Source organism: Streptomyces sp. NPDC051219 (genome assembly GCF_040682335.1).
Classification (GTDB): Bacteria; Actinomycetota; Actinomycetes; order Streptomycetales; family Streptomycetaceae; genus Streptomyces.
The window spans coordinates 1-55,816 of the sequence record NZ_JBFBAS010000007.1 but is presented as its reverse complement, the minus strand read 5'-3'; the positions used below and the strand labels follow the sequence as shown (position 1 = coordinate 55,816).

General features: G+C 70.1%; 55 protein-coding genes and 2 pseudogenes (1 of these 57 cut by a window edge). 30 read left to right on the top strand and 27 right to left on the bottom strand.

Annotation, left to right across the window (positions count from 1 at the left end; all coding sequences use genetic code 11):
- The 3 genes from AB0M62_RS11020 to AB0M62_RS11010 form a co-directional block, all read left to right on the top strand.
- Positions 1-405, top strand: partial view of a hypothetical protein gene (locus tag AB0M62_RS11020; RefSeq protein ID WP_366073841.1) — the 3' end only. Its footprint begins 951 nt before the window's first position; the window shows 405 of its 1,356 coding nt (coding positions 952-1,356); its start codon lies off the left edge, out of view; its stop codon occupies positions 403-405.
- A 191-nt stretch (positions 406-596) separates the two neighbouring features.
- Positions 597-1,166 (top strand): DUF4383 domain-containing protein, encoded by a 570-nt coding sequence (locus AB0M62_RS11015; protein ID WP_366073840.1) that lies wholly within the window; start codon positions 597-599, stop codon positions 1,164-1,166.
- 166 nt (positions 1,167-1,332) lie between these two features.
- Positions 1,333-1,557 (top strand): zinc ribbon domain-containing protein, encoded by a 225-nt coding sequence (locus AB0M62_RS11010; protein WP_366073839.1) that lies wholly within the window; start codon positions 1,333-1,335, stop codon positions 1,555-1,557.
- A gap of 65 nt (positions 1,558-1,622) precedes the next feature.
- On the opposite strand, the gene AB0M62_RS11005 is transcribed toward AB0M62_RS11010, so the two are convergent.
- From AB0M62_RS11005 to AB0M62_RS10990, 4 genes are read right to left on the bottom strand one after another with little or no spacing between them, the layout of a single operon-like run.
- On the bottom strand, positions 1,623-2,282 hold the full coding sequence (locus tag AB0M62_RS11005; protein WP_366073838.1) for a class I SAM-dependent methyltransferase: 660 nt from the start codon (positions 2,280-2,282) through the stop codon (positions 1,623-1,625).
- Between the two features lie 44 nt (positions 2,283-2,326).
- A complete protein-coding gene (locus tag AB0M62_RS11000) occupies positions 2,327-3,142 on the bottom strand; it encodes an HAD family hydrolase (RefSeq protein WP_366073837.1) in 816 nt (271 codons plus the stop codon).
- Positions 3,139-5,736, bottom strand: a complete 2,598-nt coding sequence (locus tag AB0M62_RS10995; protein ID WP_366073836.1) for a phosphoribosyltransferase — start codon at positions 5,734-5,736, stop codon at positions 3,139-3,141. The genes AB0M62_RS11000 and AB0M62_RS10995 overlap by 4 nt, the downstream gene beginning before the upstream one ends.
- Positions 5,737-6,900 (bottom strand): HpcH/HpaI aldolase/citrate lyase family protein, encoded by a 1,164-nt coding sequence (locus AB0M62_RS10990; RefSeq protein WP_366073835.1) that lies wholly within the window; start codon positions 6,898-6,900, stop codon positions 5,737-5,739. It lies immediately after the preceding gene.
- Between the two features lie 186 nt (positions 6,901-7,086).
- On the opposite strand from AB0M62_RS10990, the gene AB0M62_RS10985 reads away from it, so the two are divergent.
- Complete coding sequence (locus tag AB0M62_RS10985) at positions 7,087-7,908, top strand: TerD family protein (RefSeq protein ID WP_366074010.1); 822 nt, start codon at positions 7,087-7,089, stop codon at positions 7,906-7,908.
- A gap of 23 nt (positions 7,909-7,931) precedes the next feature.
- Here AB0M62_RS10985 and AB0M62_RS10980 read toward each other — a convergent pair whose 3' ends face one another.
- From AB0M62_RS10980 to AB0M62_RS10955, 6 genes are all read right to left on the bottom strand, one after another.
- Positions 7,932-8,669: a Tellurium resistance gene (locus tag AB0M62_RS10980; protein WP_366073834.1), complete on the bottom strand. Its 738-nt coding sequence runs from the start codon at positions 8,667-8,669 to the stop codon at positions 7,932-7,934.
- 99 nt (positions 8,670-8,768) lie between these two features.
- Positions 8,769-9,908, bottom strand: coding sequence for a DUF475 domain-containing protein (locus AB0M62_RS10975; protein WP_366073833.1), 1,140 nt, complete (start codon positions 9,906-9,908; stop codon positions 8,769-8,771).
- 49 nt (positions 9,909-9,957) lie between these two features.
- Positions 9,958-10,533, bottom strand: a complete 576-nt coding sequence (locus AB0M62_RS10970) for a TerD family protein (protein WP_254373980.1) — start codon at positions 10,531-10,533, stop codon at positions 9,958-9,960.
- Between the two features lie 88 nt (positions 10,534-10,621).
- Positions 10,622-11,197: a TerD family protein gene (locus AB0M62_RS10965; protein ID WP_366073832.1), complete on the bottom strand. Its 576-nt coding sequence runs from the start codon at positions 11,195-11,197 to the stop codon at positions 10,622-10,624.
- A gap of 109 nt (positions 11,198-11,306) precedes the next feature.
- Entirely contained in the window at positions 11,307-11,774 is a 468-nt protein-coding gene (locus AB0M62_RS10960) for a peroxiredoxin (protein ID WP_366073831.1), read from the bottom strand.
- Positions 11,775-11,882: 108 nt separating this feature from the next.
- On the bottom strand, positions 11,883-12,323 hold the full coding sequence (locus tag AB0M62_RS10955; RefSeq protein ID WP_366073830.1) for a DUF3052 domain-containing protein: 441 nt from the start codon (positions 12,321-12,323) through the stop codon (positions 11,883-11,885).
- A gap of 420 nt (positions 12,324-12,743) precedes the next feature.
- Here AB0M62_RS10955 and aceE point away from each other — a divergent pair, with 420 nt between their 5' ends.
- Together aceE and AB0M62_RS10945 are read left to right on the top strand one after the other, a co-directional pair.
- On the top strand, positions 12,744-15,476 hold the full coding sequence (gene aceE, locus AB0M62_RS10950; protein WP_366073829.1) for a pyruvate dehydrogenase (acetyl-transferring), homodimeric type: 2,733 nt from the start codon (positions 12,744-12,746) through the stop codon (positions 15,474-15,476).
- Between the two features lie 74 nt (positions 15,477-15,550).
- Positions 15,551-16,324 carry a potassium channel family protein gene (locus AB0M62_RS10945; protein WP_366073828.1) on the top strand — a complete coding sequence of 258 codons (774 nt, stop codon included), beginning with the start codon at positions 15,551-15,553 and terminating at the stop codon, positions 16,322-16,324.
- Between the two features lie 9 nt (positions 16,325-16,333).
- Here AB0M62_RS10945 and AB0M62_RS10940 read toward each other — a convergent pair whose 3' ends face one another.
- From AB0M62_RS10940 to AB0M62_RS10930, 3 genes and pseudogenes are all read right to left on the bottom strand, one after another.
- On the bottom strand, positions 16,334-16,648 hold the full coding sequence (locus AB0M62_RS10940) for a small hydrophobic protein (protein WP_366073827.1): 315 nt from the start codon (positions 16,646-16,648) through the stop codon (positions 16,334-16,336).
- A 49-nt stretch (positions 16,649-16,697) separates the two neighbouring features.
- Positions 16,698-17,132: a peptidase inhibitor family I36 protein gene (locus AB0M62_RS10935; protein WP_366073826.1), complete on the bottom strand. Its 435-nt coding sequence runs from the start codon at positions 17,130-17,132 to the stop codon at positions 16,698-16,700.
- A 151-nt stretch (positions 17,133-17,283) separates the two neighbouring features.
- Positions 17,284-18,425: pseudogene (locus tag AB0M62_RS10930) on the bottom strand (MFS transporter); the annotation flags it as partial.
- Positions 18,426-18,940: 515 nt separating this feature from the next.
- On the opposite strand from AB0M62_RS10930, the gene AB0M62_RS10925 reads away from it, so the two are divergent.
- The 4 genes from AB0M62_RS10925 (at position 18,941) to AB0M62_RS10910 (ending at position 23,469) form a co-directional block, all read left to right on the top strand.
- Positions 18,941-20,149 carry a right-handed parallel beta-helix repeat-containing protein gene (locus AB0M62_RS10925; protein ID WP_366073825.1) on the top strand — a complete coding sequence of 403 codons (1,209 nt, stop codon included), beginning with the start codon at positions 18,941-18,943 and terminating at the stop codon, positions 20,147-20,149.
- Between the two features lie 381 nt (positions 20,150-20,530).
- Positions 20,531-21,196: a TetR family transcriptional regulator gene (locus tag AB0M62_RS10920; RefSeq protein WP_366073824.1), complete on the top strand. Its 666-nt coding sequence runs from the start codon at positions 20,531-20,533 to the stop codon at positions 21,194-21,196.
- Positions 21,197-21,304: 108 nt separating this feature from the next.
- Complete coding sequence (locus AB0M62_RS10915) at positions 21,305-22,516, top strand: alpha/beta hydrolase (protein WP_366073823.1); 1,212 nt, start codon at positions 21,305-21,307, stop codon at positions 22,514-22,516.
- A gap of 77 nt (positions 22,517-22,593) precedes the next feature.
- On the top strand, positions 22,594-23,469 hold the full coding sequence (locus AB0M62_RS10910) for a DUF4429 domain-containing protein (protein WP_366074009.1): 876 nt from the start codon (positions 22,594-22,596) through the stop codon (positions 23,467-23,469).
- Between the two features lie 40 nt (positions 23,470-23,509).
- Here the strand turns inward: AB0M62_RS10910 and AB0M62_RS10905 are convergent, their stop codons facing one another.
- Both AB0M62_RS10905 and AB0M62_RS10900 read right to left on the bottom strand, forming a co-directional pair.
- On the bottom strand, positions 23,510-24,523 hold the full coding sequence (locus AB0M62_RS10905) for an aldo/keto reductase (protein ID WP_366073822.1): 1,014 nt from the start codon (positions 24,521-24,523) through the stop codon (positions 23,510-23,512).
- Between the two features lie 5 nt (positions 24,524-24,528).
- Positions 24,529-25,002 (bottom strand): MerR family transcriptional regulator, encoded by a 474-nt coding sequence (locus AB0M62_RS10900; protein WP_366073821.1) that lies wholly within the window; start codon positions 25,000-25,002, stop codon positions 24,529-24,531.
- Between the two features lie 87 nt (positions 25,003-25,089).
- On the opposite strand from AB0M62_RS10900, the gene AB0M62_RS10895 reads away from it, so the two are divergent.
- Complete coding sequence (locus AB0M62_RS10895) at positions 25,090-25,560, top strand: GNAT family N-acetyltransferase (protein WP_366073820.1); 471 nt, start codon at positions 25,090-25,092, stop codon at positions 25,558-25,560.
- A gap of 10 nt (positions 25,561-25,570) precedes the next feature.
- A complete protein-coding gene (locus AB0M62_RS10890; protein ID WP_366073819.1) occupies positions 25,571-26,389 on the top strand; it encodes a serine hydrolase domain-containing protein in 819 nt (272 codons plus the stop codon).
- Here the strand turns inward: AB0M62_RS10890 and AB0M62_RS10885 are convergent.
- The gene (locus AB0M62_RS10885; RefSeq protein ID WP_366074008.1) at positions 26,381-27,052 is read right to left on the bottom strand and encodes a pirin family protein; all 672 of its coding nucleotides are present in this window, start codon (positions 27,050-27,052) and stop codon (positions 26,381-26,383) included. The two genes, AB0M62_RS10890 and AB0M62_RS10885, sit on opposite strands and share 9 nt — an antisense overlap.
- A 119-nt stretch (positions 27,053-27,171) precedes the next feature.
- Between AB0M62_RS10885 and AB0M62_RS10880 the strand changes: the two genes are divergently transcribed.
- The 5 genes from AB0M62_RS10880 (at position 27,172) to fabF (ending at position 32,053) form a co-directional block, all read left to right on the top strand.
- Positions 27,172-28,371 carry a helix-turn-helix domain-containing protein gene (locus AB0M62_RS10880; RefSeq protein WP_366073818.1) on the top strand — a complete coding sequence of 400 codons (1,200 nt, stop codon included), beginning with the start codon at positions 27,172-27,174 and terminating at the stop codon, positions 28,369-28,371.
- A gap of 89 nt (positions 28,372-28,460) precedes the next feature.
- Entirely contained in the window at positions 28,461-29,378 is a 918-nt protein-coding gene (locus tag AB0M62_RS10875; RefSeq protein ID WP_366073817.1) for an ACP S-malonyltransferase, read from the top strand.
- A gap of 13 nt (positions 29,379-29,391) precedes the next feature.
- Entirely contained in the window at positions 29,392-30,393 is a 1,002-nt protein-coding gene (locus tag AB0M62_RS10870; RefSeq protein WP_366073816.1) for a ketoacyl-ACP synthase III, read from the top strand.
- A gap of 60 nt (positions 30,394-30,453) precedes the next feature.
- A complete protein-coding gene (locus tag AB0M62_RS10865; RefSeq protein WP_366073814.1) occupies positions 30,454-30,711 on the top strand; it encodes an acyl carrier protein in 258 nt (85 codons plus the stop codon).
- 79 nt (positions 30,712-30,790) lie between these two features.
- Positions 30,791-32,053 carry a beta-ketoacyl-ACP synthase II gene (fabF, locus tag AB0M62_RS10860; protein ID WP_366073813.1) on the top strand — a complete coding sequence of 421 codons (1,263 nt, stop codon included), beginning with the start codon at positions 30,791-30,793 and terminating at the stop codon, positions 32,051-32,053.
- Between the two features lie 97 nt (positions 32,054-32,150).
- Here fabF and AB0M62_RS10855 read toward each other — a convergent pair whose 3' ends face one another.
- Positions 32,151-33,023, bottom strand: a complete 873-nt coding sequence (locus AB0M62_RS10855) for an NAD(P)-dependent oxidoreductase (protein WP_366073812.1) — start codon at positions 33,021-33,023, stop codon at positions 32,151-32,153.
- A gap of 103 nt (positions 33,024-33,126) precedes the next feature.
- Positions 33,127-33,621 (bottom strand): DUF3145 domain-containing protein, encoded by a 495-nt coding sequence (locus AB0M62_RS10850; protein WP_366073811.1) that lies wholly within the window; start codon positions 33,619-33,621, stop codon positions 33,127-33,129.
- A 280-nt stretch (positions 33,622-33,901) separates the two neighbouring features.
- Between AB0M62_RS10850 and AB0M62_RS10845 the strand changes: the two genes are divergently transcribed.
- On the top strand, positions 33,902-34,822 hold the full coding sequence (locus AB0M62_RS10845) for an SGNH/GDSL hydrolase family protein (protein ID WP_366073809.1): 921 nt from the start codon (positions 33,902-33,904) through the stop codon (positions 34,820-34,822).
- A 114-nt stretch (positions 34,823-34,936) separates the two neighbouring features.
- Positions 34,937-36,199: a pyroglutamyl peptidase gene (locus tag AB0M62_RS10840; RefSeq protein ID WP_366073808.1), complete on the top strand. Its 1,263-nt coding sequence runs from the start codon at positions 34,937-34,939 to the stop codon at positions 36,197-36,199.
- Positions 36,200-36,231: 32 nt separating this feature from the next.
- Here AB0M62_RS10840 and AB0M62_RS10835 read toward each other — a convergent pair whose 3' ends face one another.
- On the bottom strand, positions 36,232-37,038 hold the full coding sequence (locus AB0M62_RS10835; RefSeq protein ID WP_366073807.1) for an EI24 domain-containing protein: 807 nt from the start codon (positions 37,036-37,038) through the stop codon (positions 36,232-36,234).
- A 144-nt stretch (positions 37,039-37,182) separates the two neighbouring features.
- Between AB0M62_RS10835 and AB0M62_RS10830 the strand changes: the two are divergent.
- Positions 37,183-39,182: pseudogene (locus tag AB0M62_RS10830) on the top strand (M14 family zinc carboxypeptidase).
- Between the two features lie 95 nt (positions 39,183-39,277).
- Here the strand turns inward: AB0M62_RS10830 and AB0M62_RS10825 are convergent.
- Both AB0M62_RS10825 and AB0M62_RS10820 read right to left on the bottom strand, forming a co-directional pair.
- Positions 39,278-39,709 carry an organic hydroperoxide resistance protein gene (locus tag AB0M62_RS10825; protein ID WP_366073806.1) on the bottom strand — a complete coding sequence of 144 codons (432 nt, stop codon included), beginning with the start codon at positions 39,707-39,709 and terminating at the stop codon, positions 39,278-39,280.
- 64 nt (positions 39,710-39,773) lie between these two features.
- Positions 39,774-40,793 (bottom strand): NADP-dependent oxidoreductase, encoded by a 1,020-nt coding sequence (locus AB0M62_RS10820; RefSeq protein WP_366073805.1) that lies wholly within the window; start codon positions 40,791-40,793, stop codon positions 39,774-39,776.
- Positions 40,794-40,899: 106 nt separating this feature from the next.
- Between AB0M62_RS10820 and AB0M62_RS10815 the strand changes: the two genes are divergently transcribed.
- The gene (locus AB0M62_RS10815) at positions 40,900-41,319 is read left to right on the top strand and encodes a MarR family transcriptional regulator (protein ID WP_366073804.1); all 420 of its coding nucleotides are present in this window, start codon (positions 40,900-40,902) and stop codon (positions 41,317-41,319) included.
- 98 nt (positions 41,320-41,417) lie between these two features.
- On the opposite strand, the gene AB0M62_RS10810 is transcribed toward AB0M62_RS10815, so the two are convergent.
- The gene (locus AB0M62_RS10810) at positions 41,418-41,873 is read right to left on the bottom strand and encodes a hypothetical protein (RefSeq protein ID WP_366073803.1); all 456 of its coding nucleotides are present in this window, start codon (positions 41,871-41,873) and stop codon (positions 41,418-41,420) included.
- 364 nt (positions 41,874-42,237) lie between these two features.
- Here AB0M62_RS10810 and AB0M62_RS10805 point away from each other — a divergent pair, with 364 nt between their 5' ends.
- Together AB0M62_RS10805 and AB0M62_RS10800 are read left to right on the top strand one after the other, a co-directional pair.
- Positions 42,238-42,840, top strand: a complete 603-nt coding sequence (locus AB0M62_RS10805; RefSeq protein ID WP_366073802.1) for a hypothetical protein — start codon at positions 42,238-42,240, stop codon at positions 42,838-42,840.
- A 288-nt stretch (positions 42,841-43,128) separates the two neighbouring features.
- On the top strand, positions 43,129-44,166 hold the full coding sequence (locus AB0M62_RS10800) for a rod shape-determining protein (RefSeq protein WP_366073801.1): 1,038 nt from the start codon (positions 43,129-43,131) through the stop codon (positions 44,164-44,166).
- Between the two features lie 141 nt (positions 44,167-44,307).
- On the opposite strand, the gene AB0M62_RS10795 is transcribed toward AB0M62_RS10800, so the two are convergent.
- Positions 44,308-44,736 (bottom strand): Lrp/AsnC family transcriptional regulator, encoded by a 429-nt coding sequence (locus AB0M62_RS10795; RefSeq protein ID WP_366073800.1) that lies wholly within the window; start codon positions 44,734-44,736, stop codon positions 44,308-44,310.
- Between the two features lie 70 nt (positions 44,737-44,806).
- Between AB0M62_RS10795 and AB0M62_RS10790 the strand changes: the two genes are divergently transcribed.
- The 5 genes from AB0M62_RS10790 (at position 44,807) to AB0M62_RS10770 (ending at position 49,942) form a co-directional block, all read left to right on the top strand.
- Complete coding sequence (locus AB0M62_RS10790) at positions 44,807-45,457, top strand: LysE family transporter (protein ID WP_366073799.1); 651 nt, start codon at positions 44,807-44,809, stop codon at positions 45,455-45,457.
- A 10-nt stretch (positions 45,458-45,467) separates the two neighbouring features.
- Positions 45,468-47,021, top strand: a complete 1,554-nt coding sequence (locus AB0M62_RS10785; protein ID WP_366073798.1) for an acyl-CoA synthetase — start codon at positions 45,468-45,470, stop codon at positions 47,019-47,021.
- Positions 47,014-48,540 (top strand): carboxyl transferase domain-containing protein, encoded by a 1,527-nt coding sequence (locus tag AB0M62_RS10780; RefSeq protein ID WP_366073796.1) that lies wholly within the window; start codon positions 47,014-47,016, stop codon positions 48,538-48,540. Before AB0M62_RS10785 ends, AB0M62_RS10780 begins: the two co-directional genes overlap by 8 nt.
- A 275-nt stretch (positions 48,541-48,815) precedes the next feature.
- Entirely contained in the window at positions 48,816-49,418 is a 603-nt protein-coding gene (locus tag AB0M62_RS10775) for a hypothetical protein (protein WP_366073795.1), read from the top strand.
- A gap of 167 nt (positions 49,419-49,585) precedes the next feature.
- On the top strand, positions 49,586-49,942 hold the full coding sequence (locus AB0M62_RS10770; RefSeq protein ID WP_366073794.1) for a cupin domain-containing protein: 357 nt from the start codon (positions 49,586-49,588) through the stop codon (positions 49,940-49,942).
- A 15-nt stretch (positions 49,943-49,957) separates the two neighbouring features.
- On the opposite strand, the gene AB0M62_RS10765 is transcribed toward AB0M62_RS10770, so the two are convergent.
- The 3 genes from AB0M62_RS10765 to AB0M62_RS10755 are packed head-to-tail and all read right to left on the bottom strand — an operon-like array spanning position 49,958 to position 53,422.
- Positions 49,958-51,247 carry an MFS transporter gene (locus AB0M62_RS10765; RefSeq protein WP_366073793.1) on the bottom strand — a complete coding sequence of 430 codons (1,290 nt, stop codon included), beginning with the start codon at positions 51,245-51,247 and terminating at the stop codon, positions 49,958-49,960.
- 37 nt (positions 51,248-51,284) lie between these two features.
- The gene (locus tag AB0M62_RS10760; protein WP_366073792.1) at positions 51,285-52,499 is read right to left on the bottom strand and encodes a histidinol-phosphate transaminase; all 1,215 of its coding nucleotides are present in this window, start codon (positions 52,497-52,499) and stop codon (positions 51,285-51,287) included.
- Between the two features lie 20 nt (positions 52,500-52,519).
- Complete coding sequence (locus tag AB0M62_RS10755) at positions 52,520-53,422, bottom strand: lytic polysaccharide monooxygenase (RefSeq protein ID WP_366073791.1); 903 nt, start codon at positions 53,420-53,422, stop codon at positions 52,520-52,522.
- Positions 53,423-53,600: 178 nt separating this feature from the next.
- Here AB0M62_RS10755 and AB0M62_RS10750 point away from each other — a divergent pair, with 178 nt between their 5' ends.
- Positions 53,601-53,753, top strand: coding sequence for a hypothetical protein (locus tag AB0M62_RS10750; protein WP_366073790.1), 153 nt, complete (start codon positions 53,601-53,603; stop codon positions 53,751-53,753).
- Positions 53,754-53,867: 114 nt separating this feature from the next.
- Here the strand turns inward: AB0M62_RS10750 and AB0M62_RS10745 are convergent, their stop codons facing one another.
- The gene (locus AB0M62_RS10745; RefSeq protein WP_366073789.1) at positions 53,868-54,212 is read right to left on the bottom strand and encodes a helix-turn-helix domain-containing protein; all 345 of its coding nucleotides are present in this window, start codon (positions 54,210-54,212) and stop codon (positions 53,868-53,870) included.
- Positions 54,213-55,217: 1,005 nt separating this feature from the next.
- Here AB0M62_RS10745 and AB0M62_RS10740 point away from each other — a divergent pair.
- Positions 55,218-55,421, top strand: a complete 204-nt coding sequence (locus AB0M62_RS10740; protein ID WP_034275260.1) for a cold-shock protein — start codon at positions 55,218-55,220, stop codon at positions 55,419-55,421.
- Positions 55,422-55,816 lie beyond the last annotated feature (395 nt).

Below are 55,816 nucleotides of genomic sequence, written 5' to 3'. Positions count from 1 at the left end.
CTGCGCGAGGCCGGTAAGGCGCGTGAGGAACAGCGCTGGGCGGATGCGACCTCACTCCTCAGTACGGTCAGGGCGCTGCTGAACTCCACCGACGAGGCGGTCTCCGCGGCCGGCGACCGGCTGCAGCGCCTCAACGCCGTGTCGAAGGATCCGCAGCAGGAGATCCAGCGCACGCGTTTCGCCATCCGGGACGCCCAGCGGCTGGCAATGGCCGGCCGCAACACCCCGGACCCGCGGCACGCCCGACCGCTTGACGACAGCGTGGCCCGGCTGGAGCGTGCGATCGCCGGCCTTGAGGGCCGGCACCCCGACTACTGGCACTTCCTGACCGAGACGGAAGCGGTGCGGCGGACCACGGCACGGGTGGTGGCGGAGATCCGCGACGAGCGAAGCTCGGGGAGCTGACGAGCCAAGCCCGGGGAGCTGCCCGTGGGCGGATGGGAGCCCCGGGCGCGGAGAGGGCTGAGGACGGTTTACGCCGTGGCGCGGCAAGCTGAGTCGCCGCCCGTGCGGGCTGAGTTGTCGCGCGCGGAGGCCGGGCGGATCCTGGAGTGACGTGGTTCGCATACGGCTGAACGCTGAGCAAGGAGGCCGAGATGGCCGGCCAGGTACTCCACTCACATCCCCGGCGCCGCATTCACCTCGACGAGCATCTGCCCGTCGATCACCGCCTCAGCAAGTTCTACCGGGTGGGCGCGGGCCTGATGGGCCTGGTACTGCTCGCCTTCGGCATCCTGGGCCTGACCGACCGGATCGGCTTCTTCGACACCGGCGGTGACACGGTCGCGGGCCTCAACACCAACGGCGCTCTGAGCGTGCTCTCCATCTGTGTGGGACTGCTGCTCTTCGTCGGAATGGTCATCGGCGGCAACTTCGCATCCAGCGTGAACATGATCCTCGGCATCGCCTTCATCCTGAGCGGCTTCGTGAACATGGCCCTCCTGGAGACGGACTTCAACTTCCTGGCCTTCAGGATCCAGAACGTGCTGTTCAGCTTCGTGGTCGGTGTGATGCTGATGTTTTTCGGGATGTACGGCCGCGTCGGCAGCGCACTGCCGCACGACAATCCGTACTGGCGGGCCCGCCACCCCGACCGGGCCGATCGCGAGCAGCGGGAACTGGCCGGCGGGTCCGAGGGCAGAAGGAAGTGGCTGACCTCGGAGTAAGTCTGCTTAGGCCTGCGTAGCTCCGGGTCCGCGCCCCCGTCCAGGTCCGCGTCCGCCTCAGGGACGTGCCCCAGGTTGCGGGGCCCTGCAGCCGAGTCACCGCCCCTCGCCGAGGCACCGCCCGTCGCCTGCCGGTCCCCCGGCCCACAGCAGATAGCCTTGGCACATGCCTCGCTACGAATACCGCTGCCGGACCTGCGACGACACCTTCGAGCTCAGCCGGCCGATGGCGGAGTCCTCCGCGCCCGCCGCCTGCCCAGGCGGGCACGACGACACGGTCAAGCTGCTGTCGGCCGTCGCCGTCGGCGGAAGCCGGTCGGCGGCGCCCGCGCCCGCCCAGGGCGGCGGAGGCGGCGGGGGCGGCTGCTGCGGAGGCGGCTGCTGCGGCTGAGTCCCGCCGGACAGCCGGACAGCGGACAGCGGACAGCGGACAACCCGCAGCCGTCGGAAGCTCCGCTACCGCTTGCGGGACAGGGTCAGGCCGTCCGCGACCGTCAGCATCACGCTGTCCATGCGCGTGTCCGCCACCACGTGCTCGTTGAACTCCTTGATCGCCTCCGCGGCCCCGGTGGCCGCCGGGTCGGTCACCGCGCCGTGGAAGAGCACGTTGTCCGTGACGATCAGGCCGCCCTGCCGCATCCGCGGCACTAGCTCCTCCCAGTACGCGATGTAGCTGCTCTTGTCCGCATCCAGGTACGCCATGTCGATGTGCGGCTCGGCGGGCATCGCTCGCAGCGTCTCCAGGGCGGGCGCGATCCGCAGGTCGATGCGGTCCGCGACACCCGCCTTCGCCCAGGCCTCGCGCCCGTACGCCGTCCACTCCTCCGAGATGTCGCAGGCGATCAGCGTGCCGCCGGCCGGCAGCGCCTGTGCCATGGACAGCGCGGAGAAGCCGGTGAAGGTGCCCACCTCCACGATGTGCCTCGCGCCCGTCAGGCGGACGAGGAACGCCAGCAGCGGACCCTCTTCCTCCGCCGACGTCATGCCGGCGTGCTCGGGCAGCTCGGCGTACGTGGTCTCGACGAGCTCGCGCTGGACGTCGCTCAGCGGAGGATTGCGGGCGAGCATGTACGCGTAAAGCTTGTCCGTGATCTTGGTGGTGTTTCCCTTGCTCATCGTGCGCGCTCCCTGTCAGGGCCGGAACTCCACAGATACCAAGGTCAGGACCGGCCCAGGGCCGCGGCGCGGCCGAACTCGCGCAAGATCTCCTCCCCCGCCGCCACGCCCTGCTGAGGCAGCACGGTCAGGTGAGGGGCGTTCCAGCCCGACTCCGCCAGCTCGCCGTGCCCGGGCCGCCAGCCGCGGTCGGCGGCCATCAGCAGGTCCGCGTCGAGGAGCGAGTCGCCCGCGGCGAGGGTGAGCGTGGCACCGGTACGGCGCGCGACTTCCCGTACGGCCGCGCTCTTGGTGAGCGGCTTCGGTACGGCGTAGATCTTGCGGCCCTGCAGCGACACGGTCCAGCCGCGGCCTTCGGCCCACGCGCCCAGCTCCTTGACCCAGTCCTCGGGGAGCAGCTCCCGCTCGACGACGAGGTAGGCGAAGAGGTCCTCGGCGACCCGTTCCTTGCGCAGCCAGGCCGGGTCGGCCGCGGTGGCCAGGTGGGCGCGGATCTCCTCCAGCGGGGCGCACTCGTCGGCCAGGGTGCCGGCCACCTGGGTTCGCCAGTCGTGGTCGGTGACGCCGTCGACGAGGAGGTGCCCGCCGTTCGCGCAGATGGCGTACTTCGGGGCGGTGCCGGGCAGCCGGATGCGCTGGTACTGCTTGCGGGTGCGGGTCGTCGTCGGTACGAACACGGTGTCGGCGGTGAGCTGCGTGAGCAGCCCCACCGCGCTCTCCGTCATGTACGACAGCGGCTTGCGCTCGTGCACCTCGACGCAGAGCAGGCGCGGGGCCTCCGCGTCGGGCATGGTCAGACCGAGCGCGGCGGCGGAATAGATCAGCGTACGGTCGAGGTCGCTGGCGATGAGGATGCTCACTGTGCAGCCACCGCCCTGCCGTCCGCGCCCGTCGCACCACGCGTGTACTGCGGGTGGATCAATCCGACGCAGGTGTACGGGAGTTCGTCGACCTCCTCGACCGGTACGCCGCGCTGCTCGGCGAGCAGCCGCACGTGGTCGAGGTCGGCACCGGCTCCGCGCTTGGCGAGGATCTTCCAGGGGACGCGGCGCAGCAGGACGCGGGTCGTCTCGCCGACTCCCGGCTTGACCAGGTTCACGTTGTGGATGCCGTACTCCTCGCTGATCCGCTCGACGGCTGCCCAGCCCTCCCAGGTGGGCTCACGGTTCGCCGCGAGGAGCTCCTTCACATCGGCGTCCACCGCATCCTCGACCTCGGCGAAGCGGGCCGCGACGGAGTCCAGGAAGTGTCCCGAGACATCGGCACCGGCCAGTTCCCGGTAGAACTTGGCGCCGTGGAAGTCGTCCGGTCCGACCAGGTCGGCGCGCAGGACGGTCCGGGATATCAGCCCGGACACGGTCGAGTTGAGGCATGCGGACGGGATGAGGAAGTCCTCGCGGGTCCCGTACGTCCGGACGCAGCCGCCCGGGTCGGCGAGGACGGCGATCTCCGGGTCGAAGCCCTGGAATTCCTCGAACTCCGCGAGTGCCTCGGCCAGCTCACGGGTGATCGCGCCCTTGCCGGTCCAGCCGTCGACGAAGACGACGTCGGCGGGGTCGTGGTGGGCGGCAAGCCACCGCATCGCGTTGGTGTCGATGCCCCGGCCGCGCACGATGGAGACCGCGTAGTGGGGCAGGTCCAGGCCGTGCCGGTGCTGTGCCCAGCGGCGCATCAGTACGCCGACGGGTGTGCCGGCGCGGGCGAGGGAGACCAGGACGGGGCGCGGCGAGCGCTCCGCGAGCACGGTCTCGGTGACTGCCCCCACGGCCCGTGCGATCCGGGCCGCGGAGGTCTCCAGGGCGGCCTGGAACAGCTCCTGGTATGCGGCGGTCGGCTGGTACTCGACGGGCAGCGACTCGGCGTAGTGAGCGCCGCCCGCCTGGATCGCCTCCTCGCGTTCTTCGGTGGGGGCTTCCAGCTCCACGTCGGAGAGGTCCTGGAGCAGCCAGCCGACCTCGTCCGGGGCGTAGGAGGAGAATGCGGGGCCGCGCAGCGGCTCGGGCATGGACGGCTCCTGCCGTTGAGGGGATGCGTGCTGCACTGCTGCGTGCTTTTCAGGCGCGTGCCGCTCTGATGCGTGCTTCTCAGGTGCGTGCTTCTCGGGTGCGTGCTCAGGTACGTACGAGGGGACGACGGCCAGCACCACACGCGGCGCGTGGGCGGCGAGCTGAGCCAGCAGTCCGTCCGGGGCGTGCAGCTCGGGGGTGTCGGCGGCGGAGTCGACGACGGCGACGATCGCGTCGAAGCCGGCGCCCGCGACGTTGTAGGCGTAGCGCTCGCCGGGGCCGTCGGCCGGGGCGTCGTGGGCGGGGAAGACGATCCGGCTGCGTATCGCGTACCCGGGGTCGTCGACGGCCAGGACGGGCGACCGAGTGGTGGTCGAGTACCGCACCTCGGGCGCGGCACCGGCGTCCTCCAGGGCTTGTGCCAGCCGGAGCGGGGCGTACATGAGCTCCTCGAAGCCGAGGACGAGCACGCGCTCCGGCTCTCCGGCCGGCTGCCCCTCGGCTCCCGCCGCGGGCGCGCGGAGCGCGTCGGATATCCGCGCCGCCATGCCCGGCAGTGCGGCCTCCAGCTCCGCGCGGTGCGCGGGCGTGAACCCGTGCCGCCCCCCGTCGGGAACTCCGCGCGGCCAGCCGAGCGCCACCCTGGCGCACGCTCCGGTGGGCGAGACCGGGGCGGACCGCCGCTGCCCGGTCGCGCCGGGCCCGTCGGCAGGGACGGCAGCCGCCGCCTCCTGTTCCGCGACCAGTTGCCGGCCCTTTTCCAGTACGCCGGCCGGGAGCCGGACCGTTCCCCGGGCCAGGGCTATCAGGTCGATCCGCGTGGCCAGCTCCCCGGCGAGCGCTTCCAGCCTGTCCAGGTCCGCGGGCGAGCGCATGTCCACCAGGGCGACCACGACGTACCGCTTCCGCGGGTACCGCTCGTGCAGGGCACGGATCGTGTTGAGCACCGTGTTGCCGGTGGAGAACTCGTCGTCCACCAGGACCAGCGTGCCGTCTCCGGCCAGCAGACGCGGGTCCTCCGGCAGCAGCAGGTGTGAGGTCGCGTGGGAGTGCGACTCCTCGAAACCGCCCGCCTGGGCGACCCCGTCGACCGGGCGGCGCGTCGAGTGCAGATACGGCGCGAGGCCCATGCCGTCCGCGACGGAGTGGCCAAGGCCGGTTGCCGTCTCTGCGTATCCGAGAACGACCGCGCGGGCCGCCTCGGCGTCGCCCAGCAGCGCCCGCACCCGCGCGCCGAGCGCGAAGCCCGTGTCGTACACGACCGACGGCGACTGCGGCACGTGCTTGCCCAGCACGTTCGACACCAGCAGATGCGCCCGCTTGGGGTTGCGGCGCAGGGCCAGCCCCAGCAGCTCGCTCAGCCGCTCGTCACCTTCGAGCCCGACGCCCAGCCGCTCGGCGACCCACGTTCCCGACCAGACCACGTTGACTTTCTCTTCCCTCGTCATTCAGCCGGAGAGCCCGGCCGTGAGCAGCTCCACGAAGCCGACCTCTTCCTTCGCCACGCCGAAGACCTCGGCCCGCAGCAGCGTGCGCTCGGCCCAGGCGCGGTGAGGCTTCACTTCATTCATTTTGTTCGTGTACGCCGAACGCAGCACCCCGCCGCCGCCCCGCTCGGGCCGCAGGATGTCCTGCGCGTCGCTGAACTCCTCGTGACTGACGACGGACAGCGCATGCACGGGCAGCACGTGCGACGGGTGGATGCAGGTCTTGCCCTGCAGGCCATTGGCCCGGTCCAGCTCGATCTCCCTCAGCAGCCCGTCCAGGTCGTGCTCGATGAGCGTGGCACGCAGCTCCTCCGCCCGTCCCTCCATGAAGGGGCTGCGGCGCAGCTGGGGTTTGAACATGCGCTCCTGGAGGCGGAAGTACTCCCACACCGGTCCGGTCACGGTGAAGCCCGTGCCGTCCGCCCGTCCCAGCATGTTCACCACGTCGGCGATCACCGCGGCGACGATCTGGACGTCGTACGCGGTCATGTCGGGGGATCTCCGCAGCCCGTACGCCGAGCAGAAGTCCGTGACGCCGAGCCTCAGTGCGAGGACCCGCTCGCGGTACTTGTCCACTGTGCGGGCGATACCGGTGAGCGTCTCGGTACGGGTCTCGAGATGGAGCAGCTCGGGCGACTCGAGGACGGGCATGGCGAAGAGCCGGTGCCCACTCGATGTTTCCGCCGTGGTGAGCGCCTCCAGGAAAGGAACGCCACGCTCTTCCGTGAATTTCGGTAGTACGAATCCGGACAGCCGTCGCACCGAGGGGCCGAGCCTGCGCACCAGGTCCGGAATCTGACCCGGCTCCCGGACTCGGATGAAGAGCAGCGGGCTCTCTTCACCGCCCGCGTCAAGGTCGGCGAGCTGCCGGACAAGGTTCTCCTCGCCCGCGGCGACCTCGGCGTCGTCAATGGAATCCTCCAGGCAGAGCACCATGGAGACGACTCCGCGGCCGACCTGCTTGCGTACGTCGTCGGCAAGCCTGGGGCGGGTGGCGGGACTGTAGAGCGTGGCGCCGAGGGCAGCGGCGAGCGTGCGGGCAGGGGAGGCGGCGGTGAAGTCGCACGGTTCCTGGTGGAAGAGATCCGCACGGACAGCAGGCGAAAGATGCCCGAAATGACGCATGTGTTTCCCCCGTACTGCCTTGGCGGCCCAATCGGACGTGGCCGGTAATAGTACGTACGAATGCATGTCAAGAGTTCCCCAAGCACATGAAATCCAGGTAACCCGCTTGCACCATGCCCATGTCGTGCGCGGAGAACAAGAGCCCCGCGTTGTCCCCACCCTCTCGGGGGAGGCAGGATGACCGGCATGACGCACGCGATGCTGAAGGGCTCGAACGTCCCCGTGGACGCCACGGCGGTCAGGGCCGTGTTGCGCTGGACCCCCGGCCCGGACGTTCCGGACGTGGACGCCTCGGCCCTGCTGGTGGGCACCGACGGCCGGGTGCGCTCCGACGAGGACTTCGTCTTCTACAACCAGCCACGCCATCCTTCGGGGCTGGTGTGGCGACTGGGCAAGAAGCGTCTGGCGGACGGCGTCACGGACGCGGTCCAGACGGACCTGGCCGGACTCGAGCCCGCGGTGGACCGGGTGCTCATCGTGGCGTCGGCCGAGGATGTCCCCTTCGAGCGGGTACGGGATTTGCGCATTCTCGTCTACGACGCCACGCCGCAGGGCAGCGGCGAGCCGCTCGCCTACTTCGACGTACGCCCCGAGACGGGTGCCGAGACGGCGCTGATCTGCGGCGAGCTGTACCGGCGTGGCGAAGGCTGGAAGTTCCGCGCGCTGGGCGAGGGGTACTCCAATGGCCTGGTGGGTCTGGCCACGAACCACGGCATCTCGGTGGACGAGGGTGAGGCGGCGGCACCGGACGGGGCTCCGGCCGGCCCGGCGGCCCCGCCCGAACCGCAGTCGCCGCCCGTGCAGCAGCCGCAGCCACCGGCCCAGCCCGCGTACGGGTACCCGCAGGTGCCTCCGCCGCCCACGACGCAGCCCGCGTACGGCTACCCCCAGCCGGCGTCCGCGCAGCCCGCGTACGGCTATCCGCAGCCGGCCGCGACGATCCCGGCGCCCACGGCCGACCCGGACTTCAGGCTGCCGCCGCAGGGCCCCCAGTTCCTGCCCCGCTGAGCGGTCGAGCGCGCCCCGCCCCGTCAGACCTTCGTCTTGTAGCCCCTGCCCCACTGCAGCCCCCACCCGTAGAGCCGGTCCAGCTCGGCCTGGAAGCCGTAGACGAACTTCACCTCGCGGCGGACGATCAGCTCGCCCTTGACCTTTTCGATGGAGAGCACCGCGCACGAGCGGGCCTGTGGAGCCCGCTCGTCCAGCTCGATCTCGATGCGCGGGCCGTTGCTCGGGTAGAGCGTCACCACGGCATGGGTCCGGTCGAAGGCGGGCGTCTGGTCGTAGATGTAGACGAACACCAGCAGCCGCTTGATCTGCTCGGCGTGGTCGAGATTGACGAATATCGTCTCGCCCGACGGGGCACCGAACCGGTCGTCACCGCTGAGCTTGACGTACGGCGGCGCGTTGAGGCTTCCGAAGAAGTTGCCCAGCGGCTGCACCACACCGCGGCTGCCGTCCGTCAGCTCGTACAGGCAGCCGATGTCGAGGTCGACGTTCACCATGCCCTGTGTGTGCGCCTGCACGACCTCGGGCTTGAACAGCTTGAACGGGTGGCGCAGCAACTGACCGCTCTGCCGGGACCTCCCGCCTATGTCGGAGGTCCTCATCCGCCAGGAGAGGTTGACCCGCAGATTGCCGCTGACCGCTCCCTGCTTGCTGAGCGAGACCGTCGTGTGCCGCTTGGTCAGCTCAATGGCGTTGGACGAGGCGCTGCCCGATTCGAACTGCGCGGTCCGCCTCGGAAACAGACCGTCCCAGAAGCCCATCCCACCCCCCAGGTGTCTTGTCACAAGGCCGCGGGGCGGCCTGCGGGCTGTGTGCCCGTATGGCCGCCCCGCGTAGAGCGTTCCGCAATCCAGTCCGGGTCACACCCCGGATGGAAGCTCTTCCTTGTCGCCTGAACCTCCTCCGCCCTCCGCCGCGAGCCGCTTGTTGCGACGGATCGAGGACCAGAAGGACGCGGCGATCAGGACGACACCGACGAGACCGGTGATGATCTCGCTGATCTGGTACTGGATGGTGATGAGCAGGATGATCGCGAGTGCGCCGATCGCGTAGTGCGCGCCGTGCTCGAGGTAGACGTAGTCGTCCAGGGTGCCCTGGCGGACCAGGTAGACCGTGAGCGACCGGACGTACATGGCGCCGATACCCAGGCCGAGCGCCATCAGCACGATGTCGTTGGTGATGGCGAAGGCGCCGATGACACCGTCGAAGGAGAAGGACGCGTCGAGGACCTCAAGGTAGAGGAACATGAAGAACGCGGCCTTGCCGGCGAGTACGACCGCCGAGACCGGCTTACCGGTCTTCTTGGCCGCTTCCTCGGCCTCGTGCTCGCGCTCCTCCTCCTCTTCGATCCTGTTCTCGAAGTATCCGGAGAGACCTCCGACGATCAGGTACGTGACCAGGCCCGCCACACCGGACAGCAGCACGGTCGCCGACTTGTCGGCATGCCCGGCGTGCTGGTGGGCGTGCATCGCGAAGGTCGTCGCGCTGACGAGCAGCACGATCAGGGCGATGCACACCGAGAGCATGTCGATCTTGCCGAGCTTGGCCAGGGGCCGCTCCAGCCACCCGAGCCACTTGATGTCGCGGTCCTCGAAGATGAAGTCGAGGAAGATCATCAGCAGGAACATGCCACCGAAGGCGGCGATCGCCGGGTGGGCGTCGGTGACCAGCTGCTCGTAGAGGTTCGGGTTGTTGAACGCGAGGTCGACGGCCTCGATGGGGCCGATCTTGGCGCTGATGGCGACGATCACGACGGGGAAGACAAGCCGCATGCCGAACACGGCGATGAGGATGCCGATCGTGAGGAAGATCTTCTGCCAGAAGGCGCTCATCTTCTTCAGGATTCCGGCGTTGACCACCGCGTTGTCGAAGGACAGCGAGATCTCGAGGACGGAGAGGATCGCCACGATCCCGAATCCGGTCCATCCTCCGTAGAACACCGCTGCGACCAGACCGAGCGCGGTGACCGCGAACGACCAGCCGAAGGTTTTCAGAACCACTGGCTACCCAATCATGTGTGTACGGGTCTCCCCCGCGCCGTGCGCGGCTTTACGAAACGTTGACCCCGAAGTCTAGAGCGATGCCCCTCAGCCCCGACGCGTACCCCTGCCCTACCGCCCTGAACTTCCACTCACCGCCGTAGCGGTAGACCTCGCCGAAGATCATCGCCGTCTCGCTGGACGCGTCCTCCGAGAGGTCGTAGCGGGCCAGCTCCTGGCCGTCCGCCTGGTTCACCACGCGAATGAACGCATTGGTGACCTGGCCGAACGTCTGGCCGCGATTGTCGGCTTCATGGATGGAGACCGGGAAGACGATCTTGTCGACGTTGGCCGGCACCTTGGAGAGGTCCAGCAGGATCGACTCGTCGTCGCCCTCGCCCTCGCCCGTGAGGTTGTCACCGGTGTGCTCGACCGAGCCGTCCGGGCTCTTGAGGTTGTTGTAGAAGACGAAGTACTCGTCGCCCAGTACGCGCCCGGCATTGCACAGCAGCGCGCTGGCGTCCAGGTCGAAGTCGGCCCCCGTGGTGGAGCGCGCGTCCCAGCCGAGCCCGATCATCACCTGGGTGAGGTTCGGTGCGGCCTTGGAGAGGGAGACATTGCCTCCCTTGGCGAGCGTGACGCCCATGATCTTTGTCCTCCCCAGCTGACGGTGTGGATGAACAGGCACGTCCGGCGCCGCACTCGGAGTGCGGCGCCGGACGAAGACGGCCTGCTCAGACGTTGACGCCGAAGTCCTGCGCGATGCCACGCAGGCCCGAGGCGTAGCCCTGGCCGATCGCGCGGAACTTCCACTCGGCGCCGTTGCGGTAAAGCTCGCCGAAGACCATCGCGGTCTCCGTCGAGGCGTCCTCGCTCAGGTCGTAACGGGCCAGCTCGTTGTTGTCCGCCGAGTTCACGACGCGGATGTACGCGTTGCGCACCTGGCCGAAGCTCTGCTGGCGGCTCTCGGCCTCGTAGATCGAGACCGGGAAGACGATCTTGGCAACGTCGGTCGGCACGCCCGCGAGGTTCACCTTGATGACCTCGTCGTCGCCCTCGCCCTCACCCGTGAGGTTGTCACCGGTGTGCTCGACCGAGCCGTCCGGGCTCTTCAGGTTGTTGAAGAAGACGAAGTTCGAGTCGTTGGCGACCTTGCCCTGGTCATTCGTCAGGATCGCGCTGGCGTCGAGGTCGAAGTCCCCGCCGGTGGTGGTACGAGCGTCCCAGCCCAGACCGACGATGACCGCCGTCAGGTTGGGGGCGGCCTTGGTCAGCGAGACGTTGCCGCCCTTGCTGAGGCTGACTCCCACGAGTCCTCCATTGGTTTGAGGGGCTGGGCCCCGTCTTGCGTTGGTATTCGGATCAACGTGACGATCCTAGTGACCGGTTCCCGGCCGAAACACCCTCTTAGCGCAACGTTCAGGAGGCCGAGAGGCCGTCGAGCGCCTTGACGTACTCGTTCAGGTCGCGGGCGTCGGGCAGCGCGTTGACGACGGTCCAGCGCACCACGCCGTCCTTGTCGATGACGAAGGTGCCGCGCACCGCGCAGCCCTTCTCCTCGTCGAAGACGCCGTAGGCGCGCGAGACCTCGCCGTGCGGCCAGAAGTCGGACAGCAGCGGGTAGTCCAGGCCCTCCTGCTCGGCGAAGACGCGCAGCGTGTGGATCGAGTCGTTGGAGACGGCGAGCAGCTGCACGTCGTCGTTGACGAAGTTCGGCAGCTCGTCCCGCAGGGCACGCAGCTCGCCGGTGCACACGCCGGTGAAGGCGAACGGGTAGAAGAGCAGCACCACGTTCTTCTCGCCCTTGAAGTCCGAGAGCCGAACGGTCGCGCCGTGGTTGTCCCTGAGCTCGAAGTCCGGGGCCTTGGTGCCAACCTCGATCGCCATGAGTCGCATATCCCTTCGGTGGGCCATTCGGGGAGCCCAGCCTACGCACAGGGCCCCCGCCGACGGGTGTCGACGGGGGCCCTGATCGCTTGCGGCGGAGCCTGCGGCTCAGCGCTTGCCGGACTTGGCTGCCTTGGGGGTCACCAGACGGCTGCCGGTCCAGTCCTTGCCGGCGTTGACGCTCTTGGTCTGGGACAGGCCCGCGGTCTGTGCGGCCTCGTTGATGTCGCTCGGTTCGACGTACCCGTCGCGGCCGGTCTTGGGGGTGAGCAGCCAGACCGGCCCACCCTCTTCGATCAGCTGGGTGGCATCGACCAGCGCGTCCGTCAGGTCACCGTCGTCCTCTCGGAACCACAGCACCACTGCATCGGCCACATCGTCGTACTCCTCGTCGACGAGCTCGCTGCCAATGAGTTCCTCGATGGCCTCGCGGAGCTCCTGATCGACGTCGTCGTCGTAGCCGATCTCCTGGACCACCTGCTCGGGCTGGAAACCCAGCCTCGCGGCAGGGTTGGTCCGCTCCTCCGCGTGGTCCGCGGTCGCGCTCACGGCTTGCCTCCTGATCATGTTTTTGGGATTGCCATCAGCCACGCGCGTACGCGCAGCATTGGGCGTAGTCCACACGGGCGCGGCGGATCGCGCAAGTACCCGGCCGCCGAGACCGTCGAAACGGTGACGTTTACGGCCGTGTCGCCGCAACTCCAGGCACCGCCAGGAAGCCTCCGAGTGATCCATGCCACGCCTTTCGGACGACTTTGTCACATCCTGAGGCATCGGTACGCCGTTCGGGGGCGAACGGCCTTACGAACCACTTGAACGCCTTGGGCGTAAGGTTGCGATTTGGCCGGGCCCGCCCGCTGGTTACCTATCGGTAGAGATGACGTTTCCGCCCCCCGCGGTACACGATGGGAGACGGCGCGACACCCGCACAGAAACCCCGTAGAGCAATACCGACAGCGAAGGAACAGCGTGGCTTCCGGATCCGATCGCAATCCGATCATCATTGGCGGCCTTCCGAGCCAGGTCCCGGACTTCGATCCAGAGGAGACGCAGGAGTGGCTCGACTCCCTCGACGCCGCCGTCGACGAGCGCGGTCGTGAGCGCGCCCGTTACCTGATGCTCCGCCTGATCGAACGCGCGCGCGAGAAGCGCGTTGCCGTGCCCGAGATGCGGAGCACGGACTACGTCAACACCATCGCCACCAAGGACGAGCCGTTCTTCCCCGGCAACGAGGAGATCGAGCGCAAGGTTCTCAACGCGACCCGCTGGAACGCGGCCGTGATGGTCTCCCGTGCCCAGCGTCCCGGTATCGGCGTCGGCGGCCACATCGCCACATTCGCCTCCTCGGCCTCCCTCTACGACGTGGGCTTCAACCACTTCTTCCGGGGCAAGGACGAGGGCGACGGCGGCGACCAGATCTTCTTCCAGGGCCACGCCTCCCCCGGTATCTATGCGCGCGCCTTCCTGCTGGACCGGCTCAGCGAGCAGCAGCTCGACGCGTTCCGCCAGGAGAAGTCGAAGGCCCCGTACGGCCTCTCCAGCTACCCGCACCCGCGGCTGATGCCCGACTTCTGGGAGTTTCCGACCGTCTCGATGGGCCTCGGCCCGCTGGGCGCGATCTACCAGGCGCGGATGAACCGCTACATGGAGGCGCGCGGCATCGCCGACACCTCCAAGTCCCACGTGTGGGCGTATCTCGGCGACGGTGAGATGGACGAGCCCGAGTCACTGGGCCAGCTCTCCATCGCGGCCCGTGAGGGCCTCGACAACCTGACCTTCGTCGTCAACTGCAACCTGCAGCGCCTCGACGGGCCGGTGCGGGGCAACGGCAAGATCATCCAGGAGCTGGAGTCGCAGTTCCGCGGCGCCGGCTGGAACGTCATCAAGCTGGTCTGGGACCGCTCCTGGGACCCGCTGCTCGCACAGGACCGCGACGGCATCCTGGTCAACAAGCTCAACATCACGCCGGACGGTCAGTTCCAGACGTACGCGACCGAGACAGGCGCGTACATCCGCGAGCACTTCTTCGGTGACGACCACCGGCTGCGCGCGATGGTCGAGAACATGACCGACGAGCGGATCCTGCACCTCGGCCGTGGTGGCCACGACCACAAGAAGGTCTACGCGGCCTACGCGGCGGCCAAGGCCCACAAGGGTCAGCCGACCGTCATCCTGGCGCAGACGGTCAAGGGCTGGACGCTCGGACCGAACTTCGAGGGCCGCAACGCCACCCACCAGATGAAGAAGCTGACGGTCGAGGACCTCAAGCGCTTCCGCGACCGGCTGCACATCCCGATCACGGACCAGCAGCTGGAGAGCGGCGCGCCGCCGTACTACCACCCGGGCCGGGACTCCGAAGAGATCCAGTACATGCATGACCGCCGCAAGAGCCTGGGCGGTTACGTCCCGACCCGCGTGGTGCGGGCGAAGCCGCTGGTGCTGCCGGAGGACAAGACCTACGCGGCCGCGAGGAAGGGCTCGGGCCAGCAGTCGATCGCCACGACCATGGCGTTCGTCCGCATCCTGAAGGACCTGATGCGGGACAAGGAGATCGGCAAGCGCTTCGTGCTGATCGCCCCGGACGAGTACCGCACGTTCGGCATGGACGCGTTCTTCCCGAGCGCCAAGATCTACAACCCGCTGGGCCAGCAGTACGAAGCGGTGGACCGCGACCTGCTGCTCGCGTACAAGGAGTCGCCGACCGGGCAGATGCTGCACGACGGCATCTCCGAGGCCGGCTGCACCGCCTCGCTGATCGCCGCCGGTTCGGCGTACGCGACGCACGGCGAGCCGCTGATCCCGGTCTACGTCTTCTACTCGATGTTCGGGTTCCAGCGCACCGGTGACCAGTTCTGGCAGATGGCCGACCAGCTCGCGCGCGGTTTTGTACTGGGTGCGACCGCCGGACGTACGACTCTGACCGGTGAGGGTCTGCAGCACGCGGACGGCCACTCGCAGCTGCTCGCTTCGACCAATCCGGGCTGTGTCGCGTACGACCCGGCCTTCGGCTACGAGATCGCGCACATCGTCAAGGACGGTCTGCGGAGGATGTACGGCGAGAACGCCGAGGACGTCTTCTACTACCTCACCGTCTACAACGAGCCGATTCAGCACCCGGCGGAGCCTGCCGATGTCGACGTGGACGGCATTCTCAAGGGCATCTACCGCTACCGGGCGGGCGAGTCCGGTGCCGTCCCCGCGCAGATCATGGCGTCCGGTGTCGCCGTGCCGTGGGCCGTCGAGGCCCAGCGGATCCTCGCCGAGGAGTGGGACGTCAGAGCGGACGTCTGGTCGGCGACCTCCTGGAACGAGCTGCGCCGCGATGCCGTCGAGGCGGAGGAGCACAACCTGCTCCACCCGGAGGAGGAGCAGCGCCTCCCGTACGTGACGCAGAAGCTCTCCGGCAGCCAGGGCCCGTTCGTGGCGGTCTCCGACTGGATGCGCTCGGTGCCGGACCAGATCTCGCGCTGGGTTCCCGGCTCGTACACCTCGCTGGGTGCGGACGGCTTCGGCTTCGCCGACACCCGTGGTGCGGCGCGCCGCTACTTCCACATCGACGCCCAGTCGATCGTCCTGGCGGTGCTCACCGAGCTCGCCAAGGAGGGCCGGATCGACCGCTCGGCGCTCAAGACCGCCGTCGACCGCTACCAGCTGCTGAACGTGGCCGCGGCGGACCCGGGTGCGGCGGGCGGCGACGCGTAGGCGTCCGCGGCTGTACGTCCGAGGGCGGCGGGACCCATGGGTCCCGCCGCCCCTCGGCGCTCTACGATGCCGGCATGAAGCAGCAACCAGCACAGATGCGGTGGGAACGGCGTACACAAACGCCCCTGCTGGCGCTCGCGATCGCGTTCGGCATCGCCTACGCCGTGCCGATCGTCGCCCCGGACGCCAACTCCGCGGTGCGCACCGCCTGTACGGTCACCGAATGGGCGGTGTGGGGTGCGTTCGCGGCCGACTATCTGGTGCGGCTGGTCCTCACCCCCGACCGGTGGTTCTTCGTTCGCAGCCACTGGCTGGACCTGCTCGCGGTGCTGCTGCCCCTGCTCCAGCCGCTACGGCTGCTGCGCGTCGTCTCCACGCTGTTGCTGGTCGGGCGGCGGGCCAGGATGGCCCCGCAGATACAGCTGACGACGTACGTGGGCGGCTCGGTGGTGGGTCTGCTGATGTTCGGCTCACTGGCCGTGCTGAGCGTCGAACGGGACGCGCCGGGCGGCAACATCAAGAACCTGGGCGACGCGGTGTGGTGGTCCTTCACGACGATGACGACGGTGGGCTACGGGGATCACGCGCCGACCACCGGGCTCGGCAGGGTGCTCGCCGTCGGGCTGATGCTCTCGGGCATCGCCCTGCTCGGTGTGGTCACCGCCAACATCGCCGCCTGGTTCATCGCCCGCTTCGAGCGGGACGACGTGGAGGAGCGCCGGCAGACCGCCGCGATCGCCGCGCTGACCGATGAGGTCAGGGCGCTGCGCGCGGAGGTCGGCCGGCTCTCCGGGGCCGCGCAACTGCCCGCTCAGGCAGCACCGGCCCCGGACGGGCCGCGGGTGTAGCCGGTACGGCTACTGGAGGAAGACCGTCGGGGCGGACGCCCCGGCCAGCCAGACGATCGCCAGTATCGTGTCGATCGCTCCGAGTACGACGGCGACGAGCGCCGGTACCGGATGTGCGCCGTTCCAGCGGCGGCCCATGCCGAGCCATCCGCAGACGATCGCCACCGGGCCGAGGATGATCCCCAGCACGAAGAACCCGGCGATCGCGCAGATCAGCCCGACGATGCCCAGCGTCGCGCGGTCCGGCCCGCTCCGCGACCACGTCCGGCCTCGCGAGCGGGGGTGCTTGCGCGTACGCGTGGTGTGTCCGAAGCCCGCCATCATCACTCCCAAGGGTTGTCGAACAGGGGGCTCGGACTTCGGGTACCCCGGTTCAGCTCTCCCAGACCTTGAACGCCCTTACCTGGTAGGGAGACTGGGGCAGCCAGGTGCCGCCGCCCGGGTACGTCTCGAACTCGCCCGTCTCCGCGCACTCGGCGGACTGGTAGGTGGTGACGGGTCGTCCGGTGCGGTTGGCGACTGCCTGGGCGGTGGTTCCCGCCGGAAGGGCCACACAGCTCTCGATGTCGATGCCGGTCAGCTCGTACGTCTGGCGGGCGCCCCTGAAGTCCGGTTTCGCCCAGAGGCAGAGCTGGCCCGCCGCGCACGCGCCCAACCGGGGCGGCGAGGCGGCGGCTTGTGTGGCGATGGCATGTGAAGCGGCTGCGTGTGAAGCGGCGGCATGTGAGGCGCCGTGGGCAGGGGCTTGCGGCAGCAGTGCGGCTGCGGCCAGGACAAGCGCGGCAGCAGCGGTGACGGTCTTGCGCATACGGATCAACCCCCGTGGTCGTGCGGATCAGTTGTCCGCACCCTGACCCGCCCGGCAGCTTCGGCGGAAGACCACCCGGCCGGGTCCACCCGGATAGGCGACAGCCCCGCCGGAACCGCCCGGCGGGGCTCTCGTACGTACGCGGTTGACGTCAGATGTGGGCCGCGCCCGCGCCCATGTCGGCGTTCGCACCACGCTTGGTGAACAGCGCGACGACGGCCGCGACCACCGCGACCACGCCGGCCACGGTGAAGGCCAGCCCCATGCCGGACATGAACGTGTCGTGGATGACCCCGCCGATCCGATCCGCCAGGTCCGGCGTCATCCCCGGAGCCTGAGTGAGCTCGGCCAGAACGATGCCGAACTCGGCCGCCTGCTCCAGCTTCGGGTCGGCCGGAACGGGGATGCCGGCCGACTGCCAGTTGGCGGCGAAGTCGGCACTGACCTTGGCGGACATGACGGCGCCCAGTACGGCCGTACCCAGCGCCGCCGCCGACCTGCATCGCGGCCTGCTGGAGACCACCCGCGACACCGGACAGCTCCAGCGGGGCGTTGCCGACGATGACCTCGGTGGCACCGACCATGACCGGCGCGAGGCCGAGACCGAGCAGGGCGAACCAGAGGGACATGGCCAGCGTGCCGGTGTTGGTGGTAAGGGTGATCATGCCGAGCATGGCGACTGCCGTGCAGACCATGCCGCCGACCAGCGGAATGCGCGGGCCGAACTTCGTGATCAGCGCGCCGGCCAGTGGCGAGGAGACGATCATCATGGCCGTCAGCGGCAGCAGGTGCAGGGCCGCTGTCGACCGGGCTGAGGCCCTTGACGCCCTGGAGGTAGAACGTCACGAAGAACAGGCCGCCCATGAAGGCGAAGGCCATCAGAACCATCAGCACGACACCGGCCGACAGCGGGACGGACCGGAACATGCCCAGCGGGATGAGCGGTTCCGCCACCTTGGTCTCCCAGAAGGCGAACAGGGCGAAGAGCAGAGCCGCGCCGCCGAGGAAGCCCCAGGTGTTGGCGCTGCCCCAGCCCCACGACTCACCGGCCTTGATGATCCCCCAGATGAGGGAGGCCATGGCGCCGGAGAGCAGAAGGATGCCCGGCAGGTCGAAGGACCTCGGCGCCTTCTCCGCCCGGTGGTCCCGGAGGATCACCAGGCCGGAGACCAGGGCGACGACATCGTCCGGCACGTTGATGAAGAACACCGACTGCCAGCTGACGTGCTCGACGAGGAGGCCGCCGACGGTCGGGCCGCCCGCGGTCGAGGCGCCGATGACCATGCCCCAGATATGCGTCTATGGCTGCTGCCAGGGGCCGATCGGCAGAGACGGCCGCCGCGCGGCTGTCGGGGGCCGCTTTCCTGGCGCGCGCGGGACGCTCGAGTCGGCCGCGATGATTCGCCTGCAGCTTCTTGACGGCCATCTCCACCTCGTACCGGGACTGCTGGGTGGCCGCCGCATGCTCGGTCACCGCGGCCTGGACGGCGGCCGAGACAGCGAGCCACGGCTTCCAGGCCTCGGCCGAGTAGTCGCGTCCCTTCAGCTTGGCGCGTTCGGCGCTGGTATTGCGCTGGAGTGCGACTAGTGGTGCATACGGAGTGCTACCGCTTGCACACCCAGTGTGACCCACCTAGCTTCGTGATCAGCGAGTACCTGCCCGCGCTTCGTTCGGTTTACGTAACTGATGGAGTCCGCGCAAATGCAAGCCAATTCCACCAGTCCGGCTGCCGGGATATGTGCCACCTAGCCGACTGTACTGCCGCACGACCGGATTGCGGTCTGCACCGAGAGCCAAGGAGAAAACCATGAAGAAGACGATTCTTGTCGCGGTGTGCGTGGCAGCGGCTACAGCATTCCCGGCAGTGCCCAGCCAGGCAGCTCAGACCGTACTCGTTGTGGATGACAACGGAGTGCAATGCCCGGGTGCACCTTTCACCACGATCCAGGCAGCGATTACTGCGGCCTCGCCAGGAGATGAGATCAGGGTCTGCGCCGGAACATACAACGAGGTTGTCACCGTGAACAAGGCGAATTTGCGGTTGGTCGGACCGGCCGCCGCCCCCACAGGGACAGCGTGCCACCAGGCGGGAGCTCCGGATCCGTCCAGACAGGCGATCATTCAGTCGGCGAACGGTTCAGGCAGTGTCCGCTTGGCGGAGAACGGCATCAGGTTCTCCCGCTTCACCATTCAAAACAATACCTCCAGTTATGGCATTGTCACGAGTGCGGCACACTCGGGCCACCAAGTACGGCAGAACGTGATCCAGGACAATGTATTCGGAGTCTATTTCAACTCCAGCGGCACAGACCTTTCCGAGGTTGAACAGAACTGTATCCGCCAGAACAATGAACCCGGTTCTGCAAGCGGCAACGGAGTCTACTCGGACGCGGGCCTGAAGAACGCGGACATCGAAACAAACACCTTTTCCGGTAACGAAAACTCTGGTGTCCTTCTGGACGCACTGACACCCGGAGGAGTCGACAATGTCAGAGTAAACAGAAACACCTCCTTGGAGGATAGAGCCTTTGCGTTCATCTTCAAGTCCAGCAACGTCTCCCTAGGGAGTAACATCATCCAGGACAACTTTGGCGCCCCCGGGATCTTCTTCGGCGACAGCAACACGAATTTGAGGATCACCTCCAACACCATTGAGAGAGGCTTCCTAGGCGTGCGGGCCAACGCCTTTGGCCTTACGCCTAACGCCAACGTCACCATCACCGGCAACATCATCAGAAATTCCGAATCAAGCATCGTCGGCCACGGCATCAGCGTGGCAGCGAACTCCCTCACGAACTCCGTCATTTCCCGGAACAGCGCCAGCGACAACGCGGGCGACGGCATCCGCATCGATGCCGGCGGCAACGGGGGAAACACCATCGACTCCAACGTCGCCCGCCGCAACGGCATGCTCGACTGCCGCGACAACACCAGCGGCACCGGCACCGACGGCACGGCCAACACCTGGATTCGCAACATTGGCCCGAACGCGGCCCCCCCTGGCATCTGCCTCTAGCCTCGATCTTTCGTGACGGTCCGCTGGTTGTCTTGAGTTCTGGCGGGCCGTTTCGGCTTGTTGGGCTGCGAATGGGGATGCCGCCGGCCCGGCTGTCGTGCCGGGTGGGCGCCTGGTTCCACGGCTCCGGTTGTGGGGTGCTGGTCGTAGGGGCGGTGATGTGGCTGGTCAGCCGGGGTTCGGCAGGAGCTGGAGTCGTTGGTTCGCGCTGGTGATGATGGCGGTCCAGGGTTAGTTAGTGTTCGGCGAATCGCAGGCTTGCCGGTAGTCAGATCGCACCCCCAGCACGGAAGACAGAGAAGGCCACGTGTCCGAGTCCGGCACCGGCGGTCGCCTCACGGAAGAGCATCGCGCTCGGTTGGAATTCGCCACCATGCGGTGATGACGGACCAGCCACCGGCCCCACCGGCGGGGCTGCGCGAGCTCAAGAAGCAGCGCACGCGTGTCGCGCTGCTGCGCGTGGCGCTCGAACTCTTTACGACCAAGGGGTACGAGCAGACGACCGTCGACGAGATCGCGGACGCGGTCGAGGTCTCGCAGCGCACGTTCTTCCGCTACTTCGCGAACAAGGAAGAGGCGGCGTTCGCCGTCCAGGACCTGGTGGAGTCGCACTTCTACGCCTCACTGTTCGAACGTCCGCACACCGAAAGCCCTTTCGAGGCGATGCGCAACGCCGTCCTGAGCTCGTGGGAGACCATCGGCGAGGCCATCGCCGAGGTGGTGCCGGTCGAACTGCACATGCGTACGTATCAGTTGATCGAGTCCACGCCCGCGCTGCTCGCCGTCCCCCTGCGCCGCTCCACCGAGCTGGAGGAGAAGATCGCCCGGCTGATCGCCGAGCGCGAGGGGCTGGACGTGGACACCGACCCACGCCCCCGCGTCGCGGTCGCGGCGTTCAGCGGGGTGATGCGGGTGACGGGGCGGCTCCGGGGGCAGGGCCAGGACGCCAGCATGGAGGCGATCCGCAGTCTGACGGAGAGTTACCTCGACCATCTGGGGCCATCGCTCGCGGCGAACTGGCGTACGCCCGATACGCACACAGAGTGACGTAAATCGCGGCGCGGTGCCCTGAATTGCCCCGATCCCCTTGCTGGAAACGTGACGTTGCTTACCCAGTGCACGGAGGTCGCGCTGCGTCTCCTAGGGTGTTCGGCAGTGACTTACTTCGGCTCCTCCCCCACCCTCACCGCCTGGCGTGCGCTGCTTGCCCTGGCCGTGGTCTTCGTGATGCTGGCGACGACCGGATGGACGGCCGTACGCCACCAGCGGATCGAGCCCGAGCCGCGCCTCGCCGCACTCGCGGAGTGGGAGCGCGGCTCGATCGACGGACACGACCTGCCGGATCCGCTGTCGACGCCTGAAGCGGTGGACCGCTTCTTCGACAGCCTCGGCGTACAGCAGCGGACCTGGCTCGCCGACCGCCATCCACTGGTCGTCGGCAACCTGGACGGTGCGCCCGTCACCCTGCGCTATCACGCGAACCGACGGGCGCTCGTCATGGCCCGCAAGACCGAGAAGCAGCGCACCCGCGACTCGCGGCTGTCGCCCGCCGGACGGCACGAGGCCGGGCGCCGCCAGCACCGCTTCGAATCGCTCCTGCGGCACGGCCGGCAGATCCTCTCCTTCGACCCCACAGGAGCGGGCCGGGCCGCCGAGGTCTTCGGCGACCTCGAGCGCGCGGAGCGCGTTTCCGTGGTGGTGCCCGGCGTGGACACCAACCTGCTGACCTTCGAGAAGACCAGGCGCCGCTACACCGCGCCGGTCGGCATGGCGCAGTCGCTGTACATCGCCGAGCGCACGTCGAGCCCCGGGACCCGGACCGCCGTCATCGCCTGGGCCGACTACACCGCACCCGTGGGCCTGGGCATGGACGCGGCCATCGGCAGACTCGCCAGGGACGGCGCGGAGCGGCTCGAAGCGACGGTCACCGCCCTGCCCGGGCAGCCGAACGTCGCCCTCTTCTGCCACAGCTACGGATCCGTGGTGTGCGGCGTCGCCGCCCGCCGGATGCCCGCCCGGGTCACCGACATCGCGGTCGCGGGCAGCCCCGGCATGCGGGTCGAGAACGCCGAGGAGCTGGGCACGCGGGCTCGTGTGTGGGCCATGCGCGACGCCGACGACTGGATCGCGGACGTGCCGTACCTGGCGGTCGGTGGGCTGGGCCACGGGGCCGACCCCGTCGCTCCCGGCTTCGGCGCCCGGATACTCTCCGCTGACGGCGCGGTGGGTCACGCCGGCTATTTCGAGCCGGGCACCAGGAGTCTCGACAACTTCGCCCGCATCGGCGTCGGTTCGTACCGCACCGTGAGCTGCGCGAGCGCCAACCCGGCCTGCGGCAGTGGAGTTTACGGCGCTGAAGGCATCTGACGCGCGTAGAAGACGTCCCCAGGTGCGGACATCGCGCCGCGCTGCGAGGGGGACGGCGGGGGCGCGTGCCGCTTACGATGAGCCGCATGGGTGATGTGCTGGCCGGAATTCATGCCGCCTGGGAGTTCGACACGGACTCCGTGCTCATCCGCTTCGAACGGGGCATCCGCACGCCGAAGCTGTTCCAGGCGCTCGGCGAACGCCGCATCCCCCACGAGGCGTTGGCGGCAGTGACCCTCGCCCCGGGAAAGCGGGGCACGGTCGTGCTGCACGCGGTGCCGAGACCGGGGGCCGATCCGCTGATGGAGGCCGCGGCCGGCCAGCTGAAGGAGAGCTTCGACCCGTACCGACTGGTGCTGCCCGCCGAGCGCGAGACGCTCGCCGAGTACTACGCGGACGAACTGCGCGCCGTACTGCCCTCCGAGGCCGGCTCTCCCGCCGACCGCTTCCTGGTTCCGGCGCCCAGCGCGCCGCAGCACTTCAAGGCGTACGACGGGAAGGCCTCCTTCGACGGGTCTCAGGTGTCCTTCCGGTGGTTCTGGACGGGCGCGTCCTCCGCCAAGTGGAAGGCCGGCGACCAGAGTTTTCCGGTGTCGGCGCTCAGCGGCGTCGAGTGGCGCTCCCCCGACGTGTTCGACGGCTACCTGCGGCTTGTCCGGCGTGACGGCAGCGGAGCCGGGACCGCGCCGCAGCCGGCGCAGGCGGACCAGGACCCGGCGGCCGTGGTCTTCGGGCTCGGCTACGGACCGGTCCACGAGTCCCTGCCGTTCGCGGCTGCCGTGCTGCGGGCGGTACGGGACCGGGGGCCCGCCCTCCCCGTCGCGTCGGCCACCCGCCGCGCCCCGGCGGACATCGCCGAGCGCATCCGGCACCTGGGCGAGCTGCACGGCGCCGGTCTGCTGACCGACGAGGAGTTCAGCGCGAAGAAGGCCGAGCTGCTGGCGGAGCTGTAGCCCCCGGGCGCGTGGCGCCCGGGGACCGCCTTCGGCCCGGCTATTCGCGTGCCGCCGCCGTGGACGACATGTCCGGGTAGCGGTCGCCCGCCACCTGACCGGCGATGGGCTCCAGAAGCGCCAGTTCCCCGGCGGTCAGGGTGATCCGGGTGGCGGCGGCGTTCTCCAGCAGCCGGCTGCGCCGGCGGGTGCCGGGGATCGGCACCACGGTGAGCCCGTGCACCGCGGCCCGCTGCTGTACCCACGCCAGCGCCACCTGCGCGGCCGTCGCGCCGTGGGCCGCGGCGATCTTGTGTACGGGCTCCAGCAGCGCCGCGTTCGTCTTCGCGTTGTCGCCGGTGAAGCGGGGCTGCGACTTCCGGAAGTCGCCGTCCGGGAGGTCCTTGCCGGCGTCCGCGAACGCCCCGGTCAGGAAGCCGCGCCCGAGCGGCGAGTACGGCACGAGGGTCACCCCCAGCTCGGCCGCCGCGTCCACCGCGCTTCGCTCGACGTCGCGGCTGAACAGCGACCACTCCGACTGCAGGGCCGCGATCGGGTGTACGGCGTGCGCCTCGCGCAGCTCCGCGCCGGTGACCTCGCTCAGCCCCAGCTGCCGCACCTTGCCCTGCTGTACGAGTTCGCCCATCGCTCCGACCGACTCGGCCAGCGGCACCGCCGGGTCCCGGCGGTGCATGTAGTAAAGGTCGATGACCTCGGTGTTCAACCGCCGCAGACTCGCCTCCACCGCCTGCCGGATGTACCCGGCGTCGTTACGTACGGCCCGGTACTCCGGGTCGTCGGTCCGCTCGATGGCGAACTTCGTGGCGAGCGTGATCTCGTCGCGGTGCGCGCCGACGAAGGGCGCGAGGAACTCCTCGTTGGCCCCGCGCCCGTACACGTCGGCCGTGTCGAAGAGCGTGACACCGACCTCCAGCGCCGCCTCCAAGGTGTCGCGCGCCGCGGCCTCGTCCGTGTCGCCGTAGAACTCGCTCATGCCCATGCAGCCGAGCCCCTGCACGCCGACCTGCGGGCCTTCCCTGCCGAGTTCCACTGTTGCGATCCTGTTGTCAGTCATGAGGCTCATGCCCTTTCCGACGCCCGCCGGGCGTCAGCATAGGAATCGATCTTGTGGTCCAGTACGGCGAGCGTGCCGTGCAACTCCGCGATCCGTGCCCGTACATCACGCCTCGTCCGCTCCAGCAGCTCCTGGCGCGCCTCGAATGTGTGCTCGCCCTCGCGTACGAGTTCGGCGTAGCGCACCATGTCCGCCACCGGCATCCCGGTCAGCCTCAGCTTGGTCACGAAGGCGAGCCAGTCCAGGTCGCGGTTGGTGAAGCGGCGCTGGCCGGTGTGCGACCGGTCCACGTGCGGCATCAGTCCGATCCGCTCGTACCAGCGCAGGGTGTGCGCCGTCAGTCCGGTCAGGGCGGCGACCTCGCTGATCGTGTAGCGGTCGCTGCCCTCGGAGCGGGGGTGTGCCTGGGGCGCCGCACAGACGTCCGCGCGGGAAGTGCGGGAAGGGGTGGTCGTGGGCGGGCTCTCCGTCACGGTCATGTCCCCCACGCTAGGACGTTCGAGTGCACTCGAAGCAAGCGAAAACATAAGGCGCTCCTGAGCGCGGCCGGTCTAGCCTTCTGGGTCATGAGCCATGCACGCCGCGCGACCGCGCGGGACGCCGTCGAAGTGGTCCGCCTGCGAAAGGTCATGCAGGACTCACTCGCGGGGCCCCACCCCGACGTCAGCTGGCAGCCGGCCTCTGTCGAGGCTCTGCGCACCAAGCTCGCCGACCCGGACGGTGATCTCACCGCGTTCGTGGTCGACCATCCCGAGCGGACGGGCGGGCTGGCGGCCTGTGCGGTCGGCACGATCGAGTACCGGCTCGGCGGGCCCGTCAATCCCGACGGGATGGTGGGCTATGTCTTCAGCGTCGCGACCGACGAGGACCAGCGGCGCCGCGGGTACTCCCGCGCCTGTATGGAGGGGCTGCTCGGCTGGTACCGCGAGCGCGGCGTCCGCAAGATCGACCTGCGCGCCTCGGCCCAGGGCGAGCTGCTGTACGCCTCGCTCGGCTTCGTGCGCACCCCCGATCCCGCGATGCGGCTCACCCTTTAGTCTCGTACGCATGGACAGCCTGCGGATGATCGAGAACTGGCCGGTGCCGACCGCGGCGGCCGCCGTCGTACGAGCGGACGGAACCGTCGCCGGCAGCCACGGCCCCACCTCGCACCGCTTCCCGCTGGCCTCGGTGACCAAGCCGCTCGCCGCCTACGCGGCGCTCGTCGCGTACGAGGAGGGGGCGATCGAGTTCGGCGAACCGGCCGGCCCCGAGGGCGCCACGGTCCGCCACCTCCTCGCCCACACGTCCGGCCTGGCCTTCGACGAGCACCGCGTCGTGGCACCCCCCGGTCAGCGGCGGCTGTACTCCAACGCGGGCTTCGAGGTGCTCGGCGACCACATCGCCAAGGCCACCGACATCGCCTTCGCGGACTACCTCCACCAGGCGGTCCTCGAGCCGCTCGGCATGACCGCCACCACTCTCGAGGGCTCCCCCGCCAAGGACGCCGTCTCCACCGTCGACGACCTGGTCCGCTTCGCCGCCGAACTCCAGGCACCCCGGCTGCTGGACCCCCGCACGGTCGCCGAGGCCACCTCGGTCGTCCACCCGGGCCTGAAGGGGGTACTGCCCGGCTACGGCCACCAGTCCCCGAACGACTGGGGCCTCGGCTTCGAGATCCGCGCGTCCAAGTCCCCGCACTGGACGGGCGCTTCGTCCTCCCCGCGGACCTTCGGGCACTTCGGGCAGTCCGGCACGTTCCTGTGGGTCGACCCGGAGGCCGGCGCGGCGTGCGTGGCGCTCACGGACCGGGCGTTCGGCCCCTGGGCGGTCGAGGCGTGGCCGCCCTTCACGGACGCGGTCCTCGCGGAGCTGCGCTCAGCCTGACAGCTCCCAGAGCAGCACCTCGGCCGGTGCGACTGCCAGGATCTCGAGGTGGTCGGGGTCGTCGGGGTCGTTGAGCGCCGTGATGCGTGCCGAGTCGCCGTCGTCCAGCAGCTCGCCGCCGAGCCGGACCGGTCCCCGCACCACATGCGCGTACACCCGTGGCGCCTCGGGCACCGCCGTCCGTTCGCCCGCCGACAACCGGCGGACGTGCAGCACGGCGTCCGCCGCCGGGACGGCGTACGGGGTGCTGTCCGCGATGCCGTGGACGATGTCGTACGCGGGGTCGCCGCCCGGCTCCAGCGGCGCTAGCCACATCTGCACGAAACGCACCGGAACCGGCCCGTCGTTGCGCTCCGCATGACGGACACCGGACGCCGAGCTGAGCCGTTGCACGTCTCCGGCGCGGACCACGGTGGCGTTCCCGGCCGAGTCGCGGTGAGTGAGCTCGCCCGCGGCGACCCAGGTGACGATCTCGGTGTGGCTGTGCGGATGCTCCTCGAAGCCGGCGCCCGGTTCGAGGAGCTCTTCGTTGCAGGCGAGTACGGCGCCGAAGCGGAGGTTGTCCGGATCGTAGAAGTGGCCGAAGGAGAAGGCGTGCCGGGAAGTGATCCCAGCCGCCTCGTCCCCGCCCGCGTACCGCTCACCACTGCGCCGCACGTCGATCACTGAAGGCCGCCTCGCATCCTCGCGCGCTCGGTTCCCGGACCCCGGGAGATGCACCATGGTGGCCACGGTAGACCCGGGACACCGCGCAGCCCTTCCGATAAGGCAGTCTTGTCCACGTGCCCCAACCCGATCCTGAGCATCCAGTAGCGCCCGTCGCCCATCCGCATACCGCGACCCTCCGCCGGCTCGAGAAGTCGTCCGGCCGGCTCGCCGCGAACGCGATCGCCCGCATGGACGAGACGCTGCCCTGGTACCGGGCGATGCCCCCGGAGAACCGGTCCTGGATCGGCCTGGTAGCCCAGGCCGGTATCGCCGCGTTCACCGAATGGTTCCGGCACCCCGAGACTCCGCAGGCGATCTCCACCGATGTCTTCGGTACGGCTCCGCGCGAACTCACCCGCGCGATCACCCTGCGCCAGACCGTCGAGATGGTGCGGACCACCATCGAGGTGATGGAGTCCGCGATCGAGGAGGTCGCGGCGCCCGGTGACGAGTCGATCCTGCGCGAGGCGCTGCTCGTGTACGCCCGGGAGATCGCCTTCGCGACGGCCCAGGTGTACGCGCAGGCGGCCGAGGCTCGCGGGGCCTGGGACGCCCGCCTGGAGTCCCTGGTCGTGAACGCGGTGCTGTCCGGCGAGGCCGACGAGGGGGCTCTGTCCCGGGCCGCGGCGCTCGGCTGGAACTCGCCCGAACATGTCTCGGTCGTCCTGGGCACCGCTCCCGACGGCGACAGCGAGCTGACCGTCGAGGCCATCCGGCGGGCTTCCCGGCACGCCAAACTCCAGGTTCTCACCGGGGTCCTGGGGGACCGCCTGGTCGTCATCGCGGGCGGCAGCGACAACCCGCTGCATGTCGCGAAGGCGCTGATCGGTCCGTTCGCCGCCGGCCCGGTGGTCGCGGGGCCCGTCGTACCCGACCTGCTGGCGGCCACCAGGTCGGCGCAGGCCGCGGCGGCCGGGCTCAAGGCGTGTTCCGCGTGGCAGGACGCTCCGCGCCCGGTCCTCGCGGACGATCTCCTGCCGGAGCGCGCGATCGCCTCGGACCCTGCTGCGCGCGAGCAGCTGGTGGAGGAGATCTACAGACCGCTCGAAGAGGCGGGCTCGGCGCTGCTGGAGACTCTCAGTGTCTATCTGGAGCAGGCGAGCAGCCTGGAAGGCGCCGCCCGGATGCTCTTCGTTCACCCCAACACCGTGCGCTACCGGCTCAGACGTGTGACGGACGTCACCGGTTGGTCGCCGTCCGATGTACGATCCGCGTTCACACTGCGGATCGCCCTGATCCTGGGGCGTCTGGCCGACGGAGATCCCCAGTCCTAGACTTTTGTCGGACACCAACAATTCCCCCGACGGTTCTTCGTCCCTGTCCCCACGGGCGCCGCGGACCGTCCACAAGAGAGAGTGTGAGGGTGCTCGTACTCGTCGCTCCCGGCCAAGGCGCCCAGACGCCCGGCTTCCTGACTCCCTGGCTCGATCTCCCCGGCGCTGCCGACCGCCTCGCAGGCTGGTCCGGCGCCATCGGACTCGACCTTGCCCACTACGGCACACAGGCCGACGCGGACGACATCCGCGACACCGCGGTGGCTCAGCCGCTGCTGGTCGCGGCCGGTCTGCTCTCGGCGTCCGCGCTGGACGCGCCGGCCTTCGGCGCGGTCGCCGGCCACAGTGTCGGTGAGATCACCGCCGCCGCGTTCGCCGGTGTCCTCACCGAAGAGGCCGCGCTGCAGTTCGTCCGTACGCGTGGACTCGGCATGGCCCAGGCGGCTGCGGTCACGCAGACCGGCATGTCCGCACTCCTCGGCGGTGAGCCGGAGGACGTCGTCCCGCACCTGCAGAAGCTCGGCCTGACCGCGGCCAACGTGAACGGCGCAGGCCAGATCGTGGCGGCCGGTACGGTGGAGCAGCTCGCACAGCTGGCCGAGGACAAGCCCGAGGGTGTGCGCCGCGTCGTGCCGCTGAAGGTGGCCGGTGCGTTCCACACCGCGCACATGGCCCCGGCGGTCGCGGAGCTCGGCAAGGCCGCCCAGTCGCTCGACGTGGCGGACCCGGCGTTCACGTACGTCTCGAACGCCGACGGAAAGATCGTGGACACGGGCGCCGAGGTCGTCGCCCGCCTGGTCAGCCAGGTCTCCAACCCGGTCCGCTGGGACCTGTGCATGGAGACGTTCAAGGAGCTCGGCGTCACCACGCTGATCGAGGTCTGCCCCGGCGGCACGCTGACGGGCCTCGCCAAGCGCGCCCTGCCCGGTGTACGGACCCTCGCGCTCAAGACCCCCGACGACCTCGACGCGGCTCGCGAGCTCATCGCCGAGTACTCCGCCGCCTAAGGAGCCCGAGAGCATGTCGAAGATCAAGCCCAGCAAGGGTGCCCCCTATGCGCGGATCATGGGTGTCGGTGGTTACCGGCCGACCCGCGTGGTGCCCAACGAGGTGATCCTCGAGACGATCGACTCGTCCGACGAGTGGATCCGCTCCCGCTCCGGCATCGCCACCCGGCACTGGGCCTCCCCCGAGGAGACCGTCGCCGCGATGTCCGTCGAGGCTTCCGGCAAGGCCATCGCCGACGCCGGGATCACGCCCGAGCAGGTCGGCGCCGTGATCGTCTCCACCGTCTCGCACTTCAAGCAGACCCCCGCCGTCGCGACCGAGATCGCGGACAAGATCGGTGCGGGCAAGCCCGCCGCGTTCGACATCTCCGCGGGCTGTGCCGGCTTCGGCTACGGCCTGACGCTCGCCAAGGGCATGGTGGTCGAGGGTTCCGCAGAGTACGTCCTGGTCATCGGCGTGGAGCGGCTCTCCGACCTGACCGACCTGGAGGACCGCGCGACGGCCTTCCTGTTCGGCGACGGCGCGGGCGCGGTCATCGTCGGCCCGGCGAAGGAGCCGGCCATCGGCCCCACCGTCTGGGGCTCCGAGGGCGACAAGTCCGAAACCATCAAGCAGACGGTGCCGTGGGACGACTACCGCAACGGCACGGTCGACAAGTTCCCGGCCATCACGCAGGAGGGCCAGGCGGTCTTCCGCTGGGCCGTGTTCGAGATGGCGAAGGTCGCCCAGCAGGCGTTGGACGCGGCCGGAATCACCTCGGACGACCTGGACGTCTTCATTCCGCACCAGGCAAACATGCGGATCATCGATTCGATGGTGAAGACTCTGAAGCTGCCGGAGCACGTCACGGTCGCCCGTGACGTGGAGACCACCGGCAACACCTCGGCCGCCTCGATTCCGCTCGCGATGGAGCGGCTTCTGGCGACCGGACAGGCGAAGAGCGGCGACACCGCGCTCGTCATCGGCTTCGGGGCGGGTCTCGTCTACGCCGCGACGGTCGTTACCCTCCCCTAGGCACACCGGATCTTCCGGACGTTGCACACCCTCTCTGATACATATCGAAGGAGCGCCCACATGGCCGCCACTCAGGAAGAGATCGTCGCCGGTCTCGCCGAGATCGTGAACGAGATCGCCGGTATCCCGGTCGAGGACGTCCAGCTGGACAAGTCCTTCACCGACGATCTGGACGTCGACTCGCTGTCCATGGTTGAGGTCGTCGTCGCCGCTGAAGAGCGCTTCGACGTCAAGATCCCGGACGAGGACGTCAAGAACCTGAAGACCGTCGGCGACGCCGCGGACTACATCGCCAAGCACCAGGTCTCCAAGGCCTGAGCCTGACGAGCGTTTGTCGCCACCCGGCGGTGGCGCCGTGACAAATTCAGCACCCTCTACACGTGGAGAAAGAATTCCTGTGAGCTCGACCAATCGCACCGTGGTCGTCACCGGTATCGGCGCAACCACACCACTGGGTGGCGACAGCGCATCGACCTGGGAAGGTCTGCTGGCCGGTCGCTCCGGCGTGAAGCCCCTCGAGGGCGAGCGCTTCGCCGACCTCCCGGTCCGGATCGCCGCACTGGCGGCCGTCGACCCGGGCGACGTCCTGCCCCGTCCGCTGGCCCGCCGGCTGGACCGCTCGGCACAGTTCGCGCTGATCGCGGCCCGCGAGGCATGGGCCGACGCCGGCTTCACCGCCCCGGCGGGTGAGGACGAGGCGGTCGCCCCCGAGCGTCTGGGCTCGGTCATCGCCTCCGGCATCGGCGGCGTGACGACTCTGCTCGACCAGTACGACGTGCTCAAGGAGAAGGGCGTCCGCCGCGTCTCCCCGCACACCGTGCCCATGCTCATGCCCAACGGCCCGTCCGCGAACGTCGGCCTCGAGGTCAACGCCCAGGCCGGCGTACACACCCCGGTCAGCGCCTGCGCGTCCGGCGCCGAGGCCATCGGCTACGCCGTCGAGATGATCCGCACCGGCCGGGCCGACGTCGTCGTCGCCGGCGGCACGGAGGCGGCCATTCACCCGCTGCCCATCGCCGCCTTCGCCAACATGATGGCGATGTCCAAGAACAACGACGAGCCCGAGAAGGCCTCGCGTCCGTACGACAAGGGCCGTGACGGCTTCGTCCTCGGCGAGGGCGCCGGTGTCGTGGTCCTGGAGTCCGCCGAGCACGCCGCCAAGCGCGGCGCGAAGGTGTACTGCGAGGTGCTGGGCCAGGGCCTGTCCGCGGACAGCCACCACATCGCGCAGCCCGAGCCGACCGGCCGCGGTGTCGCCGCGGCGATGCAGAACCTGCTGGACAACACCGGCCTGAAGCCGGCCGAGGTCGTGCACCTCAACGCGCACGCCACCTCGACCCCGCAGGGCGACATCGCCGAGATCAAGGCGCTGCGCAAGGTACTGGGCGACGACCTCGACCATGTGGCGATCTCCGCCACCAAGTCGATGACGGGCCACCTGCTGGGCGGTGCCGGCGGCATCGAGACCGTCGCCACGGTCCTCGCGCTGCACCACCGGACGGCTCCGCCGACCATCAACGTCGACGACCTCGACGAGGAGGTCGAGGCGGACGTCGTCCGTGACGAGCCGCGGGCGCTCCCCGAGGGCACGATCGCCGCTATCAACAACTCGTTCGGCTTCGGCGGCCACAACGTGGTTCTGGCGTTCCGTTCGGTCTGATCCGACTGCACATGTGTGAGGCCCGCCCGGTGTGACACCGGGCGGGCCTCACGCGTACGGTGCCCGCGTCACGCGTACCTGCCCGTGCCTGTGCCCGTCAGTCGAAGCTCGCGAAGTACGTCGCCGCCATGTCCTCGGCGCCGTGGCCCTGTTCCTCGGCACGCCGGAGACGTTCCGCGCCGGCCGCCGCGACGTCCAGCCGGACCCCCGCCGCGGTGCCGGCCTCGACGATGAGCCGCGCGTCCTTGGCCGCCGAGGAGACCGAGAAGCTCGGGGTGTAGTCGGCGTCCAGGATCGCGGCGGACTTGACCCGGAGGTAGCCGCAGTCCAGCGGGCCGCCGGAGACGGCATCCAGGAAGCCCCGCGGGTCCACCCCGAGCCCGGCGGCCAGGGCCAGCGCCTCGGCGGTGCCCTGGTTCAGCGTCAGAACCCAGCTGTTGCACACCAGTTTGAGCCGGGTGGCGGCCGCGGAGGAACCGTCGTCGGAGATCCAGACGGTGCGCTGCCCCACCGCGTCGAGGACGGGGCCGAGCGTGTCGCGCACCTCGGCCGGCCCCGCGGCCAGCACCGTGAGCCGGCCTTCCTCGGCCGGCCCCCGGGTGCCGAGGACGGGCGAGTCCACGAACAGCGACTCGTGCGTACGGGCCAGTTCGGCCAGCGCGGGGAGGGCCTCGACGCCGACGGTCGTCGACTGCAGCCACACCGCGCCGGGGCGCAGGGCGGGGGCGGCGGCCGTCATCGTCTCGAGGACCGCCGGGCCGTCGTGCAGCATGGTGAGCACGACATCGGCGCCGGTCACGGCTTCGGCGGGGGTGGCGGCGACACGCGCGCCGTCGGCTGCCAGCGGCTCGGCCCTGTCGTGCGTACGGTTCCAGACGCGGACATCGAGCCCGGCGCGGCACAGGTTGCGGGCCATCGCGGCGCCCATGATGCCGGTACCGAGCACTGCTACGGAGAGTTGGTCGGTCATTGCCCCACGGTAGAGGCTCGCGCGGGCTCGGGCCCGCGCTGACGGACGGAGTCCGTCCCGGCGTCGCGAAGTCTGCGAAGCAGTGCGAGCGGCGCGCGAAGTGTCAGACCACTTGGTGGAGCCACCGCACGGGGGCGCCTTCGCCCGCGTAGCGGAACGGTTCGAGTTCGTCGTCCCAGGGCTTGCCCAGGAGCTTGGCGATCTCTGCCTCTAGGTCGGTCTCGCCGCGGGCCGAGCGGGCCAGGGCCGCGCGCAGCCGGTCCTCGGGGATCAGGATGTCGCCGTGGATTCCGGTGACGGCGTGGTAGATGCCCAGTTCGGGCGTGGAGCTGTACCTTTCGCCCTCCGCGGTGGGGCACGGCTCGGCCGTTACCTCGAAGCGCAGCAGATGCCAGCCGCGGAGCGCGGAGGCCAGCTTGGAGGCAGTGCCGGCCTCGGCCTGCCAGGAGAATTCGGCTCGCCAGGTGCCGGGCGAGGCCGGCTGTCTGATCCAGTCGAGATTCACACGCACGCCGAGTACGCCTGCTACCGCCCATTCGACGTGCGGGCACAGCGCGCGCGGGGCGGAGTGTACGTACAGAACTCCACGTGTCGTCACGGGGACCTCCAGTATGGGACGAGGTTCGCCTTCCCCAGCGGCCTCGATCCCTTACCGCTCCCGAGGTCACCAATAGTAAACAGCATCCGGAGTGAATCTCCTGAAAACGGACAGTATGTGACGTGATGTAATTTACCGGAGCCGCGTGGCTTGACTGCCACGGGGAAAAGCTACCGTGCGCTGGGGGCGCAGGTGTGACGTACCGTCGGTCCAGGGTGTGGCAAGCACCAAGCTTTCACTCAGCAGGACGCCACCGAACCGGTACCGAGGGGGCCAGGGGATGCGGGAGACCGTGCGCAGCGGCCGCGGGCGCGCCGCCGCCGCAGGAGCGACGGCGGCGGTGCTTGTGCTGGTCGGGGCCGTAGCCGGGTGCGACGGGGAGGGTGGCCGGGGCAGCGGACGGCAGGGGTCCACCGCGGGCGGGCGGCCCTCTCCCAAGCCGACGCCGCGCTGGGACCCGAGTCCGGCCTCTATCGCCGCTGTGGGTGACTCCATCACCCGGGGATTCGATGCGTGTTCGGTGCTCTCCGACTGCCCCGAGGCTTCCTGGGCCACCGGTACGGACCCGCAGGTGCGCAGCCTCGCCTCGCGCCTGCTGGGGGACTCGGCGGCGGGCACCCGCAGTTGGAACTACGCGCGGACCGGCGCCCGGATGGCGGACCTCCCCGCCCAGGTGGAGAACGCGGTCGAGAACCGGCCGGAACTGATCACGGTGATGGTCGGTGCGAACGACGCCTGCCGCGACTCGGTCGCCGCGATGACGCCGGTGGCGGAATTCCGTGCCGGCTTCGAGGCGGCGATGAAGGCGCTGCGCAGCGAGCTCCCGAAGGCACAGGTGTACGTGACGAGCGTGCCCGACCTGAAGCGGCTCTGGTCCCAGGGGCGCGGCAATCCGCTGGGCAAGCAGATCTGGAAGCTGGGGATCTGCCGGTCGATGCTGGGCGACGCGGACGACACCGACGGCGTGGCGGACGCGCGGCGGAACACCGTGCAGCGGCAGGTCGTGGAATACAACCAGGCGCTCGGAGACGTCTGCCGGAAGGACCTGTACTGCCGGTACGACGGCGGGGCGGTCTTCGCCTACCGCTTCACGGGTGAGCAGTTGAGCCACTGGGACTGGTTCCACCCCAGCAAGAACGGCCAGAGCCGGCTGGCGGAGATCGCGTACCGCAACGTGACGGCCGGGAAGCCGCCGGCGTAACGGGGACCAGCGCCCCGACGGCTGGGGACCGGCGCGGACCGGACGGTCCAGCGGCCCCGTAGCGGCAGCCGCCGCGGGGCCGGGATACTGCCGCCACCCTACGGAAGGATTCCCGTGCTCCGGATACGCGCCCGGCTGGACGCAGTCGGCATCGTGCTCCTCACCTCCGCCGCCCTCGCCTTCGGGGCGCCGCCCGGAGCGGCAGCGGAACCGGTCGCCCCGCCCACGGTCGAGGAGCAGCGGCTGGCCGGGGCCGTGCCCCGGGAGATCCTGCGGCGGAGCGGATTCGACGCGGTGGCGCCGCACTTCGTGCGGGAGCTGAGCGGGGCGCGGTCGTACGAGGAGGCGGACCGGACCATCGCGCGGCACGGCTCGCGGCTGTGGCAGCGGGCGGTTGACCGGGTGCAGGGCCGGGGGCCGGCGTACGGCGATCTGAGCCGGGACGACGACCGGCCGCTCTACTGGGCCCGGCTGGGGCTGACCGGGGCGCTGCGGGAGTGGCAGCCGCGCTTCGAGGTGTCCGACGAGGCCCGCTCCCGGCTCCTCGACCGGCTGGAGCGGTCGTCACGCGGGCAGGACTCCATCCGCCACCCGCACGGCAAGGGAATCAAGCGGATCCTGGTCACCGGTTTCGATCCGTTCACCCTGGACCGGGACATCCGTATCAGCAACCCCTCCGGGGCCACCGCCCTGGCGCTGGACGGCACGGTCGTACGTACCGCCGACGGCCCCGCGAGTATCGAGACGGCGGTCTTCCCCGTCCGCTGGCAGGACTTCGCAGAAGGCACGGTCGAACGGACCCTGCGCCCCCACCTCTCGAAGGTGGACCTGTTCACGACGGTCAGCCAGGGCCGTGTCGGCCGGTTCGACATCGAGCGGTTCAACGGCGCCTGGCGCGGCGGATTCCCCGACAACCAGAACCTCTCCCGCACCGGGACGGTCCCCGTCGCCGACCCGGCGTCACAGCCGCAGTGGACGACGACCACCCTTCCCTACGAGTACATCGTCGCCGCGGACACCGGGCGCTTCCCGGTGTACGACAACACGTCGGTGACCGAGATCCCGGCGGGGGCGACCGCCCCCGTGGTCAGCCCCACCGGCCCTACGGCCGGTTCCGTGGCGCGGGCCGGCGGTGGCGGCGACTACCTCTCCAACGAGATCGCCTACCGGGCCACCCTGCTGCGCGACCGCCTCGGCCTGGACGGCCTGCCGGGTGGCCATGTGCACACGCCGGTCCTGCAGTTCGGCGCCGGAAACGGTACGGAGGTCACCGACTCCGAGTTCGTAAAAAACCGGCTGGACATCATCGCCCAGGTGCGGGCCGTGGTGACGGTGGCGGCCGGACGGACAGCGGACTCCGGGCCTGCTGCTCCCTGACCGGCTGTCCGGGAGCGACGCCTGAGTGAAGCTCAGCGTGCGGTCGGCGGGTGCGCGTCCTTGCCGAGGGAGAGGGGCGTACCGCCGGCCGGGGCGGCATCGGGGTCTTCCACCAGGTCGCGCGCCATGAGCGTCGCGCCCGCGACCGCGCCGGGCATGAGGAACACGGCCAGCAGCGGGACGAGGAAGGCGAGCACCAGGGGGACGCCGAAGCCGAGGGCCATCATGCGGCGTTCGCGCAGCATCGCGAGCCGGGCCTTCTGTTCCACTCGGCGGCGCTGGAGGGCGACCGCCGTCAGTTCGTGCGCGAGGAAGAAGCCGGAGACGCAGAAACCGATCACCGGAATCACGGTCTGGCCGATGAGCGGGATGAAGCCGAGGGCGAAGAGAACGATGCCGTAGCCGGCGACCCGTACCAGGATCCGCAGGCTGTCCCGTGCGGAGGTCCACAGCTCGCGCCACAGCGGAAGCCCGGACTCCGGCGCCGTGCCGCCCTCCGCGATGTCGACCTGTTCGGAGAGCGACTCGTAGAACGGCTGGCCGATCAGCAGGGTCACCGCGGTAAAGGTGATCACCACGAGGAACAGGCCGAGCGCGAAGACCAGGGCGGTCAGGAAGCCGCGGAGCAGGCCCGGCCAGGGTGAGGACCAGTCGTCGGCGAAGGGCGTGGCCCAGACGGTGAGGTCGTCGGCGCCGTAGCCGAGACCGACGAGGGCGCCGATGTACAGCACAAGGGTGACCAGCCCGGGAAGCAGGCCGAAGCCGAACCAGCGGCCGTGCCGCCCGACCCAGCGCTGGCCCTTCATCAGATAGCCGAAGCCTGTTCCGAGATCACCCATGTGTTCCAGCCTATCCGGAGGCCTCACGCCCGCTTCGGGCGCGTGCCCACCGTGGCCAGGGAGGCGTAAAGGCCCTCTTGTTGCAAGGTGATTGCAGCATGTAAGACCTCGCGTACGGATCATTCCCCTCTTCCGGAGGTACGTGTGGGCATCCCCAGACCCGTCCTGCTGGTCACGGCCGCCGCGGCGAGCGCACTGCTCATCGCACCCCTGCCCGCCATGGCCCGGCCCGGCCCCCGGCACGACGGGCCCGGGCCCGTACGGGAGGGGCAGGACCATCGCACCGAATCGGCCGCCAGAAGCCCGGCCGCCGCGGCGGCGCAGGCGCTCACGGGCACCGTCCCCGACCTCCGCACGGGAGGCGGCTACCCGCGCGAGCGCGTCCTCGGCCCGGTACCGGAGAACCCTGCCGACAAGTCGATCAGGCTGGGCCTGGCGCCGTACCACTCACTGGCTCCCCGGCTGAACGCGCTGCAGAGGCTGGGCGACCGGGTGAGTGTCGAGATCGCGGGCCGGTCGGCCGGTGGCCATGACCTGTACCTGGTGACCGTCACCTCGCCCGAGAGCGCACAGCAGGCTGGTGACCAGGAGCGAATGCGGGAGCGGATCGAGCACTCCCCCGGTTCCGCCGCGAAGGACGAGAAGCTCAGGGCGGCCTACAAGACGCCGGTGTTCATCAACAACAACATCCACGGCAACAAGTGGGAGGGCACGGACGCCGCCCTGAAACTCATCGAGGAGCTCGCGAAGGCCAAGGACAGCAGGACGGTCCGGCTGCTGGACTCCACCCGGCTGTACTTCAACGTCACGGCCAACCCGGACGGCCGCATCGCCGGAACACGCGCGAACGGCAACGGCTTCGACCTCAACCGGGACTTCATCACCGCCACCCAGCCCGAGGCACGCGCCATCCGGCAGATCGCCATCGACAAGCAGCCCGCGGTCATGCTGGATCTGCACGGATACGTCAACGGCACGCTGATCGAGCCGACGACACCGCCGCACGGCGAGAACTACGAGTACGACCTCTTCCTCAAGCACTCGTACGCCAACGCCCTGGGCATGGAGGCCGCGGTCAACGGCCTCGGCTACACGCCGCAGCAGGACGGGGTCGAGCGGGCCGTAATCCCGTTCCGCGACCAGCAGGAGGGCTGGGACGACTGGCCGCCGATCTTCACCCCGCAGTACATGCCGTTCCAGGGCGCGGTCGCGGCTCACACCATCGAGTTCCCGATGCAGGTCAACAACCGGGCGTACGACACCCTGCCGGTCGCGGAGCCGCGGCGCAGGGCCGCCGTCAACACGGACATCGCGGGTGCGGCGATGCGGGCGGCGATCGACTACACGTACGGCCACCGCGGCGCGGTGCTCGCCGACCAAATCGAGACGTTCCGGCGCGGTGCCGCCGGGGCGCGGCAGGTCGAGGTCTCGGAGCGGACCGTGCCGGGGGTGCCGGGGATCGGGCCCGAGGACGTCTACACGACCGAGTTCCCGCGGGCGTACGTCATGTGCGGATCGCCGCGGCCGTCTCGGCGGGTGAACTGTTCGCGCTCCGCGAGATGGGATTCGTGGTGCGGCCGGTGTCCACCGCCGTCCTCAACGCGGGCTTCGACTGGTCGGGTTCCGACGTCCTGTTCGTCACGGCGGGGCTGGACCACGCGGCGCTGAATCCCGCCGCACGGTCGGCACTGGACGCCTTTCTGGCGGGCGGCGGCGCGGTGGTAGGCGGCGGCGGGACGGGAGCGGCCTTCAACGCGGCGGCCGGGCTGCTCGCGGTGAAGCCGGTCGAGGGCAATGGCGACGCCAACGGCGTGGTGCGGGTGACCAACGCGGGCGGCCCGATCACCGGCGGCGCCCCGGCGCACACCTTCGTCTATTCCCCGCTGTGGTTCACCGATCTCGGTCCGGGAGTACTCGCGGACCAGTCGTACGGGCCGGGGAACCCGCTGGTGTCGGGCCACTGGCGGGCGCTGCAGAACGGTACGGGCGGTCCGGCGAACGCGGCCGGGAAGGCGGCGGTGGTCAGCGGCACGGCGGCGGGCGGCGCCCGGGTGGTGCTGTTCGGCACGGAGCCGCTCTTCCGGGCCCACCCGAAGGGGGTCTTCGCCCAGGTCGGACGGGCACTGCTGACCTCGGGCAGCTGACCCCGGGCGGCTGATGACGGAACGCGACGAGGGCCGCACCCCGTGACGGGATGCGGCCCTCCGACGTACTGGCCGTGCATGATCCGCGCTGTGCGTCAGGCGACGACGGAGAGCTCGACCTTGATGTTGCCGCGGGTGGCGTTGGAGTACGGGCACACCTGGTGGGCCTTCTCGACCAGCGCCTTCGCGGTGGCCTCGTCCACGTTCGGGATGGTCGCCGAGATCGCGACCTCGAGGCCGAAGCCGCCGGCCTCGGTCTTGCCGATGCCCACCTTCGCGGTCACGGTCGAGCCGGAGATGTCGGCCTTCTCTGCGCGGGCGACAACGCCGAGCGCGCCCTGGAAGCAGGCGCTGTAGCCGGCCGCGAAGAGCTGCTCCGGGTTGGTGCCGTTGCCACTGCCGCCAAGCTCCTTCGGCGGGTTGACGACGACGTCGAGCTTGCCGTCGTCGCTGGCGACGCGGCCGTCGCGGCCGTTCTCGGCGGTGGCGACGGCGGTGTAAGCGACGGCTATGTTCTCGATGGACATGTAGAGGCTTCCTCCTGTGGTTCGCCGCGACTCGCGCCCACGATCGCGACGGCTGGGGTTGAGACTATCGGGTGAAAGAAACGATCATCTTCCCGGTGTTCTCGCCGCGGAGCATGCCGAGGAAGGCGTCCACCGCATTCTCGACGCCCTCGACGACGGTCTCCGTGTGCTTGAGCTCGCCGGAGCGGAGCCAGCCCGAGACCTCTTGGACGAACTGCGGCTGGAGCGCGGCGTGGTCGCCCACCAGGATGCCCTGCAGTCTCAGTCGCTTTCCGATGGCCAGCGCGAGATTGCGCGGACCGGGGGCGGGCTCGGTGTCGTTGTACTGGGCGATGGCGCCGCAGAGCGTGGCGCGGCCGTGCACGTTGAGCGAGCCGATGGCCGCTTCGAGGTGGTCGCCGCCGACGTTGTCGAAGTAGACGTCGATGCCGTCGGGGGCGGCTGCGCGCAGCTGCTCCGCGACGGGGCCGTTCTTGTAGTTGAAGGCGGCGTCGAAGCCGTACTCCTCGACGAGAAGCTTGACCTTCTCGTCGGAGCCTGCCGAGCCGATGACACGCGAGGCGCCCTTGATCTTGGCCATCTGGCCGACCTGGCTGCCGACCGCACCCGCGGCGCCGGAGACGAACACGGCGTCGCCCTCCTTGAAGGAGGCGACCTCGAAGAGTCCGGCGTAGGCGGTCAGGCCCGGCATACCGAGCACGCCCAGGTAGGCGGAGAGCGGCGCGAGCGATGCGTCGGCCTTGGTCGCGTGCCTGGCATCCACATCGGCGTACTCGCGCCAGCCGAGGCCGTGCAGGACATGGTCGCCGGCCTCGAAGCCGGGCGCGTTCGAGGCGATGACCTCGCCGACCGCGCCACCGTCCATCGGGTGGTCGCGCTCGAAGGGCGGGATGTAGGACTTCACGTCGTTCATCCGGCCGCGCATGTACGGGTCCACCGACATGTGGAGGTTGCGGACCAGGATCCGGCCGGGGGCCGGCTCGGCGACAGGGGTCTCACGCAGCGCGAAGTCGTCGGGGGTCGGCCACCCCTGGGGGCGGGCGACGAGTTGCCATTCGCGACTGGTGGCGGGGAGTGCGGACATGGGGGCGGCCTCCTTGTATTACTTCACATGGCTAATCATTCGCTACGTGAAACAACCATGCTCTTGGATATTTCATGTTGTCAAGTAAGTGGGTAGGCTGGTCGGCATGGCCACCCATACAGACCCCCTGACCCTCGAGGTCGTCGAGCTCATCGGCACCGTCGTGGCCCGCTACCACGAGGAGTACGACCAGGCGGCGGGCAAGCACCAGCTCACCGGTGCCCAGGCCCGCGTGCTGGGACTGCTGTCCCTCGAGCCCCTGCCCATGCGCAGGGTCGCGGAGAAACTGAAGTGCGAGCCGTCGAACGTCACGGGCATCATCGACCGGCTCGAAACCCGCGGGCTCGTGGAGCGCCGCCCCGACCCGGCCGACCGCCGCGTCAAGCTCGCGGCTCCCACCGCCGAGGGCGTGCGGACGGCGGCCATGCTCGGGGACTCGCTGGAGTTCGCGCGTGCCCCACTGGCCGGGCTGTCGGTGGACGAGCGCACGGTACTGCGGGACCTGCTCAAGCGGATGCTGGGCTGAGCCGGGCGGGAACAGCCCGCTCAGCAGTGGGCCGACCGCCGACAGCCGTACGGCGGCTCGGGCCGGCCTCGGGGGCGGATCTCAGGCCGGACCCGAGATCAGGTGCACCACCAAAGGAACTTGACACAGGTCTCGGTCGGTTCCGGTTCGGGCGGCGGGGCCGGCCGGGACGTACTCGGCTGCGGGGACGGGTCGCCCGCGGACTCGCTCGCATCCGGGTCGGGATCGGGATCCGTGTCCGGGTCCGGGTCCGGATCCTGGGGCGGCGAGGAGGACGGGCTCTCGGTGACCTCGGCGGACTCCGACGGGCTCGGCTCCGCACCCGTGGACGCGCTCGGATCGGCACTGCCCGACGACCGGACCGACGGCTCGGCGGTGACCTCGCCGACCGGCTCGGGGGCCTGGATCCCGGAGGGCTCGACCACGGGCTGCTCCGGCGGCACGTCGTCCTCCTGCACGACGGTCGACGCCCGGTCCTCACCGGGCTGTTCTATCGCCAGCTCCGCCAGGCTCAGCGCCCCGGCGGCGAGGATCAGCCCCAGCGAGCCGAACATCACCTTGCGGTGGCGGCGCCGGTGCGCCCGCCGCGACCGGGAGGCGCGGGCGGCCGCGCGGCCCCGTGCCGCCGGCGGGCGAGGAGAGGCAGCACGGCGATGGCCCGCCGGCTCGACGACTCCCAGATCGAAGTCGTCCTGAACCGCGGGCTCTACGGCTTCCGTTCGCCGGAGCTCCTCAGCGGGGGTCCCGCACCCGGCGCAGGCGAGGGCGCCGTTCAGGTGCCGCCGACAGGCGTGGCAGTAATCCATGGCGCCCGCAGGCTATGCGCCTCAATGACACGAGCGGGAGCCGAGACTGTGAGGGTTTTGTGTGGAAGCGCTGATTCCCCGGCAGCTCCGCAAGCCGGGCAGGATGGACGCCATGACACGTTTCGGTCCACGCGAGTTCCAGCTCGTACTGCTCCGCAGGATGGCGGACCACCAGCCCGAACTGGTCGAAGAAGCCCTGCTGCGTGAACTGGGGGCCTCCCGCGCGGAGATGCGTGAGGCCAACCGCCGCTGGCAGGCCACGGTCCGTTCCCCCCGGGGACGTGGCACGGTGCAGCGCTATCGCTCGGTGCTGGGCGGACCCGAGTCCTCCGGACAGCGGAAGATCGGCGACTTGGAGTGCGAGGCGCTGCTGTGGCCGGTGCCGCTCTGGCCTGATCTGCGCTTCGAGGTACTGACCGCGCCGACCGGCGCGGTGTGGAACGAATGGCTGATCCGCGCACCGGGAGCCACCGGGCCGGCGCTCCACACGCTGGAGGACCTGCGCCCCTGGTCGTGCACGGTCGACGAAGTGGCGCGGGCCTTCGCCCCGGCGCGTCCGATGGAGGGCACCGCCCCCACCCGTTGGCGGCTCGCCTTCACCGCACCGGACATCGAGGGCCGGCGGCACGAAGTGGTCGCGGACTTCACCTGGGGCCTGCTCCAGCGCGTCTCCCGGAAGCAGGACCAGGACGTGTCCCGGAACGCGTTCCAGTAGGTGTGCCGCCCGGCCGTCCCGGTCCCTGTACATGCCCGGGCGAAAGCAGTGACGCGACCGGTACGAGCAGGCCGAACCGTCTCTGGCGAGCCGTCAGCGTCGTTTCCCCTCATCGTGTTACGCGCGAGTAGCGGGGGCATGCTGAGGCCTGGCCGTGAAGAAGACCACCCTTGTGCAGCACCCCCGACCGGCTCAGCCCAGCGCGCGCCTACCACGGAATGCCCCCCACGATGCGGTAACAGGGACGCCGTCCGGCCGTCCGCGTCAGCGCTCTCGGGAGGACCTGCCGTGACCGTCAGTCTTGAGCAGTTGCGCCGCTGCCACCTCGCCGTAGACATGGGGGCCGCCCGGACCCGGGTGTACGTGAAAGGCGCCGGCCTCGTCGTCGACGAGCCCAGCGTCGCCGCCGTGAACACCAGGTCCGGATCGCTTATCGCCGTCGGCGCCTTCGCCGAGCGGATGACGGGTCGTACTCCCGACTACATCCGGGTCGTACGCCCGGTCTCGGGCGGCACGGTCGTCGACATCGAGATGGCACAGCGCATGCTCCGCCACCTGCTCGGCGAGAAGCTCCGCCGCGCCCTGCGCCGCAAGCCGCGACTGCGTGCGGCGGCCTGCAACCCGCACGGCAGCGACCCGCTCGCCCAGCGCGCCGCGGTGGAGACCCTGGTGGGCCTCGGGGCGAGCCGGGTCGAGCTGGTGGACACGCTGATCGCGGCGGCCGTCGGGTGCGGGCTTCCCGTCGAGCAGCCGACCGCCTCGATGATCATGGTGTGCGGAGCCGCCAACACTCAGGTCGCGGTGCTGTCGCTGGGCTCGATCGTGACGGCCGAGCGCATGCCGGTCGGCGGCAACGCGATCGACCACGCGATCGTCCAGCACCTGCGCCACCAGCACGAGCTGATGCTGCCGAGCCAGGCGGTACGGCCGCTGCAGCTGGCCCTGAGCGGCAACGGCCTCACCCGGCAGGGTCCGGCTCGCACCGAGATCCACGGCCGGGACGTCGCCACCGGGCTCCCCCGCTCGGTGCATGTCGAGACGGCCGCCGTACGCGACGCGCTCCACACCCCGCTCACTGCCGTACTCGACGGCATCGGCAAGGTGCTCCGAGACTGCCCGCCCGACCTGGTCGCCGACCTCTCCGACCGGGGGATCATGATGGTCGGCGGCAGCGCGCTGCTGCCGGGTCTGGACGAGATGCTGAGGAACGCCACCGGCATGCCCGTGCACATCGCGGAACGTCCGGACGTGTGCGCCGTGCTCGGACTGGGCGCGATGATCGAAGGCAAGATCACACCGATGGTTCTCGAGTCGCTGGCCGAGTGACGGCAGGGCGCGCCCGGCATCGTCGATCCGGCGCGCGGCCGGACCGGTCCGGCGGCTCCACTCGGCTCCGGGCGGCACCGGCAGGCGTACCGGCCGGCGGAGCGCCCGGCCGGCACGACGGGCGGGGCGCGGCTTCGCGCCTCAGCCGCGGGCCGCCCGCAGCGCGATCCGCGTGTTCGACTGGGCGACGCCCGCGTCCCGCTTCAGCATCCGCAGCAGTGCGTCCAGCGCCGCGGGATCGGCGGCCCTCGCCCGTACGAGATAGTCGTGCTCACCGGTCACATGCACCACTTCGGTGATACCGGGAAGCTTCAGCACCGCCTTCTCGAAGTCCTCGCCCTTCGTGTCGAGCCTCAAGGTGACGTCGATGAAGACGACGAGTCCGGGGCGGCCGTCGGCGGCCGGATCGACGAGTGTGGTGAAGCCGCGGATGACCCCGTCCCGGAGCATCCGGCGCACCCGGTCGGCGGCGGCGTTCGCGCTCAGCCCCACACGTGCGCCGAGGTCGCGGTAAGAGATCCGCGCATCCCCCTGGAGGATGCCGAGGATGTCCCTGTCCAGCCTGTCCATACCGCGATTGTCTCAGTGCGGGCCGGAAACCGGCCGCGCGAGCCGCGGCCGGGCGCCGACAGTGTCCGGCATGAGTGACGTACTGACGACCGCCTTCGCGGGTGCCGCCGCCGGCCTGGGCGTGGCGATGCCGGTGGGGGCCATGGGCGTACTGCTGATCCAGGAGGGCCTACGGGGGCGGCGCGGAGCCGTCGCCGCCGCGGCGGCGGTCGCGCTCGTCGACATGGCGTACGCGGCGGTGGCGACCGCCCTCGGACCGCTGGTCGCCACCGCCCTCTCCGGGACGGAGGCATGGGTGCGGCTGGTGTCTGCGGTCGTACTGCTGGTCATCGGTGTACGCGGGCTGCTCGCGGCTGGAGACGGTGCCGACGCAGCCGAGCCCGGCCCGGCCGACCGGCCGCCCGCCGGAGAAAGCGCGGGTGCCCTCCGCACCTTCACCCGGTTCGCGGGGTTGACCCTGATCAACCCGACGACCGCCCTCTACTTCGCCGCGCTGACCACCGCCCAGGGCTCGTCGTTGAGCGGCGCCCGGGCGGGAGCGGTGTTCGTCGCCGGGGTCTTCGTGGCCTCGCTGGTGTGGCAGCAGCTCCTCGTCGCGGCCAGTTCCTTCGCGGGCTCGCGCATCTCGACGACGGCCCGCGCGTGGACATTCCGGATCGGGTACGGCCTGGTCGCCCTGTATGCGGTGAAGATCGCCGTGCCCCTGCCGTGGCCCACGTAGGGTACGAGATGTGGCTTCTCCTGCATTGCTCCCCGCACTGCACGCGGGTTCGGACCGTACGGCCGTGCGCTTCGGCGACCGGTCGCTGACCTACGCCGGGCTGGCCGCCGCGGCGGTCGCCCTGGCCACCCGGATCTCCGACGCTCCGGGCGGGCCGCCGGACACGGGCCCGGGCGAGGGGCCGGCCGCGAGCCGGGTCGCGGTCTGGGCCACGCCGACCCTGGAGACCGTGGTCGGCGTGGTGGCCGCGCTGCTGGCCGGCGTGCCCGCCGTGCCGCTGAACCCGAAGACCGGCGAGCGCGAACTGGCGCACATCCTCTCCGACAGCGCACCCTCGCTGCTACTGGCCGGGCCGGACACAGAACTGCCGCCGCTGCCCACACAGTTGGCCCGAATGGATGTCTCGGTCGATGCGTGGGTCGATGTGCCGGCCGATGCCTCGGCCGATGGCGGGGCGGCGCCGTCGGCCCCCGCCGGACCGCTCCCGCCGGAGCCCTCCGCCGACTCCCCCGCCCTGATCGTCTACACCTCCGGCACCACCGGACCGCCCAAGGGGGCCGTCCTGTCCCGCCGCGCGATCGCCTCCACCCTCGACGCGCTGGAGGACGCCTGGCAGTGGACCGCGGACGACGTCCTGGTCCACGCACTGCCGCTGTTCCACGTGCACGGGCTGATCCTGGGCATCCTCGGGCCGCTGCGACGCGGCGGATCGGTGCGGCATCTGGGCCGGTTCACCGCCGAGGGCGTGGCCCGCGAACTCGCGGGCGGCGGCACGATGCTGTTCGGCGTACCGACGATGTACCACCGGCTGGCCGAGCAGGCCGGTTCGGACCCGGAGCTGGCCAAGTCTCTGGCAGGAGCACGGCTGCTGGTCTCCGGATCGGCCGCGCTGCCGGTGCGGGACCACGAGCGGATCGCGGCGGCGACGGGCCGCCGGGTGATCGAGCGGTACGGCATGACCGAGACCCTCATGCTGTGCTCGGTCCGGGCGAGCGCCCCCGCCGACGGCGAAGCGCGGCCCGGCACGGTCGGGGTGCCGCTGCCGGGAGTGGATCTGCGGCTGGTGGACGAGACTGGGGCCGAGGTCACCACATACGACGGGGAGACGATCGGCGAGATCCAGGTACGTGGCCCGAACCTCTTCACGGAGTACCTCAACCGTCCGGACGCGACGGCGGCCGCCTTCGACCACGGCTGGTTCCGTACGGGTGACATGGCGACCCGTGATCCCGACGGCCATGTACGCATCGTCGGCCGCAAGGCGACGGATCTGATCAAGAGCGGTGGTTACAAGATCGGCGCCGGCGAGATCGAGAACACGCTGCTCGACCACCCGGGAGTCCGTGAGGCCGCCGTGACCGGCGAGCCGGACGACGACCTGGGCGAGCGGATCGTCGCCTGGATCGTGCCCGTGGATCCCGGACTCCCGCCATCGGCTGAGGAGTTGGGGACTCACGTGGCCGGTCAGCTCGCCCCTCACAAGCGCCCACGCACGGTTCGCTACCTCGACGAGCTGCCCCGGAACGACATGGGCAAGATCATGAAGCGGGCCCTCCATGACTGACGGCCCGGACGCGGGGCCGCACCGCTGGACGGCGCGTGAGGCCATAGCCGCCGTCGCCGACGGCTTCGTCGAACTCCCCGCCCCGGTCGGGCAGTCGCCGCCGGACGGGCCGCTGGCCTGGGAGGGTTACGACGCCTCACGGGCCCGCGCCTCGCAGCGGACCGGGGAGCGGGAGTCCGTCGTGTACGGCACTGCCGTACTCGGTGATCGCCGGGCCGTGGTGATCGCCTTCGAGTTCGGCTTCCTGGGCGGCTCTATGGGTGAACGGACCGGCGACCGGCTGGAAGCCGCGTACACCCATGCGCGCGAGCACCGGCTCCCGCTCGTCTCACTGGTCGCCACGGGTGGCAGCCGGATGCAGGAGGGCATGCTCGCGCTCGGCCAACTCCAGCGTGTGGCACGGCAGTCGGCGCTCCTGCGCGCGGCCGGACTCCCACAGCTGTCCGTGCTCCGGGACCCGACGACGGGCGGCGGCTGGGCCACGCTCGGCGCGGGCGCGGACGTGATCCTGGCCCTGTCCGGCGCGCAGGTCGGCTTTGCCGGCTCCCGCATACGTCCGCCGGACGCCGACCCGGCGGCGTACAGCGCGGAGGGCCAACTGGCTGCCGGCCATGTCGACGCGGTGGTGCGTCCGGAGGAACTGCGCGGCACGCTGGCGGATTGGCTCGTCCTGCTGACGGGCGGTTCCGCCGCGGGCGGCGGCCCGGGGCGTCCGGCGCCCGCCGGTCGGACGGAGCCCGGTGGTCCGCGCCCCGCGCCGGAGAGCGCCCCCGAAGCCGCCACGGACGCCACACCCGGGACCACGACAGCACCGGGGCCCGCACCCGGGCTCGCGGCCGCACCGGCACCCAGCCGCTCCCACCTCGCGGCCGCCGAGCCTCCGCCCGCCCTGGGGCGGGCTTCGCTGCCCCGTACCGGCTGGGATGCCGTACGGCAGGCCCGGGACGCGGGACGGCCGCGCGCGCAGGCGTACCTGGATGCGTACTTCGACCTCCGCCGGTCCGTCTCCGGGGACCGGTGCGGCGGCATCGACGCCGGGATGCTCTGCGGATTCGGCCTGCACGAGGGCCGCAGCATCGCGTACGCGGCCCAGTGCGGTACCGCCACCCTGCCGGCCGGCTATCGCACCGCCGCCCGCCTGATCCGACTCGCGGACCGGCTGGACATCGCCGTACTCACCCTGGTCGACACCCCGGGCGCCGCCAACGACGCCGAGGCGGAGCGCACCGGAGCGGGCGCCGCGATCGCCGACGTGTTCGCCGCCGTGGCCGCCGCCCGCGTTCCCGTGACGACTCTGCTGATCGGCGAGGGCGGATCGGGCGGTGCCCTGGCACTGGCGGCCCCCGGCAACACCTGGGCCACACCGGACAGTTACTTCTCCGTCATCGCCCCAGAGGCCGCAGCCGCGATCCTCAAGCGCTCGCCGGCCGATGCCCCGGCCACGGCGGACCAGCTCCGGCTGCGTCCGCAGGATCTGGTGGAACTAGGCCTCGTACGCGGAATCGTCGGCCCCATGTAGGGATCGATCACCATATTGGCTCATTACTGGCGCTGCGTCGTGCGGTGGATGATCCGCCTCCGCGTGCCGCGGCGCCTGCGTCCGCCCGGCAGCCCGCCGTCTGACCTGCGGGTGCGAACGACAATCGGGCCCCGGCGGCGCCCGCAAGCCCGGCGTTCGTGACGCATGTGGCGGTACGACCAGAAAGCCTCTGGAGCCTCGGCCGCCCCCTCACTAGCGTTTGCGTCACTCCGGACAACCTCGGAGTTTCGTGATCAGAAGGGAACACGGTTCCTATGCGCACGAGAACAAAATTCGCCGTTGCCGCCACTGCGGGAGCCATGGCAGTCCTGGGCGTCGCCGCCCCGACGTCTGCCTCGACGGCGCCGACCGCACTCGAATCCACCATCGCGTCCGAGGCGAAGCAAGCCGGCCTCAGCAAGAGCGAAGTCGCGAGTCTTCAAGAGCAGATCGACAGGCAGCTCGCCACCACCCTCGGCGGCCAGCAGATCGGCGTGAACCAGATCGCCTGGCGCGACGGCAAAGCCGTCATGACCTTCCCGTTACCCGGTGAGAAGAAGGCCCGTGCGGTCGGCGAGGCCGCCGCTCCGCTCGGCTCTCCCAACTGCCGCTATGCCTGGACCTGTCTGTACGAGCACTCCAACTGGGACGGACGCCGTCTGACCTGGTCCGACTGCAACTTCGAGAACCTCGCCAACTGGGGTTTCAACGACCAGACCACCTCCTGGCACAACAACCAGACGCGCGGCACCCGGACCACCGTCTACAACTGGACGGGCAGCTCATGGGCCCAGCTGTGGGTGTCCACCGCGCCGTCGGCCTCCTCCAACGTCGGCAGCGCCAACAACGACAAGGCGGACGGTCTCTGGGTCTGCTGAAGTCGGCCCCCTCCCCGCGCCGACCCCTCCTTCGCCCCCCAGGAGCGGCATGCGCGACACCGGCCCCCTCGGTCCGCCTCCCCGCGCGGCCGTGGGGGCCCCGGTGTCGCGCCAGGGCTGAGGAACGTACAGGACGGGAACGGAGCATGGGCGGCAGACTGGCAGCCATGACGGTCAACATCGAAGAGCAGCTGTCCCGCATCGACGACCACTGGAACCCGCGCATCGTCGCGAGGGTCAACGACTACGACGTCAAACTCGTCAAGGTACAGGGCGAGTTCGTCTGGCACACGCATGAGGACACCGACGAGTTCTTCCAGGTCGTCAGTGGCCGGCTGACCATCCGGCTCAGGGACCGGGATGTCGTCCTGGCTCCCGGCGAGCTGTTCGTCGTCCCGCGCGGTGTCGAGCACTGCCCGGTGGCCGACGAAGAGACCGTGATCATGCTGTTCGAACCCACGGGCGTGGTCAACACCGGTGACGCGGGCGGACCGTTGACCAGGCCGGTCGTCGCCGCGGACTGAGGCGCGATCGTACGCTCAGGGCTGGGGCGACCTCGCGTCGTACCGGGCGAAACCGCCCCGGCCCAGGGCGAGCAGCCCCACCGCGACCACGCAGGCGATTCCGCCGCCGGTCACGGCCACGGCCGGCGAGGTCAGATCGGCGGCCGCCCCCGCCAGGAAGTCACCGAGCCGGGGCCCGCCCGCCACCACCACGATGAAGACGCCCTGCAATCGGCCGCGCATCTCGTCCGGAGTCGCGGCCTGCAGCATGGTGGAGCGGAACACCATGCTGACCGTGTCCGCGCACCCGGCGACGGCGAGGAAGAACAGCCCGAGCCACAGACTGCGGGTCAGGCCGAACACGGCGATGGCCAGACCCCACGCGGCGACGGACAGCAGGATCGCCAGTCCGTGCCGGCGGATCCGGCCCTGCCAGCCGGAGAACACCCCGCCGAGCAGCGCCCCGACCGCCGGCGCGGCGACCAGCAACCCGACGGTCTTGGCGTCACCGCCGTACCAGAGCACGGCCACAGCAGGGAAGAGTGCGCGGGGGTGGGCGAGCACCATCGCGCACATGTCGCTGAAAAAGGTCATCCGCAGATTGGGCCTGGTGGCGAGGAATCGCAGTCCGTCGATGACGGATGCGCGGCGCTTCGGTCCCTCTCCGCGCTCCGGGCGCATCGAGGGCAGCCGCCACATCGCGTACAGCGCGGCGCTGAAGGCCACGGCGTCGACGAGGTACGCGGCCTGGTAACCCCACGCGCCGACGATGAGCCCGCCGAGCATGGGGCCGATCGTCATGCCCGCGGTGGTCGTCATGGAGCCGAGCGCATTGGCGGCGGGCAGCTGTTCGGGCGGCAGGAGCTTGGGGATCATCGCGGTCCGGGCCGGGGAGTTCAGCGCGCCGCAGACCGCCTGCAGCGCGACGACGCTGTAGAGGAACCACACCCGGTGGAAGTCGGCCAGCGCTGCCGCGGCAAGCCCCACCGAGAGCGCAGCCGCCCCGGAGGAACTCGCGAGCCCGAGCTTACGGCGGTCCACGGTGTCGGCGACGGCGCCGCCGTACAGCCCGAAGACGACGAGCGGGAGGAGTGAGCACAGGCCGACCAGGCCGACGGAGAAGCTGGACCGGGTGAGGTCGTAGACCTGCAGCGAGACGGCGAGGGCGGTCATCGCCTGGCCGACCCAGGAGATGGTGTTGCCGAGCCAGAGCCGCCGGTAGTGCGGGGAGCTACGCAGCGGTGTCAGGTCGGCGAATATCCGGCCCCGCCGCGGCGGGACCTCACCGCCGTTGCGTTCCTGCCGGCCGTGCGAGGTCTGTGTCACACAGGATGCTAACCGGTGCCCGTGGCGGGCGGGCCGCCTACTGGGCCGGGGCGAGCGCCTGCGGGAGAGCGGCGTGGGCGCCCCGGGAGGTCTGGCGCGATAGAGCCGTCGGTCCGGCCGGGAGGCAGGACTGGAGACCGTCGAGGAGTCGCTGGACGTCCTCGTGCGGCCGGACGACGAGCCGCAGGAACTGGCTGCTGCTCCCCAGCTTGTTGCCGCATTCGCGGACGAAGACGCCGTGCTCGGTGAGCAGTCTGTCGCGCAGCTCGGCGCCGTCCACTCCGTCGGGCAGTTTCACCAGGAGGAAGTTGCCCTGGGAGAGGAAGACCGTGAGGCCGGGTACAGCCGCGAGTGCGAGGGACATGTTGGCGCGGTCGCGGGCGAGCAGGGCCAGGCTCTGGCGGTACTCCAGCGCGTATTCCTTGAGCATGAACACCACGCTCTCCGCGAAGGAGTTGAGGTTCCACTTGGGCAGGGCCCGGCGGACGGTACCGGCGAGGGCGGGGTTGGCCACGAGGTAGCCGAATCTGATGCCGTGGAGTCCGAAGTTCTTGCCCAGACTCTTCAGGACGATGACGTTGGGGCGCAGGGCTGCCTCGTCGGCGACCGACGGGGCCCGCTCGCCGTCGACGAAGTCGATGAACGACTCGTCGACCACCACCAGGTCGAGATCGGCCAGCTCGTCGAGCAGCCACAGCATCTGGTGGCGGCGGAGGAATCCCCCGTCGGGATTGTTGGGGTTGCAGATGACGGCCACCCGGGAGCCGCGGCGGCGGATGAACCGGACGTACTCCTGCGGATCCAGGGCGAAGTCGTGCTCCTCGTGCAGCAGGAACATGTCCACGCGCTTGCCGGTCTCGAGCGGCTGGTCGGTCCAGCGGCCGAAGGTGGGGACGGGGATGGCCAGGCTCTCGCGGACCAGCAGGTGATCGATCCACGTGATCAGTTCGGTGGAGCCGTTCCCCATGGCGACCGTCTGCTGGTTCAGCCCGAGTACGGAACACAGTTCGGCTGTGACGGTGTCGGCGTCGCTCGGGTAGTACTTCAGGATCGACTCCAGCGACCCCTGCATCCGGGCGAACATCTCCGGGGTCGGGAAGTAGGGGTTGCAGGGGATGCAGAAGTCGATCCGGTCGACCTGCGGAACGGCCACCACCCGGTACGGGTCCTGCCGGTCGTCCTGGGCCCCCGGTACCAGGCGGTTGAGCATGGCCCAGGACGGACTGTGTGCGGTGCTGTGCAGCTGGGACACGGCGGGAGGTCTCCTTACGGTCAGTACTTCGGCGCTCGGCGCGGACGGCGCCGGAACAGCAGGACTGCGGCTACCGCGGCTCCGGCGAGAACCGCCGCACCGCCGGCCAGCACGGGGTCGAGGGCGCGTGGCGAGCCGACTGCGGCCGGCTCGGCGCGGGGCACGCTCGGCGGCGGCGTCGCCGGGCCACGGGCGGCGCTCTCGCCGGAACTCGCCCCTGGGCCGACGCTCGCCTCCGCGCTTCCGTCAGCGCTCGAATCAGCGCTCGCCTCGGCCCTCGCGTCACCGTCGGGGAAGACCACGTCGGAGCACGAGTAGTAGGTGTCCGGGGTGTCGGTGTTCCGCCATACCGTGTACAGCACATGGCGACCCGTCAGCCCCGTCGGGAGAATGCCGGTGATCCGGTACGCACCGTCCACCAGTTCCGGATCGGTGACCGTGGCGAACGGCTCAGGCGCCAGGTCGGCCCAACGCAGCGGCACGGCCGGATCGTGGCCCTCCTCGGTCAGGTAGAGGCTGAACGTCCCCCGGTGCGGGATGGTGGACCGGTACGTGAGCGTGAAGCGGGACCCGGCCGTCAGCTCGGTCGCGGGCCAGTCGGACCGCGGGGTGTCCAGCCCCCGGTACGCGCCGATGCCCGCACTGCACAGCTTCCCGTCGGGCACGACCTGACGGTCGCGGCCCGCGACACCGGCCAGCCGGAGGTTGTCCCACGCGTCGAACGGCCGCCCCCCGTTCGCGGCGACGGCCGCCCGGCAGGCCTCCGCGCTCCGGTGCTCCCCCTCGGGTGCGCAGGCGGCGACCCGGCTGACGGGATCGGTTGGCGCCCCGTGCGCGTACGCCGGCCCGGCGGCCAGGGCCGTGAGCAGAAGCGGTACGACACCGGCGAGCCCGGCGGTGGTGGCAGTGCGATGGGCGGTCATCCGTGGCAGACCTCCTTGGCGGGCCCGGCAGCATGCCGTGTATTACGGCCGCGTCACGCCGGCCGTTCAACGGGAGAGGGACGCCTCGCCGCGCGGTCACCCCGGTCACCCGGTCACCCGGTCACCCGGTCAACGCTTCCTGGCTGCGCTCCGGCTGTTCGCGCGGTCTCCTGGGGTCATGGCAGACCACCCGCTGATCCAGTTCACCAACGAACTGATGCGCCTCACCGACAACCTCGATGAGAGCACCGCCGCCGACTTCGTCCAGCGCGTGTACGACGCCGGGCGGGAGGCGGGCATGAAGGAGAAAGCCCGCGAAAGCCCTCCGTGATCCGGCAACGGTGACCGTCTCCGTCGAATGAGCCGGCCGGCCGCCAACCAGCTGCGTCGCGGCGCAGGCGGCCGGCTGCGCGCCGCGTACCCCTCGCCCGATCCTGCCGTCGGGTCAGGGACCGGTCGGCTGGTTGGCGCTGCCGTTGGACCGGCGGAGTTCCTCGTTGAGGCGCAGGGCCTCTTCGAGTTGGTCTTCGAGAATGACGATGCGACAGGCGGCCTCGATCGGGGTGCCCTGGTCGACGAGTTCGCGGGCGCGCGCGGCGATCCGCAACTGGTAGCGGGAGTAGCGGCGATGGCCGCCCTCGGACCGCAGAGGGACGATGAGCCGGGCTTCGCCGACGGCACGCAGGAAAGCCGGCGTGGTGCCGAGCATCTCGGCGGCGCGGCCCATGGTGTAGGCCGGGTAGTCGTCGTCGTCGAACTTGTCGGCGGCGTTGGATGGGGTCACTTGCACCTCTTGTCATGTGGACGCGTCGAGGGGCCCTGGTGCCATCCAGCACCAGGGCCCCGAGGGGTATCAACACCATCTGCCGGCTACTTCGGTGCCGGCTCTCTGTTTCCGCACGGGCGCCCAGGGAGCGGGCGGGAGTGCGGGGATCGCGAATGCGTGACCGGGGACCACCTTCCAATCCGGGGCCTGCGGTACCCGAGCGCTACGGATCTACGCCCGGGCGATCCTGATGGCGTCTGCTCCTCTCTCTTCCGGTTTTGCTGCATTGCTGTACTGCTGTCAGGCGATACATCTCGGCGGCCCTCAAGCCGCCCGACCCGGCAACCAGCTGTGGGACCCTGCTGCTGCTTGTGGCCCCACGGCTCCATCACCGTGCCGTTTGTGCTCGTGACAGTTCGTGTCTGCCACGCGACTTCGACTTCGTTGGCTACGGAAGAAACCCTAGCCACAGAGGGCTCGAATGTCTACTGCGGCCGACGCAGATTTTCTCCGCTTCGGCGACAGCCGAAGCGAGCACTCGCGGGGCCGGCGGGGAAGGCCGGCCCGACGTCAGCGCCACGGCAGGAGCGACTGGTCCCGTCCGGGCTCCGGCGGGTACGCGCCCTGCCGGTGAGGCCGGCAGGCCGCGCCGCTGACGGTTCTACCGCTCGCCGCCCCCCTGAGCCCGTGGCCGCCGGAACCGCGGCGCCCGCAGAAACCCCGCGCCGACCGAAAGACGCCGATGGTGAATATCTGCGGTCACAGGTGGAGAAATAGCAGCCACGGCGGCAAGAGCTTTTCGGGCTCAATTTCCGGATGTGAGGCAACCGACCTGCACGATCGCCACACCGTGCTACTCTGGATCTCAGTTGCAGTTGTGGTTCCCAAAACTTCAAGTGCCCTCATCGGTTCGAATTACCGGTGGGAGCGCTTTTGTATTTCCGGTTTCTTCCGGCGGGGCAATCATCACGGCGACTCGAGGACCCGCACAGTGCGGACCTCTGAGCACTGCCCCTGAAGGAGATATGAATGGCTACTGGCACCGTGAAGTGGTTCAACGCGGAAAAGGGTTTCGGCTTCATCGAGCAGGACGGTGGCGGCGCTGACGTGTTCGCCCACTACTCGAACATTGCCGCCCAGGGCTTCCGTGAGCTTCAGGAAGGCCAGAAGGTGAGCTTCGACGTCACGCAGGGCCAGAAGGGCCCGCAGGCCGAGAACATCGTTCCCGCCTGACGCTGACGCGCACGACGAGCTGGGGCCCGCACCTTGGGTGCGGGCCCCAGCTCGTCGTTTTTCCGTAGAGCTGTCGTGGCGCCGCCACGGGCTCCACGAGCGGCGAACGACATCACTCCCCGTGTCGGACCGCCGCAGGACGAGGCAGGCCACACCGCTCGCCCCGTCGGACAGATCCGGCATTCCCATCGCTTCCCCGAGCGATGCGCCGTTCCCGCAGACGCATCGGACGGGCTCGTTCCTCCCGGCGTCTCGTATTTTCTTCGGCTCGTTCTTGCGACTCCCCGAGCGGCTTGCCGCTGCCGGGAATTCCTCGATACGTGCCATATCGAGGAGGGTTCCGCATGAACCGCACCACTCGCACGAACGACCGCTACTCCGATTCCCGCAAGGGC

Coding starts and splice junctions, on each gene's coding strand:
- AB0M62_RS10980 (WP_366073834.1), bottom strand. CDS start 8,669: ATGGGCTTCTGGGACGGTCTGTTTCCGAGGCGGACCGCGCAGTTCGAA.
- AB0M62_RS10820 (WP_366073805.1), bottom strand. CDS start 40,793: ATGTCCGCACTCCCCGCCACCAGTCGCGAATGGCAACTCGTCGCCCGC.
- AB0M62_RS10825 (WP_366073806.1), bottom strand. CDS start 39,709: ATGTCCATCGAGAACATAGCCGTCGCTTACACCGCCGTCGCCACCGCC.
- AB0M62_RS10890 (WP_366073819.1), top strand. CDS start 25,571: ATGGACAGCCTGCGGATGATCGAGAACTGGCCGGTGCCGACCGCGGCG.
- AB0M62_RS10750 (WP_366073790.1), top strand. CDS start 53,601: ATGGCAGACCACCCGCTGATCCAGTTCACCAACGAACTGATGCGCCTC.
- AB0M62_RS10895 (WP_366073820.1), top strand. CDS start 25,090: ATGAGCCATGCACGCCGCGCGACCGCGCGGGACGCCGTCGAAGTGGTC.
- AB0M62_RS10815 (WP_366073804.1), top strand. CDS start 40,900: ATGGCCACCCATACAGACCCCCTGACCCTCGAGGTCGTCGAGCTCATC.
- AB0M62_RS10970 (WP_254373980.1), bottom strand. CDS start 10,533: ATGGGCGTCACGCTCGCCAAGGGAGGCAATGTCTCCCTCTCCAAGGCC.
- AB0M62_RS11005 (WP_366073838.1), bottom strand. CDS start 2,282: ATGAGCAAGGGAAACACCACCAAGATCACGGACAAGCTTTACGCGTAC.
- AB0M62_RS10740 (WP_034275260.1), top strand. CDS start 55,218: ATGGCTACTGGCACCGTGAAGTGGTTCAACGCGGAAAAGGGTTTCGGC.
- AB0M62_RS11010 (WP_366073839.1), top strand. CDS start 1,333: ATGCCTCGCTACGAATACCGCTGCCGGACCTGCGACGACACCTTCGAG.
- AB0M62_RS10790 (WP_366073799.1), top strand. CDS start 44,807: ATGAGTGACGTACTGACGACCGCCTTCGCGGGTGCCGCCGCCGGCCTG.
- AB0M62_RS10775 (WP_366073795.1), top strand. CDS start 48,816: ATGCGCACGAGAACAAAATTCGCCGTTGCCGCCACTGCGGGAGCCATG.
- AB0M62_RS10805 (WP_366073802.1), top strand. CDS start 42,238: ATGACACGTTTCGGTCCACGCGAGTTCCAGCTCGTACTGCTCCGCAGG.
- AB0M62_RS10910 (WP_366074009.1), top strand. CDS start 22,594: ATGAGCCGCATGGGTGATGTGCTGGCCGGAATTCATGCCGCCTGGGAG.
- AB0M62_RS10940 (WP_366073827.1), bottom strand. CDS start 16,648: ATGATGGCGGGCTTCGGACACACCACGCGTACGCGCAAGCACCCCCGC.
- AB0M62_RS10990 (WP_366073835.1), bottom strand. CDS start 6,900: ATGCGTCATTTCGGGCATCTTTCGCCTGCTGTCCGTGCGGATCTCTTC.
- AB0M62_RS10945 (WP_366073828.1), top strand. CDS start 15,551: ATGAAGCAGCAACCAGCACAGATGCGGTGGGAACGGCGTACACAAACG.
- AB0M62_RS10985 (WP_366074010.1), top strand. CDS start 7,087: ATGACGCACGCGATGCTGAAGGGCTCGAACGTCCCCGTGGACGCCACG.
- AB0M62_RS10770 (WP_366073794.1), top strand. CDS start 49,586: ATGACGGTCAACATCGAAGAGCAGCTGTCCCGCATCGACGACCACTGG.
- AB0M62_RS10960 (WP_366073831.1), bottom strand. CDS start 11,774: ATGGCGATCGAGGTTGGCACCAAGGCCCCGGACTTCGAGCTCAGGGAC.
- AB0M62_RS10755 (WP_366073791.1), bottom strand. CDS start 53,422: ATGACCGCCCATCGCACTGCCACCACCGCCGGGCTCGCCGGTGTCGTA.
- AB0M62_RS10835 (WP_366073807.1), bottom strand. CDS start 37,038: ATGGGTGATCTCGGAACAGGCTTCGGCTATCTGATGAAGGGCCAGCGC.
- AB0M62_RS10920 (WP_366073824.1), top strand. CDS start 20,531: ATGACGGACCAGCCACCGGCCCCACCGGCGGGGCTGCGCGAGCTCAAG.
- AB0M62_RS10900 (WP_366073821.1), bottom strand. CDS start 25,002: ATGACCGTGACGGAGAGCCCGCCCACGACCACCCCTTCCCGCACTTCC.
- AB0M62_RS10935 (WP_366073826.1), bottom strand. CDS start 17,132: ATGCGCAAGACCGTCACCGCTGCTGCCGCGCTTGTCCTGGCCGCAGCC.
- AB0M62_RS10780 (WP_366073796.1), top strand. CDS start 47,014: ATGACTGACGGCCCGGACGCGGGGCCGCACCGCTGGACGGCGCGTGAG.
- AB0M62_RS10855 (WP_366073812.1), bottom strand. CDS start 33,023: ATGACCGACCAACTCTCCGTAGCAGTGCTCGGTACCGGCATCATGGGC.
- AB0M62_RS10865 (WP_366073814.1), top strand. CDS start 30,454: ATGGCCGCCACTCAGGAAGAGATCGTCGCCGGTCTCGCCGAGATCGTG.
- AB0M62_RS10995 (WP_366073836.1), bottom strand. CDS start 5,736: ATGACGAGGGAAGAGAAAGTCAACGTGGTCTGGTCGGGAACGTGGGTC.
- AB0M62_RS10905 (WP_366073822.1), bottom strand. CDS start 24,523: ATGACTGACAACAGGATCGCAACAGTGGAACTCGGCAGGGAAGGCCCG.
- AB0M62_RS10925 (WP_366073825.1), top strand. CDS start 18,941: ATGAAGAAGACGATTCTTGTCGCGGTGTGCGTGGCAGCGGCTACAGCA.
- AB0M62_RS10795 (WP_366073800.1), bottom strand. CDS start 44,736: ATGGACAGGCTGGACAGGGACATCCTCGGCATCCTCCAGGGGGATGCG.
- AB0M62_RS10845 (WP_366073809.1), top strand. CDS start 33,902: ATGCGGGAGACCGTGCGCAGCGGCCGCGGGCGCGCCGCCGCCGCAGGA.
- AB0M62_RS11015 (WP_366073840.1), top strand. CDS start 597: ATGGCCGGCCAGGTACTCCACTCACATCCCCGGCGCCGCATTCACCTC.
- AB0M62_RS10810 (WP_366073803.1), bottom strand. CDS start 41,873: ATGTTCGGCTCGCTGGGGCTGATCCTCGCCGCCGGGGCGCTGAGCCTG.
- AB0M62_RS10870 (WP_366073816.1), top strand. CDS start 29,392: ATGTCGAAGATCAAGCCCAGCAAGGGTGCCCCCTATGCGCGGATCATG.